Consider the following 57,671-nt stretch of genomic DNA (forward strand, 5'->3'; position numbering starts at 1 on the left):
CGCCGTGATCGATGATCACCGGATTGCCCCACCCCTTAATTACTTGAATTCCTTTGTTATTTAGGTAATCAGGGTTGTAGCGCAAAATAGGAATAATGTCTTCACGCATGATCTTAGGCGGCACATTCCAAGTGGGATTAAGCACCAACGAATCCATTTTAATTTCTAGCAAAGGCGTTTTGCGTTTTTGCTTGCCAACAATGACTTTAGATGAAAACACCACCTCGCCTTTGAAATAATAATTAAGATCAAAACTGGGTAGATTCACTAACACTAACGCTTTGCGTTGTTCTGGCCATAAACGGCTACGCTCCGCATTTAAGGCTAAACGGCGTATGCGCTCCTCTATAGGGTAATTAAGCCAGTGCGCCGTATCAGGGCCAATAACACCATCGATTTTTAAGCCATGCTGCCGTTGAAAGCGTTTAATCACTGCACGTAACTCTTTGCCGTACCATTGCTGTTGTTGAATAGATGGCGGTACCGCCAATCCAGCCAGCGCCAAACGAGTAAATAGCACCTCTTTTTCCGGTATGGTTTCCCCTACTCGCACAACTTGCGGCGGGTATGGCGCAATATTGGCGTTCAAACTCTGTTTAAGATGCTCTATAGAACCCAGATAATCTCGATATGCCGTAGAATCTATACCTAGCTGTTTTAAATAGTCTGTCAGTTTGCCATCGGTAATAGACTGCTCTAGCTCAGTAACAAGCTCTGGCGAAGGAGCGGCCCAATCATTGGGAAGCCCTTGCCCATATAACCAAGTGGTTTTGTTCTCTTTAAGTAAACTTCGATAGCTGATAAAGGACAATAACAGATCGCTGGCAACTAAATCGTATTGATAATGTTGTTCGGTGGTGCGCAAATGCTGTAAGTGTTGCAAACGCTGCTCAAAAAACGGGCTTAATTCGGCGAGTACGGTCATTTCAATTAAATCTTCAAACAGTTGCCTGTCTTCAGATTGTAGCCATACCAATTGGTGACGATTGGAGCTGTAGAGGGATTCAGTCAGGTGAGGGTAACGAAAGGCTTGCTCTATTGGCACAGCAGAGCTTACCCAGCCGAGGGTATGGAACATACTCTGTGCATATGTAGGAATTGCAAGGGTGATGCAAACAACTAAAATTGACCACGACACCCTTTTGCTTTTCAACATGATCGTCGCCACTCAATAGACTTGATCTATTAAGTATGGCAAACAACCTCTATTTTCTCGAACAAATAAGCTAAATAGCTATTCGCCTCACCGCCAAATTTAGGGCTTAAAGTGAGCAAATAGCATGCTTAAATAGTTGAAATTACTTTAAGTTTATAACGCTATTTTATACGTCTAAATTATGTTTTCCGTGAGACGCTTTGGCTTTTAAATAGCCTTCATTACCGTGTTTTACGTGAGCCATAGTGTTGATCACCTCATCAATCACAATGCCATACTGCTTAAGTTCGCGGATTTTTTTAGGGTTGTTTGTGACCAAGCGAATATGCTCAACATTGAGCGCATCTAACATTTGCGCTGCTTCTTCAAAGCTGCGCAGATCGTCAGCAAAGCCCAATTTATTATTGGCTTCATAGGTATTGAGACCTTCACTTTGCAACTGATAAGCATCTATTTTGTTGTAAAGACCGATACCGCGCCCTTCTTGGCGAAGATAAAGCAAGATACCGCCTTGTTCAGACATTTTATTGATCGTTTCATCAAGCTGCTCACCACAGTCACAACGTGAAGAGTGGAAAACATCGCCGGTTAAACACTCAGAATGCATTCGAACAATCGGAGCTTGTTGATTTTTATCCGCAGACTTAAAGATTATAGCGACATGTTCTTTGTCAGTTTTTAAGCCATGAAAAGAGAGAAGCTCAGCCTCAATATCGCTTTTCATTCCCACCTTAAAGTTTACACGGGCTCTTACATCTGCCATAAATTTCTCTCTATTGATCACTCGTTGATTGAGTCGCTTAAACAAGCTCTTTAACTATAGGATTAATATTGGGTTAAAAGAAACCTTTTCAAGCCTTTGACCTACATCAATTTTTGATTTTATTTGTTATTGATACGATTTGCTTAATATAGCAACAACCTTGGCGTTATTTACCAACAAACGTTTGTTTTTAAACCGATAATGGCTATAAAAAAACCCAATAGCTGAATAACAACTATTGGGTTCCTGTTCTAAGCACTAAGCTATTCTAAGAAGCTTGTGATTACTCTTACTCTGCGTCAGATTCATCCGCATCAGTAGAAGCTTCAGGTGCTTGAGGCGCTTCAGAAGTATCCGTTGCTGCGTCTTCGCCCTCTGCTACTTCTTCAATTTCGCTCTCTTCGATTTCATCGATGCGTTGTAGCGCAACTACGTTCTCACCTTCAACGGTACGAATCAGAGTCACACCTTGGGTGTTACGACCCACTTGGCTCACTTCTGATACGCGACTGCGCACTAGCGTACCGCCATCAGTGATCACCATGAACTCATCACCGTCTTCTGTTTGTACTGCGCCAACGACGCTACCATTACGATCAGAGACCTTAATAGAGACAACGCCCTGTGTAGCACGGCTCTTCGCTGGGTACTCAGACAAAATCGTACGTTTACCGTAACCATTTTCAGTAATGGTTAAGATATCACCGTCATTTTGCGGAACAATCAGTGATACTACTTGGTCTTCGTTAAGTAACTTAATACCACGAACACCCGCAGCTGTACGACCCATACCACGAACTTGCCCTTCGTTGAATCGAACCACTTTACCGGCTTTAGAGAACAGCATGATATCGCTGTCACCGTCAGTAATATCAACGCCAATCAATGAATCTTCATCACGCAAGTTAACCGCAATCAAACCATTACTACGTACGTTCGAGAACTGGTCCAGAGACGTTTTCTTAACCGTACCATCTGCGGTTGCCATGAAGATAAATTTATCTTCACTAAACTCAGAAACAGGTAGGATTGCTGTAATACGCTCGCCATCTTCAAGAGGAAGAATGTTAATAATTGGTTTACCACGAGCTGTACGGCTCGCCAATGGCAATTGGTACACTTTCAAGCGGTAAGTTTTACCACGAGTAGAGAAACACAAGATATTGTCATGCGTGTTCGCAACCAATAGACGATCGATGTAATCTTCATCTTTCATCTTAGTGGCGCTCTTACCACGGCCACCACGACGTTGCGCTTCATAATCACTTAGGATTTGGTACTTAACATAGCCTTCGTGAGAAAGTGTAACGACGACGTCTTCTTGAGCAATCAGCTCTTCCATATCGATATCGTGAATAGCCGCTGTAATTTCAGTGCGACGTTCATCACCATAACCTTCACGGATAGCGTGTAGCTCTTCAACGATCACTTCCATCAAGCGCTCAGTGCTTGCAAGGATGTGCATCAACTCTGCGATTTCATCTAACAGAGCCTTGTATTCATCAAGGATTTTTTCGTGTTCTAGACCGGTCAATTTTTGTAGACGAAGATCTAGAATCGCTTGTGCTTGTTGTTCAGTTAGGTGGTATTGGCCATCACGAATACCAAACTGCTCTTCTAACCACTCTGGACGTGCTGCATCAGTACCAGCGCGCTCAAGCATAGTTGCTACCAGACCTAAGTCCCAACCACGAGCCACTAAGCCTGCTTTTGCTTCAGCTGGTGTTGCTGCACGGCGAATCAATTCGATGATTTCATCGATGTTAGCCAGTGCCAGTGCCAAACCTTCAAGGATATGAGCACGGTCACGCGCTTTGCGCAGTTCAAAAATAGTACGGCGAGTAACCACTTCACGGCGGTGATCAACAAACGCTTTCAACATTTCTTTTAGGTTGAAGTGTTTAGGCTGGCCTTTATCAAGGGCAACCATGTTGATGCCAAAAGTCGTTTGTAGCTGTGTATGAGCGTAAAGGTTATTAAGTACCACCTCACCTACTGCATCACGCTTACATTCAATCACGATACGCATGCCGTCTTTATCCGACTCATCACGTAGCGCACTGATGCCTTCTACTTTTTTGTCTTTTACTAGCTCGGCGATTTTTTCAATCAAACGAGCTTTGTTAACCTGATACGGGATCTCGGTAACAATGATGGTTTCTTTGCCTTTGCTATCCGCTTCAATATTAGCTTTAGCACGCATGTAAACCTTACCACGACCCGTATTGTACGCATCAATGATGCCTTTACGGCCACTAATGGTTGCCGCTGTCGGGAAGTCAGGTCCTGGAATGAAATCCATCAACTGTTCAATGGTAATGTCTTCATTTTTAATGAAGGCCAAACAACCATCGATAACCTCTGTTAGGTTATGCGGTGGAATATTGGTTGCCATACCTACGGCAATACCTGATGAACCGTTCACTAATAAGTTAGGTACACGTGTCGGTAATACCGCTGGAATTTGTTCAGTGCCATCATAGTTAGGCACGTAATCCACTGTCTCTTTCTCAAGGTCAGCTAGCAACTCATGAGCAATTTTCGACATACGTACTTCGGTGTAACGCATTGCCGCAGCAGAGTCACCATCGATAGAACCAAAGTTGCCTTGGCCATCAGCTAACATGTAACGCAATGCAAAAGGCTGCGCCATACGAACAATAGTGTCGTATACAGCACTGTCACCGTGTGGGTGATATTTACCAATTACATCACCAACGACACGCGCTGATTTTTTGTAAGGTTTGTTCCAATCATTGCCCAATACATTCATCGCAAATAAAACGCGTCGGTGTACCGGTTTCAAACCATCGCGAACATCTGGCAATGCTCGACCTACGATGACGGACATTGCATAGTCAAGGTACGAGCCTCTCAGCTCGTCTTCAATATTTACCGGTGTGATCTCTTTCGCTAGATCGCTCATAGAGCCATTATCCCTCTATTGTTAGATCGTCTTTTCGATTCCTAATAAGAACAAAAAATATAACACAATTTTCGCAGTTTCTGCATTACTTTCATTATCTGTTACCCCCGATGTGATATACGTTAGCAACTAGATGCGCATAATTTACACTATTCGTAAATTATGGCTTAAAAAACAGTCAGTTCTTCAGTGAGACAACTACAGACATCTCATCACGACAAAGGCAAATGCATTCCCTGTTTAGATAGGGTTATAATAAGAAAAATTTTAAAAAGCGTAGTGAATATGGAACAAGGAAAAAATGTCGATCCTGCAGAAATTAAAAAATTTGCCGACATGGCAAGTCGATGGTGGGACAAGGAAGGTGAATTTAAGCCACTTCATCAAATCAATCCACTGCGTTTGCGCTATGTGCAAGACTGCGTTGGCGGACTGTTTGGTAAAAAAGTGTTAGACGTTGGCTGCGGTGGCGGTATTTTAGCCGAGAGCATGGCATTGGAAGGCGCAAAGGTTACTGGTCTGGATATGGGACGTGAACCGTTAGAGGTCGCACGTCTGCATGCGCTAGAGACGGGTGCTAAGTTAGACTACATCCGCACAACCGTGGAAGAGCATGCAGCAAACTGCCCTGAACAATATGACGTAGTCACCTGTATGGAAATGATTGAACACGTCCCTGACCCACAATCAGTGATTTCATCGTGCGCCAATTTGGTCAAGCCCGGAGGTTATGTACTGTTCTCCACCCTAAACCGTAATTTAAAATCGTATTTATTCGCAATTGTTGGTGCCGAGAAAGTTTTAAAGCTCTTACCACAAGGTACCCACGACTATAATAAGTTTCTCAAGCCATGTGAACTCATCAAAATGGTCGATAACACCCGTTTGCAGGAACAAGGTATTACTGGCCTTAGCTATAACCCACTCTTTGAGAGTTACTCTTTAGGCAAAAACGTGGATGTCAATTACATTGTGAACACTAAAAAGCTTTAAATTCCCTCTTTTTCACGTTGTGATACAACACAATATTACAATGCCTCGTAAACGCTGATAATTTATCCGCAACGAGGCATTTTTATTGGCGGCGAATTTAAATCCAGTGCACTGCAAATCACCGCACTATTTTGCTGTTTTATTGTCGCTTTTGTGCATTATTTCTCTACGCAAAACCGATCCATTTCTTTGATAAAGATCAAGTTAATTTTTTTTTGAAGTGTTCGATTTTAACCCAACAACGATGGCAAAAAAACGCTAAGCCAATTTCGCTTTAAACTCATCGGTAAGTAAACGCTAACCCATAAATTTTCATCCACTGTTTATCCACAGCGCTATTTATAACTCAAACTTGAAAAGTTCTCCCAAGCGCACTATCTTGTAAGTCGCCAAGGGGCAGACCCCTATATGTAGTGTTTCTACCTTACACGATAGGTAGACATGGATCACAAAGCCATCAATTATTTCAGTCAATGTTAAGAAGTGTGGCTTTCACCATTGATGTTATGGATATCAAACCGAATGAATCAAAAACTTACCGTCACCAAGCGTCATGGACGCAAAGAAACGATAGATCTAGAAAAGATCCATCGAGTGATCACTTGGGCAGCAGAAGGCTTAGATAATGTCTCTGTATCTCAAGTAGAACTTAAATCTCAAATTCAGTTCTATGACGGGATAACGACTTCAGATATCCATGAAACCATGATCAAAGCGGCCGCCGATCTTATCTCTGAAGAAACGCCTGATTATCAATATCTAGCCGCTCGTTTATCGGTATTCCACCTACGTAAAAAAGCCTACGGCCAATATGAGCCACCAACGCTATTTGACCATGTCACTAAAATGGTTGATGCGGGTAAATACGACAAGCATTTATTAGAAGATTACACTCGTGAAGAGTTAGAGGTGATGGACTCATTCATCGACCACAGACGTGACCTTAACTTTTCTTACGCTGCCGTTAAGCAGTTAGAAGGCAAATACTTTGTACAAAACCGCGTTTCTAAAGAAATTTATGAAAGTGCGCAGTTTTTATACATTTTGGTCTCCGCATGCCTATTTTCCAAATACCCAAGAGAGACCCGTTTAGACTACATTCGTCGTTTTTATGATGCGGTATCTCTATTTAAAATTTCACTACCAACACCAATTATGGCTGGCGTGCGTACCCCTACTCGTCAATTTAGCTCTTGTGTACTGATTGAATGTGGCGACAGCTTAGATTCAATTAACGCAACTGCAAGCTCGATTGTTCGCTACGTATCACAACGTGCTGGTATTGGTATCAATGCTGGACGCATCCGCGCTCTAGGCTCAGAAATCCGTAATGGTGAAGCCTTCCATACGGGTTGTATCCCGTTTTATAAATACTTCCAAACCGCAGTCAAATGTTGTTCACAAGGTGGCGTACGTGGCGGCGCAGCGACAGTCTTCTACCCACTATGGCACGGTGAAGTACAAAACCTGCTGGTATTAAAAAATAACCGTGGCGTTGAAGAAAACCGTGTTCGTCATATGGACTACGGCGTACAGCTAAACAAACTGATGTATTCTCGCCTTATTAGCGGCGGCAATATCACTCTATTCTCACCTTCTGATGTTCCTGGGCTATACGATGCCTTCTTTGAAGATCAAGATGAGTTTGAGCGTCTATATACCCAATACGAAAACGATCCAAGCATTAAGCAAGAACAAGTTAAAGCGGTTGAGCTATTTAGCATCTTGATGCAAGAGCGCGCTTCAACAGGCCGTATCTATATTCAAAACGTCGACCACTGTAATACGCACAGTCCGTTTGATTCTAAGGTTGCGCCTGTTCGTCAATCTAACTTATGTCTAGAGATTGCTCTGCCAACTAAACCTTTAACTAACGTTGAAGATGAAAATGGTGAGATTGCCCTTTGTACGCTATCAGCGTTTAACTTAGGCGCTATTGATAGCCTTGACGATCTTGCCGAGCTTTCTGATCTAGTGATTCGCGCACTGGATGCCCTGCTAGATTATCAAGATTACCCACTTCCTGCGGCGCGCATTTCTACCATGAACCGACGCACTTTAGGTGTCGGCGTAATTAACTACGCCTACTACTTAGCCAAAAATGGCGCTAAGTATTCTGATGGTTCAGGTAATGCCTTAACCCACAGAACCTTTGAAGCAATTCAGTACCACTTGCTAAAAGCCTCGGTTGATTTGGCTAAAGAGCAAGGCGCTTGCCCATCGTTCCATGAGACTACGTACTCAAAAGGTATTTTGCCTATTGATACTTATAAGAGCTCACTGGATCAAGTATGTGATGAACCACTGCACTACGATTGGGAAACTTTACGTCAAGAGATCAAACAACACGGTCTACGCAACTCAACCTTGACGGCGTTAATGCCTTCAGAGACCTCTTCGCAAATCTCGAACGCGACCAACGGTATTGAACCACCACGCGGTTATGTGTCGGTAAAAGCGTCAAAAGACGGCATCTTGAAGCAAGTTGTACCTGAATTTACCAAGTACAAAGACAACTACGAATTGCTATGGGATATTCCAAGCAACGACGGTTATCTAAATCTCGTTGGCATCATGCAGAAATTTGTCGACCAATCGATTTCAGCCAATACCAACTACGATCCAAACAATTACGACAGTGGTAAAGTGCCAATGAAGTTGCTACTTCGTGATCTGTTAAATGCCTACAAAATGGGCGTAAAAACACTCTACTATCACAACACGCGTGATGGTGCGAAAGACGACCAAAAAGATGTGGTTGTTGAGCAAGATGATGACTGCGCAGGCGGCGGTTGTAAGATTTAATTTTTAAGCTGAAGGGGCGAACATTCGCCCCTATTTTGCTGTTTAACTTATGGAATAATCGAGGCTAGTATGTCCTATAGTACCTTTACTCAAAACAAAAATGATCAGCTTAAAGAACCTATGTTTTTGGGCCAACCTGTCAACGTAGCGCGTTACGATCAACAAAAATTTGAGATTTTTGAAAAGCTGATTGAAAAGCAATTGAGCTTTTTCTGGCGTCCTGAAGAAGTGGACGTTTCTAGTGACCGTATCGACTACAACAAGTTACCCGACCATGAAAAACACATTTTCATCAGTAACTTAAAATACCAAACCCTACTCGATTCTATCCAAGGTCGTAGCCCAAACGTGGCATTACTACCGCTGGTTTCACTACCAGAAGTTGAAACTTGGATTGAAACTTGGTCATTCTCTGAGACAATTCACTCGCGCTCTTATACGCATATTATCCGTAATATCGTAAACGACCCATCAACGGTTTTTGATGATATCGTTGAAAACGAACATATTTTAAAACGTGCTAAAGACATTGCGCATTACTACGACGACTTAATTGAAGCGACCAACGATTACCATCGTTACGGCGAAGGTTCACACCAAATCAATGGTGAAGCCGTAGTTGTTGATCTGCACACGCTGAAAAAGAAATTATACCTTTGCTTAATGTCGGTAAACGCCCTAGAAGCGATTCGTTTCTACGTAAGCTTTGCCTGTTCATTTGCCTTTGCTGAGCGTGAACTGATGGAAGGTAACGCAAAAATCATCAAGCTGATTGCTCGTGATGAAGCGCTGCATTTATCAGGTACGCAACACATGGTGAATTTACTGCGCAACGGTCAAGACGACTTTAGCTTCATGCAAATTGCAGAAGAGTGCAGACAAGAGTGTTTTGATCTGTTTAAAGACGCAGCAGAGCAAGAAAAAGAATGGGCAGAATACCTATTTAAAGACGGCTCTATGATTGGTCTTAACAAAGACATCCTTTGCCAATACGTTGAGTACATTACCAATATCCGCATGCAAGCGGTTGGCCTAGACGTTGCTTATCCAGATGCAACCAACAACCCTATTCCATGGATCAACGCATGGTTATCGTCAGACAACGTGCAAGTTGCACCGCAAGAAGCTGAAATCAGCTCTTACCTTGTGGGACAAATTGATAACGAAGTGTCAGCCGACGACTTTGAGAATTTTGAGCTTTAGTAATTAAGGATACGACAGGCTGAGTAATGCATAAGGTTACGATTAATAAAGTCACTAAATTAGTTAACTCTAGAAACACTACCCTTCTAGAAGCGATGGAAACATCGGGCTTAAAGCCAGAGTTCAACTGCCGAGATGGGCACTGCGGTGCTTGTCGCTGTAAGTTGAGTTCCGGCGAGGTCGAGTATATCGGCTTTGCTATGGCGTATTTAAAAAGTGATGAAATACTACCTTGTATATGCAGAGCAAAGTCTGACGTGCAGCTAGAGGACGTCAATATCCATAATGAGATACTGTCAGCCTCATAGCACTACGCTAAATTACCAGCATTAAAAAACGCCCTTAATCACGATTAAGGGCGTTTTTTTGTTTTTGTTCTAAGAAAACCGTATTTGTTTCTAAAAGATTGGATTAGCCCGAAACTGGTACCCAAGTATACAAAGAATCGCTGCTCTCAAACTGATTGCGACTTTGACGCATCATCCAGTGATGATGACCTAAGATGTGCTCAGCATCCGATTCACATACGTTTTTAAGTCCAATTAGGTGACCATCATCATCAAACAACTTAAGTTGGTAATTCGCATTTTCAACCCTTTCATCATTGGCTTTAGTGCGATTATGAACAGAGACACCTCGCCACATAGCCAGCAGCGTAATCAGATCGATATTCTCGACTTCTCCGAGCGACACCTGATCAATACCCACTGTATACCAAACCTCAATTCTAGATTGATTATGCATAACTCTCCTCCCTGACAGTGCATATGGCCGTGCTTATAAAAAGCGAACCATCATTATAAACTTAGTTGCACCTACAAAAAGTAGTGGAATATTCTAAAGTTAAAAATCACAATAATCACGTTTAAAATCAGTAACTTAACCCTTAGAACAAAACGCTATATCACAATTGAATGTTCAGGTTACCAAATTTGAAACAATCAGTGCAGTGCGACGAGTATCACAGTTTTTTTATACTGGACGCGACTCTGGTCACACTGCCATAGTCAGCAAATAACTCTTGGTTGTCTAAGTTACGGCGTAGCATATCGATAGCGATAGCAGAAATCACTATGCTTCTAGCCTTGTAACTGTAATCTCTTTTAAATTCAATTATTTGAGACGATATATTACGCTGATCGGCAAGAGCAATCTGTACCCCACCACTGTGCGTATCCAAAATAATAATTCCGTTACTGTTTGATCTTTCGAGGGAATATAAACCGTATCTTTGTTCAAACATTAAGTGTTCGTCTTCGCCGACAGGTTTTAGTGCTTTGTGCGCGACATTGATTGAATTAACGGTTACCTGTTGTGAAATTGCCTGCTCCGCTAACCATTGATGCAGATACCCTTGGGTCGAATGATCAAAAATATTGAGATTAAGCTGTTGCTCTTTCAGCAGCGCCATGGTTCTGTCGCGAACGTCCATATTGATAGAAATAGTATTGGCTTGTAGCTCTTGCTCTACATTGGCTAAAAACTGACTGACTTGTTGATTGAGATCGGAGTAAAACACCTTAACTTCAATAAAAGGCAGCGCCGAACGATAGCCTAATGTCACCCCTTGTGGGCATTCAAGCGGCTCAATTTGACTGGCAATACCCGATTCAGATAAACCAAAGGTGTGGATGCGGTGGATCTGTTTTTGTTCAACGCTATTAAATCGAGACTGCATATCAGTAACAATCTCTTGCTTAACCATAGATTTAAATTCGTGTGGCACGCCGGGAGTGAAGTAGCAAATAGCACCGTTGATCACACAACTAAATCCGCAAGCGGTTCCTCTAGGGTTGTCTAGAAGCGTACTGCCCGCAGGTAACATCGCCTGTTTGATGTTGGACTCTGGCATGGGTCTTTGCCACTGCGCAAACATCTGTTTGATTCTGACCACCCACTCTTCATACAAGACTAAATCCACGCCCGCACTCAGTGCGGCTGCTTCGGCTGTCATATCATCACTGGTTGGCCCTAATCCCCCATTAACAATCACTACGTCATGCTCTGCGGATAACTGAGATAAGCCGTTTGAGATCGCCTGTAACGAATCTCCCACTGTCGTTCGAGTGGTCATTTGAAAACCATTGTCGAATAAATATGAAGAAAGCCAACTGGCGTTAGTATCCACAATATCACCAAACAACACTTCCTCTCCCGTGCTTAGCATGGCGATACGCGGCGTTGTTGGTTGAATGATTGCTTGTGATTGGTGGTCTTTAGTTGTGTTCATACTACTTTCTTTTCACTCAGCTTATGTCTACGTCACATCTGTACAAGTTACATGCATGTTAATTGCAAGTGTATCCATACATGACGCAATGAATCAAAATGAAACTTAATGTTAAGTTATTGTTTTATTTAACCTAAAAATAAGAGATAATTGTGAAACAGATCGAATTTATTTGCATGGAGCCATTGGGTGCAACTTAAAAAGTTTGCTACATCATTACTAAGCATATTGAGTGGTGCGGCGTTTGCTGACTATGACACCAGTCGCCATATCGAACTCTCTTATGAATCAAGTTGTAATAATGCATACCAATATTGTATGAAGGAACATACAAAATATCATTCTATGTCATTGGATAATAATGAATTAGATCTGGATACTCAGGCTAATTCAACCCCTATGCACTATACCATATCTGATACAAGAGATTGGGATTACCTCGCAGAGCAAACCTATACCATCTTAGGTTTAAGCGTGGTGACGGTCGGTCTAATGACTTTTCTTCCTGAAAGCATTACTAAATGGGATGACGATGACAGAGATCTGGCTAAGTTAGGTGATAAATGGGTAGAGAATGTAAAGGCAGGCCCCGTTTGGGATCGCGATGAACATTTTTTAAATTACATTATGCATCCTTACTTTGGCGGCGTTTATTATACGGCGGCAAGGCATGCCGGATTTAATGAGTTTGAATCTTTCGCCTACTCTTTCACCATGTCGACGTTCTTTTGGGAGTATGGCGTTGAGGCATTTGCCGAAGTGCCTTCTTGGCAGGATCTGTTCGTCACTCCCGTTTTCGGTGCGGTGGTCGGTGAATTAATGCTACAAGGTGAGCAGAATATACTTGCCAGTGGCGGCAAAGTTTTAGGCTCTGAAACTATGGGCGGAATTTCGCTGTTCTTCTTAAATCCCGTTGGGAAAATCCACTATTGGATCACCGATGCATGGGGAGGTGACGCTCAAGCACAGTTTGTCACTAATCCTTGGTTTGGTTATCAAGACGCTGCGGTGTTTGCCCTTGACGCGGGCGCACCTTACGACCGACAATTTATCGGAATGCAGATGAAGCTGACCTTTTAAACTCTACTTGTTTAAAGCCTGATCGTTTACCCCCTACTTCATACCAATCGTACTAAATAACTGGTCATTATAGCTTGTTAAAATACTCGATAACGGCTTTAGAATTTTTGATTGTAGAATAACTACTTATCAAAAAATCCTGCCTTGTTCTTGAGCATTTTTCCTGCGCTATTTCTGATCACTTACTTAGTGTGATTGGTATCAGATATTGTTCGCTTTATATCAAACATTAAAAATCCCGTAACCTTAAGGTTTACGGGATTTATCTATTACGATGACAAGCATTATTACGTTATTACTGAAAGCAAGCCTGTATTACGCTGCATCATCATCAACAGAGCGAACACCTGCTGGTTTTTGTGTGCGCACTTCGTCAAAATCATGACTAAAGTGATCCACTTGTATTGCTCGATAACGCAATTTGTCTGCTTCTAGAACTTTATTCACTTCTTCTTGAGTCAAAATGCCTAACATCTTAGCTGTGCTGAGTTTTTCTTGCAGCGGCTGTTTTTTCTCAATGCGCTTATCTTTGATTGCTTGAGTGATCTTTTTCTCAATCGGCGCAACAGACAACATGGCGCTAAAGGCACGTTCCATAATTCCCACCGCATCGTCTTCTTTATTGCTGACATAACACAGTTTGGTCAAACGCTCACGATGCTCACCTTGCTCCATTAATAAACGCGCAACTTGTAAAGTGAGATCATCACTTGGCGGTGCAAAACGATTGCCTAATGGGAATATCAATCCCTTCATCACGTATTTTGCCCAACGCACAGGGAAGTTGTCATACGCTTCTTGCAAAGATTTTGCCCCCTGATACAAGCAATGCTCAACTGCATATCGTAAAAATGGCAGATCTTTCTCTTGCTCTCCTTCATCCTGATAACGTTTTAATGCCGCAGAGGCAAGATACAGATAACTTAATAAGTCACCCAAACGTGCTGAGATTAATTCTTTTCTCTTTAACTCACCGCCTAGGGTTAACATAGCAAAATCTGAACTCACTGCTAACGCGCGACTCAAACGAGTCATATCTTTGTAATACGACTTAGTTTTTCCGGCTACCGGTGATGAGATAAACGCCGACCCTGTCAACGCCGCACTAAACGCACCTAAACTATTTTTGGTCGCATGCCCAATATGTTTAAACAATAAAGTATCAAACTTAGCGGCTGCGTTTTCTACATCAGGGTCTGATGCCAGTTCCATCTCACTTAACACATAAGGATGACATCGTGTTGCACCTTGACCAAAAATCATCAAGTTTCGAGTCAATATATTGGCGCCCTCTACGGTAATCGCGACTGGAATACCGCTATAAGGATGCGATAAATAGTTCATTGGGCCTTGTTGTATTGCGCGACCGGAGTGAATATCCATGGAATCATTTAAAATAGTACGTCCCATTTCCGTCATATGATATTTGGCAATCGCCGTCACTATGCCCGGTTTTTCACCGCTATCTAACGCAGTAGTGGTCAGTGTACGACTTGCCTCTAGAAGATAAGCTAAGCCACCAATACGACCTAAACTTTCAGCAACCCCCTCAAAGCGTCCAATCGATAAACCAAATTGTTTACGTACTAGCGAATAAGCGCCAGTGGTTTTGGCGGTTAAATGCCCAATAGATGTGCCTAATGCAGGCAATGAGATTCCGCGACCAGCAGAAAGACACTCGACCAACATGCGCCATCCTTTACCCGCGTAGTCCGCACCACCAATTAACCAGTCCATAGGAATAAACACGTTCTCGCCACGTGTGGGCCCATTCATAAACGCCAAGCCTAAAGGATCGTGACGCTCACTATTCTCAACACCGGAATGAGAAGTAGGGATTAAAGCGCAAGTAATACCTAATTCAGTGCCTTTACCTAATAGGTTCTCAGGGTCATTGAGTTTAAATGCCAAACCCAATACGGTCGCTACAGGGGCTAAAGTAATATAACGCTTGTTCCAACTCAGATTTATCCCTAATACTTTTTGCCCGTCATGCTCACCATAACAAACCGTACCTGTATCTGGGATCGCTCCCGCATCAGAGCCTGCTTCTGGCCCGGTAAGAGCGAAACATGGAATATCAGTACCTACAGCAAGTCGCGGTAACCAATAATCTTTTTGTTCTTGCGTACCATAGTGAGACAGTAATTCACCTGGGCCTAAGGAGTTTGGCACCATCACAGTCACCGCAGCACTAATACTGCGAGAAGCAATTTTAGTCACCACAGTTGAATTGGCTAAAGAAGAAAATTCACGGCCACCATATTGTTTAGAGATCATCAAAGAGAAGAAACGTTCTTTTTTGAGGTACTCCCAAACTTCACTCGGTAAGTCTCTGTCCTTTTGCACAATTTGATAATCATCAATCATGTCCAACAGGGTCTCAACCTGATTATCAATAAAGCTCTGCTCTTCGGCCGTCAGGGTTGGTTTTGGATAAGCGTGCAATTTTTCCCAATCGGGCGCACCTGAAAACAAATCCCCTTCCCACCAGACACTGCCCGCTTCCATGGCTTCGCGTTCGGTGTCAGATAAAGGTGGTAATACCTTTTTAAACATTTTAAATGCAGGGTCACTTACCCATTTTCTTCTGTAAGAAGTCATATCCTTTCCCTTCTCTTAATAAGACTTATTAATCCCAATCCTAGTCATTAACCGAGCATGTTAACTGGTTACAGTATTAAGATTGCTATCGCTTGCACTCATCCCAGAGGCCAAAAACGGCACTATCTGTTCAACCATGGCTTCAATATCGGTATCAACATCAAACTCACTATTGGCAATGTCTAACAAGGCTTCACTGGAAGCCATCGTAAAGACGCAAGCACCTAACGTGAAATGCAATCGCCAAAATAACGTTTGCTGATCTAAATGTGGGTTTGCCTTACACACAGCATCACTGAATTTATCCAGTACATGCCCATAACGTGTGGTGATAAACCATCTAAGATGCCCTTGTACATCGCTATACCCGCGGCCAACTAGCAATAAAAAACGGCTAGCACCTTTATCAAACTCTTTATCGAGATTAATTAGCGGGGATTTAAGCGTGTAAAAAACATCGTACATAGACACATCATTACTTTGTTCTATACGCAACAATTCATGCTCTAACTGCGGCATAAACTCTTCCAGATATCGATTTAATACGGCTCGAATGAGGCTTTTCTTATCACCAAAATGATAATTCACTGAAGCAAGATTGACATTGGCTTGGCTAGTGATCGCGCGAAGAGAGGTATCTTTGAAGCCTTTCTGTGCAAACAAAGACTCTGCAACTTCAATAATCTTTTGTTTTGTCGCCAGTCCTGCGCCCATATCCAATCACCTGTATTAAACACTCGTTTGAATTTAACAATTAAATAACACAAGATCAACAATAAAATACAAACAGGTACGACCAGATCACTAAAGGAAATCTTAGAACGAAAAAGGGAAATAAATATCAAAAATTAAATTATTTAAAATCAGTCAGTTAACTAAATATCTCTATATCCTCGAAATAAAAATGGTTTTTTATTGAACTCTTTCTCAAACTTCCAGTCTTACTTATGTAAGCAACAAGTGAGATGAATTTACCTTGTAAACAATTTCAGTATTCATGTTGGTTACGTCCACTGTTATTTCTTTTTAACTCCTATGTTTGTATATGCCCAGTCCTTTTGATTGGGCTTTTTTTTACCTAAACAAATCGAATTCGTTGTTTTTAAACAATTGAGTCATACCACAACGCCAAAAATCAACGAGTTAAAACGAAAAAAGGAGAGCACATAGGCTCTCCTTCGTATCAATAAAATGTCAGTTTCGATTATTTAGCTTCTGCTTCAACCTGCGTGTTCGTTAGCGTTTTTTTTGGAAGCGAAATGCTCAACAAGACGTAACCAACAATTGCTGCAATAGATGATCCCATCAAGATCCCTAAGCGCGCGTGAGTGTTGAAATCAGCGTTTGCACCAGTAAATGCCAGTGATGCAATAAACATCGACATGGTAAAACCTATACCACACAGCACCGATACTGCAAAGATATGACGGAAATCAATCCCTGTCGGCAGTTTAGCAACGCCTGACTTCACCGCAAGCCAGCTGAAAGTGAAGATACCCAGTGGCTTACCTAGCAATAAACCTAATGCAATACCCATAGGTAATGTTGAACCTAGTGTAGATAATGAAATACCTTCTAAGGATACTCCGGCATTTGCAAAAGCAAAGATAGGTAAAATGAAGAACGCTGACCAAGGGTGTAGTGCATGTTCAAGGTGTTTCAAAGGAGAATGTTCGCCTTTCTTACCTTTCAATGGAATCGCAAAACCAATCACCACACCAGCTAACGTTGCATGTACACCAGATTTCAATACAGCAAACCATAAGATGGCACCGACTAGCGCATACCATTTCAGTGACGTCACTTTCTTGTGGTTGAGATAGAACAGCAAGCCAGTCATTGCAAAGCCAACCGCCAATGCCATAGTAGACAGATCGCTGCTGTAGAACAGCGCGATAATAACAACCACACCTAAGTCATCAATGATTGCCAGTGCCAATAGGAACACTTTTAGGCTAACAGGAACACGATTACCCAATAGCGCCATGATACCCAGAGCAAATGCGATATCTGTTGCAGCAGGGATTGCCCATCCAGAAAGAGCCGCAGGGTCGCCCATATTGAACAGAACATAAACTAGAGCAGGTGCAACCATACCACCAACCGCTGCAATCGCAGGGAAGATAGCCGTTTCACGAGATTTTAGCGCGCCTTCTAAAAGCTCACGCTTAACTTCCAAACCAATCAGTAGGAAGAACAACGCCATTAGGCCATCGTTAACCCAGTGGCTAACAGACATACCTAAAACATAAGACTGTAGAGCGCCTTGATAAGCTTCATTAAGAGGGCTATTCGCAACGACCATAGCTAATGCAGCAGCGATCACAAGAATCACCCCACCGGCCGACTCCATCTTAAAAAAATCTTTCAACATTTGACTCATATTATAACCTTTACACTTGTGATTAGACTCACACAACTAAGTGCGGCAAAGTCTATAGTGAACAACTACTATATAAAATTCGATTGTTCAGACCTTAAAGCTCGGAAATTCCGAAGTAAAATCGATGATGCTTATTATTACAGCAAAATAGGCGCATTGTGCGCTCAACATGTATCATTATGTGTATTACTACTAGTTTAGCATATTGAAAGTGACGCTATGTTGAGCGGCAAGTGTGCGTTAGCAATGTTACAAAGTTAGAGGTGGATCAAGTTTAGACTGATTCATTTGATAAGCTAAACTTATTAAAAGGGGTTAATACACTCTTTTTGCATTGCGTCCTGGATAGCCTAAGAAGAGAGCTGAACCTTTACTCAATATGAACAACACGTCATAGGAGTTATATGATTCAGCTTTCACTAAAGAAAAGTTACAAATAGAAGTGAACGACGGATGATCAGTAGCCTACCAACTGCAAATAGCCTTCAGCTTTAATATTCCCATTTGTTTGTATTCTGCCAGACCACGAAGGGATAGATAGATTGGCCCATTGATCATAACGATTACTATGAGCGGTCAAATGAATGTTGTATTTCGGTACGTTAATCACCCATTGTAGCGGCAATATTTTACCGTTACTTAGCGTGGTTGTTCCCACTGAACGTATTTCAACATCTTCATTCGTTAATGCTACATGCTGTCCATCAGGGGTATATAAATTGCCAAAACTGTACGGCTGAACTTCGTCTTGATGACGTGATTTTACCAACGAAAGTACTCGTCCATCTTGCAGCCTAAAGAGCATGTGGCTGTAGCCACTTTGTCCTTTACCAAGAATATCTGTACCCCAAATCTGGCTGAAGGAGGCTTGCCCTGCAACCTTAATATTTTTATTTCCCACCGTAATGACGCCAAATGTTCGGATATAAGGTGCGGTATAGCCATATAATGCTCTAGAAGCTAAGTCATGAGTCACTTGGTAACCGTTTTGCCCTAACGGGACATAAGGACGAATTAACTCGGTAGTGAGATTCACTTTAAATTGATCAGTGAATACCGAAATTCGACCCGGTATCGGTTGTTCAGAGAAAGAACGAATAGACCAATTATCAATAGAAAGTTGATAAGGGCGTTGTCGTATCCCCACTAAACCAATGCCACCTCTAGCAAAACGTTGATCAAGGAAAATCTGGTTTGGAGTAGTCACAATCGCTTGTGAGGTGTAAATTTGCGGCGATTCCCAACTCACACCTTGTATTTCAGACATGGCAATACGGAACAAAAACCATTGCACTAAATAAGGGTTACCCTGCTCATCTTTAACGGTTGCGATAAAACGCCAGACTTCCTGTTCGTAGGTTGGGTGCACAGTAAAATCTTGCGGAAATGACACTTTCTTATTCGGTAATACTGGCTCAAAAGTCGATTGTGCGTCTTCAGCTATCTTTTCCAATTGTTCAAGGTGAGCTTGTTTTTGACCCAGATGGTAACGGGTTATCAATCCAGCGATCACCACTATTACCAATAAACCGGCTAACAAAAGAATAAGGCGTTTCTTAAAGACATTTCTCATTGGTTACTCTATAACGCGTCACGAAGCGACTTAATCGGAGTACGGCGTATCACTTGCAACACCGGAATGGCTCCCGCTAACATTAGTGCACTCACAGTAAGTGCCAATGTCCCTAAATAATCCCATGGCACGACATGCAGTTGCATGCTCCAACCAAATGTATTTTTCAAAATCAATTCGACCACATTACTGGCCAATACCATACCTAAAGGAATAGCAACACACGCTGATACTAGACCAAAGGCAAACAGTTGCGCCCCTCCAACAAAGACCAACTCCTTACCCGAGACCCCAAGACAGCGCAGCAATGCAACGTTATGTAAACGTGAAGCTTCACCGGCAAGCGTGGCAAAGAAGATGCCAAATACGGCAACAATAAGCGTTAAATTACCCAACGTGTCAGTGATGCCGAAAGTGCGATCAAAAATACGCAATGCTTGCGTATGAATAGTATGGTTATTCACCACCCTATCCGCCGGCGTACGGTAGATATCCACTAGTTTTGCTGTCAGGTTAGCGGATTGCGATTTGTCATTAAGCACCACCCCTAAACCAACACTGCCTTGCCCGGGCAATAACAGCCGCCAACTATTTTCAGATAACAACACTTGATCATAAGGGTTACCATAATCGTAATACACCCCTACCACTCGCCACTGTTGTCCCACTGGGGCGGGAAGCGAGATATAATCCCCCACCCTAATATGGCGTTTTAAAGACATAGACTCACTGATCATGACACTGCGTGAGTGGTGCAAATGGTGCCAATAATTTGGAATAGTGACTTTTTCTGATAACGAACTTTTCTCGCCATTGCTTTGACCACTGCTGACAAGGTTAATGTTACCGTCTAAGGTGGCCAGTTCTGTTTCTCTACGCTGCCATACTTCTTTCACTTCTGGTTGTTTCTCTAACCACTTAATCATTCGTGGCGCAGAGTTAGCCGTTGGATGCACGTACACATCAGCAGCCAAGCGCTGTGATAACCATTTATCAGTCGTATCTCTAAAGCTACCTACCATAGTTTCCACACCAACGTTGGCGGTAATCGCTAACATAAAGGCCATCAGAGCGACGCCACGATAGCTCATAGAAGCGGCTGCATCGGCGAAGAACCAACGCGCTTTAACCCAATGCAAACGACAAGAAAGATAAGTGAATAACTCAAAAATGATGTATGGCACCATCAAGCCAATACCAATCAGCATCAATGCCAAAATGGTAAATCCGGCGTAAATACCTTCACCAAATTGCAGAATAAATACAGCAAGGAACAGACAAATTGCCGCCAGTACTGCTTGCCAGAAGAACTCTTTTCCTGCAAAACGAATCAAAGATAGTCGCGCAGTTAAACGAATTGGTTGCGAGCGAATCAGGCGTAATAAAGGCCAAGTACAAGACAGTAACACCCCAACAAACGCCATTAACAAACTTTTCGCACTCCATGACCAGCGCCAATGAATCACTAAATCGATACTAGCGTTATAAATAGCGCCAATACTCATGGATACTGCAGGTAATAGCTTATTGGCCAGCATTAAGCCAAGTACGTTGCCCGAGATCCAACTGATGGTGACTAAAATAATCAGCTCTAATGCTAATGCTGCCATTAGTTGCCAACCTGACACCCCAATTTGGCGTAACACCCCGACTACGGTTTGTCTTTGTATAAAAGAAAGTGACATGGCTTGATAGAAAATAAATAAGCCAATCAAGAACGAAAGCATTCCCATCGCAGTAAGATTTAAGTGGAACGCTTCGGTAAGCGAAACCAATTCCGCGCGGGTGTTTTTACGTAATGTCACTCCCTTAGGAAGCATAGTGCGAATTTTATCGAGCTTATCTTGGCTCAGATTCCCACAACCAATTAATGAAAAACCAGTACCTTGGCGAAGTTTACGAGTAACCGCCATATCAACGACTAAGTTAGACCCTTTAACCAATTGCTGCTGATCAACGGCTAACGGCCCTAATACCTGTCCGTCAGAGAGCACCAGTTGTTGCCCTTCTTGCCAGCCCATGTACTTCATAAAGGTTTCATTTATCAATACAGGGTGCGGCTGTTGCATCAGCCTTAGCATTGGGTTTTCAAGAATATTACTTCTGAAGAAGACTTCTGCGGTGGCTAGGCTATCAATACCCAGCAATTGAATGTCCGCACCTTTTTTGGTTTGAGTACGATAAAGGTCGAACGGTAAACATTGACTAAAGCCTTCACGTCTAATTTGAACGTAAAAACCTTGAGGAATCGTGTTGGAGTTGTTTTTTGATTGAATGCGGTAAGGCATCGGGTTGGAAAAGAGACGCTCACCATGAGTGTACGACAGCTGTGCGTGCTGATTGATCGCCAAAACGCCGACCAATACAGAGATGCCCAGAGAGAGTCCTAGCCAAACTAAGATTATCTGCAAAGGGTGTCTTTTATAATGACCAAGTAGCGCTTTAGCTATGGGCCATAACATGCAGTTGCCCTCCTTGCAGACGCGCTGTCTTATCCATAAAAGAGGCCACTTTCTCACTGTGGGTAACCACCAGCAAGGTACAGTTAAATTCTTTGGTTAAAGAAGAAAGCAAGCGCATCACCGCTTCTGCGTTCTTTTCATCAAGGCTACCTGTTGGTTCATCGGCCAATAAAATAGAAGGTTCCATATACAGCGCACGCGCTATTGCCGCACGTTGTTGTTGACCCCCTGATAACTCTTCAGGGTATCGACCAAGCAGAGGCATAAGATCAAGGGTCGCTAAAATTTGACGCCACAGTTGACTGTTCTCGGGTAATCCCTTCAATTGACGGCAAAATCGAATGTTGTCCGCTACGTTAAGTGTGGTTAATAGGTTGTATTGTTGAAATACGTGCCCTATTTGATTGCGACGAAAACGAGTGCGATTATTTTCTTTAAAATTGTGCATGTCATATTTGTCAAACCAAATTTCGCCAGAGTCGACTCTATCTAGGCCGGCAATCAAGTTAAGCAAAGTACTTTTGCCTGCACCCGATTCTCCCATAAGAGCAATCTGTTCACCTCGGTTAATCGTAAAATTAGCACTCTGTAATACAGGATTAAATTCTCCACCTGTCAACAAATCCCTTGCTAACATTTACCAGTCTCAACATTTATGATTACCTTTTAACCATTTTAAACTTATATAATTCGCGCATTTTCTATAATTTGGATTATCTTCAGTAAAATGTGATGTTCTTTTCAACAAGACCATGAAAAAGTGAGGGTTTTCTCTGATTAGTATACTCTTATCTATAGGATAGAACCAAGTAGGAATGAGAATGAAACAGAAAAAGGTATTAGTCGTTGGTGCCTCGGGTTATGTTGGATCGCAACTTGTGCCTCTATTATTGGAGCAAGGACATCAAGTCACCGCCAGCGCGCGAAACTCTACATTATTAAAATCTCGTATCAATTCTCACCCCAATCTTACATTTACGCAACTCGACTTAGCAAATAAACCGCAAACACTGCAAGTTGTTGATAATTTCGACACGGTTTTCTTCTTAGTGCATGGTATGAATCACGGCCATGATTTTTTGGATTATGAGCTTTCTTTGGCCCATCATTTTGCAGCTGCATTGACACAAAATACCATCGGCCAAGTGATCTATTTAAGTTCTTTGCAACCACAAACAGGTTACTCCGAACACCTTAACGCTCGCAAGGAAACAGGAAATATTCTGCGCAATACGCCTGTTCCTATTGTTGAGCTATGCGCTGGGGTCATTATTGGTCCGGGCTCGGCCGCTTTCGAAATCATGCGCGACTTTGTCTACAACCTGCCCATTCTTATTACGCCCAAATGGGTCGATTCCAAAGCCAATCCTATCGCTTTGCAAAATCTTAATCATTATCTGCTGTCACTGGTGCAAGAAGCGGCCAGTGATAATCAATCCTATGAAGTGGGCGGCCCTGATACCTTAAGCTATCGACAACAATTTAAAGTATTGTGCCACGCTACCCACAATCGCTATCGCTTACTGGCGACTCCCCTGCTGACTCCGTCAATGGCATCTCGCTGGCTTGGCATGGTGACGTCTGTCCCAAGTAATGTTGGACGAGCACTGCTAGCTGGGCTCAGTCATGACTTTGTGGCCGACTCGCAAGCAATACGCGTGCGCTTTCCACAACATTTATACTCTTATCAAGAAATGATTAATCACACCTTAAGCCGCGAAGACGAATTTGCGCGTGGCAAAGTGTGGGGCTTTGATCCCGGCGCTCTGCAGCGATGGCAACCTGGATATGGGTATTATCCCAAGCAGGCTGGCGCGAGCATTAAAACCGACAAAACTGCCGAAGAGTTATGGCAGATCGTCACTCAACTAGGCAGCCCACAACAAGGGTATTTCTTTGCTAATATTCTCTGGCGAACTCGTGAGTGGTTAGATGTGTTTTTTGGCGGAGGTCGTCCAAAACGCCAAGTGCCAGAAGGCCCTACATTAAAATTGGGCGATTACATTGATTCTTGGAAAGTAATACGCATCAAAGATCAGCAGTTTCTGTCGTTACTGTTTGGCATGAAAGGCCCAGGATTAGGACGACTTGAATGCACCATCATTGATCATGGCGATTATAGAGAGTTGGATGTACGGGCTTGGTGGCATCCTAAAGGATTTTTAGGGCTGCTTTATTGGTACGCCATGTTTCCTGCGCATCTTTTTATCTTTAAAGGTATGGTGAAAGCCATTTGCCGAAAGGCGTAACCCGGTGACAACAAATATCAGCATAGCTTGTACAAACTATGCTGATATTTCAGCTGCTTAAGACTGAGCTTGAGCTTGATATTCAGCTAAGGTAAATCCAAGGGGGATTTCCGCCAGTATCGGGCCCTGATTACTTGGGTAAATCAGGTACTCTCCGTGATATTTCACTTTCGATTTATAGTCCGTTTGCTTGTGCAGCATCATGCCACACTGCAATGCCTTTTCGATGAACTGGGTGTGATTACCACGCACATAAAAACTCATCGGGCGCATGAGCTCCTCACCGCCATCAAAACATGACTCACACTGATCCGCACACAGCACAAATGAGCTTTCGCCGTCAGTAAATACCTGACTCTTTGCCGATTCAGTTAAATCATATTCGTTGGTCACGCTCCAACCAGCCTCTTCCATCACATCCATCAATTGCTCGATTTGCTTATCTAGCACAGGCTTGACGGTTTTATCTTTACCAAAGAAGATGCCATAAAATTCAGACAAGGTTTGAAAACGTTGATAGAGCGCCGTCTTACTGCCTTGACTGCGACCAAGCTTTTGCCACGCAATCAGATCTTTTGCCATTAAAGTCGCAAAACGCTTTTCTTTGATACTTTTAGTAATCCAGCGCAATAAAAAGTTAGTGTTGCTGACCGGCGTATCGGCTAATTTTCCAGATTGATGCTCTTGGTGGATGTCCAATAACGCAATATCTACAAGCTCTAACATTTGCTCTGCGTAGCTTCTCACTGTTTTACTTCTCCATATACTTTATAAATCACGATGGACGCGACGGCGCACAGTCCCATCATAGTCAACATTGGCCAACTCTTCTCGCCCGGTAACAAAGTGACGATAAAACTGATCAATCCGCCCAAACCAAAACGTAAAGTGCCTGCCATAGATGATGTTGTGCCTGCCATATTTGGGTATTTGTTTAGTAGCAATGCCATACCATTACTGCCAATTGTGGAGATGGTTCCGACATAAAACATCACACAAGGCACAATGAAAGCCAACCCAAGGTCGGCAATCCAACACACTACTAAGCCTAGCCCGGCAAGCAACTGAATGGTCAAACCAAACATGATCATCTTGTTAGAACCGTACTTTTTAACCACTTTGCCGTTTAACGTTGTAAACAGAACCAAAGTCAAAATGTTCAAACCAAATAAATAGCCAAAATCTTGCGGGGCAACGCCGTAGATATCAATATAGACAAACGAACCTGCGGTTAAAAATACAAACATGCCCGAAAACGAGAATGCGCCACACATGATAAGCCCCATGGCTTGGCGGTTTCTTAGCAGTTGTGCGTAGTTTCGTAACGAGGTGCGTAAACGAAACACTTGCCGATTTTCTTTGGCTAACGTCTCAGGGATCTTAATACTGATTGCAATTAACATAATGGCGGCGTAAATAGCCAAAATAGCAAATACCGCTCTCCAGCCCATTAATACCGAAACATGACCGCCAATTAACGGCGCCACCAAAGGTGCAACGGTCATGATTAAGGTAATAAACGACATAGTTCGAGCAAAGTCTTCAGCTTCAAACATATCTCGAACCACCGCTTGAATAACCACAGCGGCGGCCGCACCAGCAAAGCCTTGTAACAAACGCACCCAAATCAAGACTTCAATTGATTGGGTAAAGGTGCAGGCAATCGCACCGAGTAAAAATAGGCCTACACCACCGAGTAATACAGGTTTACGACCAATACTATCGGCTAACGGGCCATAAAATAGCTGGCCAATTGCAAAGCCCAGAGTGTAGATAGTAAGCGTGATTTGTACATCACCCGGCATAACGCCAAAGTCATCCGCAATAGCGGGCATGGCAGGTAAGTACATATCGATTGCCAGAGGCGTTAATGCTGATATCGCCCCTAACACCAGAAACATAGTGAAACTTAGCTGAACCGCTGACTGTTTTGTCATCATGCTTATCCTGCTGACTTATCAAAAATGGAGTTGATTTCCTGCTCTGTTAAGTCGCGATATTCACCCAGTTCTAAATTTTCATCTAACGTAATGTTACCAATACGCTCACGATGCAGGCCCACTACTTTATTGCCTAAAGCCGCAAACATGCGCTTCACTTGGTGGTACTTACCTTCATGTATAGTCAACAACACTTCATTTTCTGCTACGACTTCCATTTGCGCAGGTAGCGTTGGCTCGCGCTCATTGCGCAGTAAAATACCTTCGGCAATTTTTGATTGATAATCATCTTGAACAGGATCGGCAAGCCAAACACGGTAGGTTTTATCACATTTGTGTTTTGGCGAAGTAATGCGATGCGACCACTGTCCGTCATCGGTAATCAGCAATAGCCCTGTGGTATCCACATCTAAACGTCCAGCAAAATGCAAATCTTCATAGCGAACTTCGTCAATAAGAACAAACACTGTGTGATTAAAGCCATCTTCATGAGAGCAAACTACGCCCTCTGGTTTATTCATCATTAAATAGCGAGGGCCGCGTAACACAATGGGACGCTCTTGCCACGCCACGGTTTGGCCATCTTTAACCTTTACCGAACCTGACTTGATCATCGCATCATCAAGCGTCACAGCGCCGCTTTTTAACAGTTTAGTCGCTTCTTTGCGACTAATACCTAATCCATCACACAAGTATTTATCTATACGCATTTTTACCTAGGAGTCGTTATTTGAGTTGAGATTTCACTCAATGCAACATAATACGTTGTCGTCGATTACGCTTGTTTGCGGTAAAAGAGAAAAGTTACACTGAGGAGGGATATTCCTTTTATAGGAAGTCCGTTAGTATACCTGTTTTGCACAGCTCAAACTTCAATTTTTTAGGAAAGACCCTCTTTTTATGTACCAACTTAGGCCCTACCAAGCGGATTCAGTTAAAGCCGTTGTACACTATTTTCGCAAGCGCAGTGAACCTGCAGTGATTGTACTGCCTACAGGAGCGGGTAAAAGCTTAGTGATTGCAGAACTGGCAAGACTGGCTCGCGGTAAGGTACTGGTCATGGCTCACGTTAAAGAACTCGTTGAGCAAAACCACGCTAAATATGAAAGCTACGGGCTGACAGGGGCCATTTTTGCGGCGGGATTAGGTCGTAAAGAGACGGAGCAACAAGTTGTATTTGCCTCGGTTCAATCGGTCGCCAGAAATCTAGAGGCCTTTAATGAACCCTTCTCACTGTTGGTTATTGATGAATGTCACCGAGTACCTGAAGATAAAAACAGCAGCTATCAAAAAGTCATCAGCCATTTACAATCGCTTAATCCAAACTTAAAAATATTGGGGCTTACCGCCACGCCTTATCGCTTAGGATTAGGCTGGATTTATCAATATCACACTCGAGGACAAGTGCGCTCGGAAGAGCCGCGCTTTTTTAGAGACTGCGTGTTTGAGTTGCCTATTCGTTACTTGCTCGACCAAGAGTTTTTAACCCCCGCTAAAATTATTGATGCGCCGCTGTTTAGTTACGATTTTTCAGAAATATCCCCTACGCATATGGGTCGATATCGCGAATCGGATATGGATTTAGTCATAGAAAAATCCAAACGGGCTACCCCGCAGATACTCAATCAAATTATGACTTTAGGCAACAAACGCAAAGGCATCATGATTTTCGCGGCAACCGTAAAACACGCGCAAGAGGTGTTTTCATTATTACCGCAAGGGGACGCCGCCATAGTGATTGGTGATACCCATACCAAAGAGCGCGATCGCATCATCGACGAGTTCAAACAGCAAAAGTTTAAATATTTGGTCAATGTTTCAGTGCTCACCACAGGCTTTGATGCGCCGCACGTCGATTTAATTGCGGTATTACGCCCAACCGAATCCATCAGTTTATATCAACAAATCATAGGTCGAGGTTTACGTTTATCGGAAGGCAAAACTGAATGTTTGGTGTTGGAATATGCGGGCAACTGTTATGACCTATATCAACCCGAAGTCGGCGCTCCTAAGCCCGACCCTGATAGTGAAATCGTCACTGTGCCCTGTCCTGCTTGCGGTTTTAATAATAACTTTTGGGGTAAAACTGCGGATAATGGCTTTGTCATCGAGCACTATGGCAGAAAGTGCCAAGGGTATTTTGAAGATGAAGATGGCGAGCGAGAACACTGTGATTACCGCTTTCGAGCCAAGTATTGCCGCGAATGTGGCGCAGACAATGATATTGCGGCCCGAATCTGCCATGAGTGTGAAGCGGTATTGGTCGACCCTGATAAAAAGTTAAAAGAAGCATTAAGCTTAAAAGATGCACTGGTTTTTGAATGTACCGACCTGCAATTTGCGGTGGCAAAAGACAATAAAGGTAAGAATTATCTGAAAGTGGCTTACCTTGGGGAAAGTGGTAATAAAGTCAGCACTTTTTATTATCTTAATACCCCAGTGCAAAAGAAAAGCTTTCACGCTCGTTTTGTAAAATTGCATTTAGCAGACAAGCATCATCCGTTTGAAGGATTATCCCCTACCAAGGTCGTTAATCAGCAACATCGCTTTAAATTACCCAAATTTGTTATTGCTCGAAAAGACGGCCGCTTTTGGAAACTCAGAGATGTGATCTTTGACAATGAGTTTTCTGTGTAACTATTAGCGACGATTCTGCTAAAATACGCACGCAGACTATTGCTCATAGACCTATAGAGTGGTAGTATCCGCGCTCGTTTTAACGATTTCTCGTTATTAAACGAACGTCATCAATACTAGGTCGCTAAGTGATTGATGAAAATCCTTTTTATTTTACTAATTTGAGAGTAAATACTATGAAATTTGAAGCAGTAGTACGTACTGAACTAGGTAAGGGTGCGAGCCGCCGCCTACGTCACGCTGGCCAATTCCCAGCAATCGTTTACGGTGGTGAAGCAGCGCCAGTATCTATCGCGCTAGTTCATTCTGACGTAATCAACCAAATGGACAAACCAGAATTCTACGAAGAAATCACTCTTGTGATCGACGGCGCAGAAGTTAAGGTTAAGCCACAAGACGTTCAACGTCACGCGTTCAAGCCAAAAGTTGAGCACATGGACTTCATCCGCATCTAATTCCCTACCAAGGAATTAATCGGATAACATCCAGCCTTTTGCGTATACCAAGAACTCGGTCTTACCAACTGTAGATTCTTAAAAATTAGAAAGCCCGATTGCTACCAACAATCGGGCTTTCGCTATTTTGTTTACACGCTTAAACAAAGGAAAATAAAGTTTAAATCAGAACAACGCTCTCTGCTGACTCTGCTCAGCCTCTTCTAGCGCATTCGCCGCTGAGCTGTTTTTCTTCACTTTACGCAAATATCGTTGCCGACATAATCGAATCACATGCTTTTTCTGGGCGCAAGACAGCGTCTGCCAAGCAAAGCGCTCATCCCTGTTGCGCATACACCCCCGACAATACCCTTTATCGTCCGAGCTACACACGCCAATACAAGGGCTAGGGACATCAAAAAAGTCTAACTGCTCCATTTTGTCTCCCTCATTCTGCCTAATCGATGTATTAGTATTTATCAAAGCCAAACATTATTCAAACCATACCACTGAAACTTATCACCTATTACTGACATGCTTTCTGTTATTTGTTATACACTTAAAATAACTTATTCACCCTTTTGGAGCCAATTAATGTACAAAAAAGCAGTCGCTATTTCTTCAGCGCTACTCATCTCTGCATGTTCAACAATGGGAAGCAATGAATCAGCAACATCGGATAATTCAGACGCAAAAATGACGTCAACTGCACCAACAAACATTCAAGTCAGCGAAAGCACCCTACAACACCATCATTGGGTACTCACTAAAATAGACGGCAAGCCATTGCGAGTCGATGAGCACTTCAGTGCGCCAACGCTCGAGATAGGAGAAAAAATGGCTGCCAACGGCACCGCTGGCTGCAATAACTTTTTTGGCCAAAGTGAACTCGATGGCAATAATTTCCGCATTGAGCAAATCGGCGCCACAATGAAAATGTGCCCAGACAACATTATGCTTACTGAGATGTTATACCTAAAATCTCTTGCACAATGGAACAAACTGACCTTAACCGAGAAAGAAATAGAGCTAAAAAATCCAGAGCATACCTTAACGTTTACGCTCAAAGATTGGGTTAATTAATTACTTTAGTGAAGAATCGCACTTGGTAGAGAGCCGCATTCATTATGTCATATTGAGTGCGACTCTCTTTCACTCACATACTTAACCTCTATCTTAACAGTACACGTCCTATTAGAGTTGTTTGACGAGATTCGCACAATTATTCGTTTGTAATCTTAAGTTTATCTTTTAAATCAGACGGTGAAATGTAACCATTTTCCTTGCCTTTCTTGTACTTAACTAACAATTCCATATCGACGAGTTTATCCAAATATTTACGAGCAGATGTATGCGACACATTAAAATCAGTTTGAATTTCTTTAACCCAAAATGTTCTACCTGGATTTTGGACTGCCTTTTTCAAAATAGTAATGTGTTGTAGCTGTAAACCCTTTTTCAATGGAGAGTTATCAAGTAGCTCTAAAGCTTCTCTTGTTTCATCAAGTTTACTTGTAATATAACTGCTGAATCTTTCAAGCGCTTGAAGTATGACTGTTAATTGATAATCAACAAAATGAGTTAAGTCATTATTGTCAGTTTCAGTACAAATGTAACTTTTTACATACTTTTTCGGTGCATCTTTTAATAAAGAAGATATCGATATATATTTAAAATTCTCATAACCATGTTTAAGCATAAACCAATAAAACAAGGCTCTAGCAGTCCTTCCATTACCATCCATAAACGGATGTATGTAACCGATCATGAAATGAAGGACACAAGCCTTAACTATAGGGTGAACAAAATCAGCACCAGACCCATGTTCTGAATTTGCATAAACACAAATCTGATTGATCATATCGGCAATATAATTAGCTGATGGAGCTTCATGAATTATTTCATTTGTTGCTACATTTCTAACTAACACATCATCCTTTCTAAATTGGCCAGCAATGTGGTCATTTTCACTTACACCGTCAGTCGCAATTTCATTAAATTTCATGATCATTTCAGGTAAAAGATCGATATCTTTAAATTCATTAGCAGCTTCAATTAAACGCCAATTGTTTACCACCATCTTTTCTGATATGTCTCTGGGTTCCCGTTCTGTTTCTAGTAATTCTTTTGCTACTTTTCTAGTCGTTGCTGCACCTTCAAGCTGAGCACTACTTATAGCTTCTTCCATCAAAACGCCTTTAACTAGATGAAATTTTCTATCATGTTCAGATAATTGAAGGTGTTCCAAAGTCATTTCTTTATCAATTTTATATAGCTTTGCCTGTAAGCTCACACTACTTATGAAGAAAAAGTTTTTATTTTCATCCCATAGAGTAATTGGTGAAAGTGAACGCTGTAGTTTAAGGATATGCCAAGCTAGCTCTTTTTCTTCACCTTTAAATTCTTTTGAACGAAATTGAAAGTCATGCCAATGAAGATAATTACCTTTACTATCAAACCCATGAGATTGTGCGTTTACGCGTGAGTACAAAGCAAATGCTGAACTCATATCACTAGGTTTTGGTGGCGGTATACTGATACCTTGAATTTTCTTTATCATCTCATGAAACTTTTTAAAAATGTTTAATGAAGTTAGTATTGCATACACTTAGTAATAGTCAATGCAAACTTGAACTCCTGCTTCCCATCTTTATTAAATCACTAATACACTTTTAATAGATCACAACATCAATCTCCGCTCTCCTATACATAGCAAACCTTGCGCAGTGCCACAAAAACCTCGACTTATCTCCAACAACGCACCATTTATTAAGATCTTACTGTTACATTTGACAAAAAATGAACCTGATGGCGTTCAATTTATAAAAGGGATACTTTACAATGCCTTTTCCCTTACGTGCCCTCTGCCAATAGCTAGGTTAAATAATGAATAACGATAAAAGACCTCTGTATATTCCACACGCAGGACCTGCATTATTAAGTACGCCTTTACTCAATAAAGGCAGCGCATTTACTGCGGCTGAACGCTCTTACTTTAATCTCGATGGCTTGTTGCCTGAGAATACTGAAACCATTGCTGAACAAGTCGAACGTGCTTATCAGCAATATCAGCAGTTTGATAACGATATGGATCGCCATATTTACCTGCGCAATATTCAAGATACCAACGAAACGCTCTTTTATCGCTTAGTGCAAAACCACATTACTGAGATGATGCCAATCATTTACACGCCAACGGTTGGCGCGGCTTGTGAAAAATTCTCTAATATTTACCGTCGCGGACGGGGTCTGTTTATCTCTTACTCAAACAGAGAGCGTATTGACGATCTGCTTAACAACGCTTCAACGCACAATGTAAAAGTCATTGTTGTTACCGATGGCGAACGTATCTTAGGTCTGGGAGACCAAGGTATCGGCGGTATGGGCATTCCTATTGGTAAGCTCTCTTTATACACAGCATGTGGCGGTATCAGCCCTGCTTATACCTTACCGATAGTGTTAGATGTTGGCACCAACAACCCACAACGTCTTGCTGATCCTATGTATATGGGATGGCGTCATCCTCGTATTACTGGCGCAGAATACGACGAGTTTGTTGAAGAGTTTATCCAAGCGGTGCAACGTCGCTGGCCGGATGCGTTGATTCAGTTTGAAGACTTTGCGCAGAAAAACGCCATGCCACTGCTTAAACGCTACAAAAATCGCATCTGCTGTTTTAACGATGATATTCAAGGTACTGCAGCGGTAACTGTCGGCTCTTTGATGGCGGCATGTCACGCTGCTGGCAGTAAACTTTCAGAGCAGCGCGTCACTTTTGTTGGCGCAGGCTCTGCTGGTTGCGGCATTGCTGAGGCAATAGTGGCACAAATGAAACTTGAAGGGCTTGATGAAGACAAGGCGCGTGAGCGCGTCTATATGGTCGACCGTTGGGGCCTATTGCAAGATGGTATGCACAACCTATTAGACTTCCAAAAACCTTTGGCGCAAAAAGCTTCACACCTAAGTCAATGGCAAGCTGAAGGCCCTGATTATTCACTATTGGACGTGGTTGAAAATGCTAAGCCGACTGTGCTAATTGGCGTATCGGGAGCGCCGGGGATATTCAGTCAGCAAGTGATAGAAGCGATGCATAAGCATTGCCCTCGCCCAATTGTATTCCCATTGTCTAACCCAACCAGTCGCGTAGAAGCGGTGCCAAAAGACATTTTGGAATGGACACAAGGCCAAGCATTGGTCGCAACCGGCAGCCCATTTGCTCCTGTGATCCTTAACGGACAACGCATCGAGATAGCGCAGTGTAACAACAGCTACATCTTCCCTGGGATAGGACTTGGCGTGTTGGCGGTATCAGCATCACGCATCACCGATGAAATGTTAATGGAATCTAGCCGAGCATTATCCGAGTGTTCACCGCTGGCGATTACAGGCAGTGGCGCACTATTGCCACCGCTTGAAGAGATCCATTCCGTATCGAAGAAAATCGCCTTTATCGTCGCAAAACAAGCTATAAAACAAGGCGTAGCGTTAGAAATTACCGATCAGGCAATTAAAGAATCCATCGACAACCATTTCTGGCAACCAGTATACCGTCGCTATAAACGAACCGCGTTCTAGTGATAAAACGCACCCGAGATAGACTTACGCAATATTGGCGCCAAACCTCCCTTTGGCGCATTGTCGTGCACCTGATAAAAGTACTCGTACTCCTCGGGGGGGCGATTGGTTTGTCGATCATTTTACTGCTTAGCTCAGTGGATTTTTGGATGAGCTATCAGGCTAAAGGTCACATTTACAAACAGGTGAAATCGACGCCAGAAAAAGACATTGCCCTTATCTTAGGTACAAGCAAATACATTGGCAGAACACGCAATCCTTACTACACCTATCGCATTAATGCCGCCATCGAACTTTACAAACAAAATAAAGTGCGCGGATTTTTGTTAAGCGGTGATAACGCCCATCGTTCATACAATGAGCCTTGGACGATGAAGCGAGACTTACTTGCCGCAGGTATTCCTGAACAACAAATTTTCTTAGATTATGCTGGATTTCGAACCTTAGATTCGGTAGTACGCGCCAAGCAGATTTTTAATCTGGATGATTTTATTATCGTTACCCAGACTTTCCATTGTGACCGAGCACTGTTTATTGCCAACTATTATGATGTAGATGCGGTGTGTTTAGGGGTGCCTTCTCCTATGCCGTCGTCTTGGTTTAATGTGCGATTTAGAGAAGTGTTTGCTCGAACCAAAGCCATGCTCGACCTATACATTATCAACACACAACCTAAGTTTTTGGGCCCGCAGCAGTCTATTTTGAACATGTTACCAACTTACGACTATGGGCCAATCATGCCTAGATTTGTACCAAAGAGTAATGATTCTGACGACAATGAGTCGAGTTAACGGACAATAATGGGGACTGTCCCACCGCACATATTAGGGTATTGTTTTTCACAAAACTTGACCCATCCTTGAGTTTTTAAAATTAGAACCAATATACCTATAATCAGCATATTCTATTCGTCTCATTAATTACCTACAATCGAGTCGGAATTAAAAAGGATCAAATACTTATGAGCAATGTTAAACACTGCAAACTTCTTATCTTGGGCTCTGGTCCTGCAGGATACACAGCGGCAATTTATGCGGCTCGCGCCAATCTTAATCCGGTGATCGTGACAGGTATGCAGCAAGGCGGACAGTTAACCACCACCACAGAGGTAGAAAACTGGCCCGGTGATGCAAGTGATTTGACAGGCCCAGCATTAATGGAGCGCATGCAAGCGCACGCCGAAAAATTTGAAACTGAAATCATTTTTGACCACATCAATAAAGTGGATCTTAGCCAAAAACCGTATCGCCTAATCGGTGATAGCCAAGAATTTACTTGTGACGCCTTAATTATTGCAACCGGTGCTTCGGCAAAATACATCGGTCTTGAATCAGAAGAAGCCTTTAAAGGCCGCGGCGTATCCGCCTGTGCCACCTGTGATGGTTTCTTCTATCGCAATCAAGAAGTCGCGGTTGTTGGGGGTGGTAATACCGCGGTCGAAGAAGCGCTTTATCTATCTAATATTGCGGCTAAAGTGCATCTTGTGCATCGCCGTGATTCATTCCGCGCGGAAAAGATTTTGATTAAGCGCCTAATGGACAAAGTAGAATCAGGCAACATTGTTTTGCACACTGATCGCACCTTAGATGAAGTGCTAGGCGATGATATGGGCGTAACAGGTGTGCGCCTCAAAGATACCAAATTTGACACCACTGAAGACATCGCGGTAATGGGCGCATTTATCGCCATTGGTCATCAGCCAAATACCGGTATTTTTAAAGGGCAACTAGAGATGAATCACGACTACATTGTGATCAACTCTGGCCTTGCAGGTAACGCCACTCAAACGAGTGTTGCCGGTGTCTTTGCCGCAGGTGATGTAATGGACAGTCACTACCGTCAAGCCATTACTTCAGCCGGTACCGGTTGTATGGCTGCACTTGATGCCGAACGCTATCTTGATGAAATTGATAGTTAAGTTAAATAATACCCTCTTGTATTGAAATCTTAGCGTCCACGAGTAACAACCGTGGACGTTTTTCGATATACTCCGCAAATCAAAATTATTCTCATTTAGTACCTAATTCATGGATAAGAAAACGCAAAGCGAGTTAAGCCGATGGCTAAAACAGCAAAGTAAACTGGCAAAGCGATGGCTAACCCTTACTGTGGTGGCCGGCGTTGCTTCGGCAATAACCTTGATTGTTCAAGCGTCATTGATTGCACAAATTCTGCATAGCTTGATCATCAGCCATCAAAATAAATCAGAGCTCATTCCCTTATTTGTTGGCCTTGGTGCAACCGTTGTGGTGCGCAGTCTATTGGCATGGGTACGAGAAATTGCTGGCTATCGCAGCGGTGAGCAAATTCGCGTTTATATCCGCGGACTGATCATTGATAAAATGCGCCGTTTAGGCCCTGCACACATTAAAGGCAAAACTGCCGGTGCTTGGGGTACTATGCTGATTGAGCAAGTGGAAGAGATGCAAGATTTCTTCGCTAAATACCTACCGCAAATGGCGCTGGCAACGCTAGTCCCGTTGATGATTTTGGTGGTGGTGTTCCCGCAAAACTGGCTTGCAGGCCTGATCTTCTTACTGACTGCGCCTCTTATTCCTTTTTTCATGGCTTTGGTGGGCAAACGCGCCGCTGACGCTAACCGCAAAAACTTCAAAGCCTTACAGCGCTTATCTGGGCATTTCTATGACCGACTGCAAGCAATGACTACCATTCGCTTGTTTGATAGAGCTGCTGACGAAAAAGAGCAGTTACACGCCGCATCGGAAGTCTTTCGAGAACGCACTATGAGCGTGTTAAAAATTGCCTTTTTATCGTCAGCGGTATTGGAATTTTTCACCTCAATTTCTATCGCCTTAACCGCAGTGTACTTTGGTTTTACCTTTATCGGTGAGCTTAACTTTGGTCACTACGGCACTAGCGTTACCTTATTTACCGGTCTGTTTATCTTAATTCTGGCCCCTGAGTTTTATCAGCCACTGCGCGACTTAGGCACTTTCTATCATGCCAAACAACAAGCGATTGGCGCAGCTGAAAGCATTGTTGAGTTTTTGAATATCGAAGAGCCAGAGCAAAAGCAGAAGAACCTGCAAGCAATTGATAAAAAATCACACTGCGTTATTGAAGCGCGCGATCTAGTGGTGACGAGCGCTGAAGGCAAAGTATTGGTTGGCCCGATTAGCTTTACCTTACAAAACGGTCAAAAAACGGCATTAGTTGGCCCAAGTGGCGCAGGTAAAACCTCGCTCATGAATGCCCTACTTGGCTTTTTACCTTACCAAGGCAGCTTACAAGTTAATGGCATTGAGCTTGCCGAGGCGGATTTGGATAGCTATCGCGGCTTAGTCAGCTGGGTAGGACAAAACCCATTGCTAGTACACGGCAGCATTGCTGATAACCTAAATCTGGCGCAAAAAGCGTTTACTGAGCAAGAACTGCAACAAAAAATCAAGCAAGCGCATGCCGATGAGTTCATCGATAGATTGGGACTTGAACACCCTATATCGGATCGCTCAGGCGGATTATCTGTGGGTCAAGCACAACGTATTGCCCTTGCCCGCGCATTGTTGCAAGACGGTCAATTCTGGCTTCTTGACGAGCCAACCGCCAGTTTAGATGCGCGCAGTGAATCACTGATTAACCAAAGTCTACAAAGCGCCTTGGTCGATAAAACAGCACTGATGGTGACTCACCAATTAAATAACTTACAAGTAATGGATCACATCTTCGTTTTAGAAAGTGGCAAGCTCACCCAGCAAGGCACTTTTGCAGAGTTACAACACCAAGGCACCTTCGAGAAAATGTTAAATCAGCAGCAACAAGGATTGGGAGGCGATATCGATGCGTGAGTTACTGCCCTACCTTAAACTTTATAAAAAACATTGGTTTGGCCTATCGCTAGGTATGATCTTGGGTTTTCTAACCTTATTTGCTTCCATTGGTCTATTAACACTATCTGGCTGGTTCTTATCGGCGGCGGCAGTGGCAGGGCTGACAATCGCTCGCGAAACCTTTAACTATATGTTACCGGGCGGCGCCGTAAGAGGCTTTGCCATGGGACGCACCGCGGGTCGTTGGGGTGAACGTGTAGTCTCGCACAACGCGACCTTTAAATTGCTGACTGATTTGCGTGTGTATTTTTACCAAAAACTTACGCCATTGATCCCAGGCCGTATTGGCGTACTTCGAGACGCGGATCTGTTAAACCGTTTGATTGCAGACGTTTCAGCAATGGATCACGTTTACCTGCGCTTAGTGAGTCCAGTGATTCTGAGCATTTTGGGAATCTTCTGTTTATCAGGCTTTCTTATTTGGTTTGATCGCGATATTGGTTTAACGCTTGGCGTGATACTCATGACCTTAGTCTTGGTGTGGCCGGTATTGTTTTACAAGCTTGGTAAAGGCAATGGTCATAAACTGACGCAAAACCGCGCCGACCTACGTATTCGCGCCTTAGATTGGATTGAAGGACACAACGAACTGCTGTTATTTGGCGCAGAAAAACGTTACCGCGAGAAAATAGATCAAGCGCAAATGGCACTGATGAGTAATCAAGCCATCAATGCGCATATTACAGGTCTTGCCAATGCCCTACTATTAATGGCCAGTGGCTTTACCCTGATTTTGATCCTGTGGATGTCCGCTGATGGCGTTGGCGCTGCAGGGCCAAGCCCATTAATTGCGTTAGTGGTATTTGCCACGCTGGCAAGCGTCGAATTGCTAATGCCTATTGCCGGTGCTTTCCAATACTTAGGGCAAACTCTTGCCTCAGCTAGACGCCTTAACGAAGTGATTGGCGCGGAGCCAGAAGTACAGTTTGCCAACTACTCTGAGCCTCGCGCTCGCTTTGATCAAGACGATGCCATTCAATTTAACAACATCTCGTTTGGTTATAGCGATGAACAGCACTCTCCTTTAGCAGTGAAAGAGCTGTCTTTAAACATTGCCAAGGGCAATAAAGTGGCTATTTTAGGTAAAACTGGCAGCGGTAAATCAACATTAATTCAACTACTCACCCGCTACTGGGATGTGCAACAAGGGCAAATCAATGTTGCCGGACAGCCGTTAACTTCGCTATCAGAATCTGAATTACGCAGTCTTATCTCTGTAGTAAGTCAGCGGGTCGATATTTTGAACGGCACCTTGCGCGATAACCTATTAATCGCAAAACCTGATGCGACTGATGAAAAATTAGCAAGCACATTGTCAAACGTTGGACTTGAGTACTTAATGCAAGAGCCTGGGCTTGGACAATGGCTAGGTGATGGCGGTCGTCAACTGTCTGGCGGAGAGAAACGTCGCATTGGTATTGCGCGTGGCATATTGCATAACGCCCCTATCCTACTGTTAGACGAACCCACAGAAGGCTTAGATCGCTCAACCGAATCACAAATCATGTCATTGTTAGAGAAGCACTACCAAGACAAAACCGTGATTTTTGTTACGCACCGTTTAGTCGGCCTAAGTCAAATGGATAACATAGTGATTCTTGAGCAAGGCGAAATTGTTGAACAAGGACAATATAACGCCCTGCTAAAACAGCAAGGTCGTTTTTATCAGTTACATCAGTCTCTATAAAATAGCGACTGACACAAACTAAAGCCCCGTCTACTTATCAACAGTAAACGGGGCTTTTTGTTTTTAATCACGTTGTAGCGCAGCAGTAACGCAATACTTAGAAGCCCTCTAACACTATCTTGCCCCGCGCTTGTTGCGATTCTAAAAGTGCATGAGCTCGCTTTAAGTTCTGCGCATTGATAGTGCCAAAATGCTCACCGAGCGTGGTGGTGATCTGCTTGTCATCTATCATTTTCGCCACATTGGCTAAGATATCATGCTGAGTGTGCATATCGCCGGTTTCAAACATCGAACGGGTGTACATAAACTCCCAATGCAGTGAGATACTTTTGGCTTTTAAAGCGCGAATATCAAATGCCGTCGGATCATCAATTAAACCAAACTTACCTTGCGGTTTAATTAGCGTCACCACCTCTGGCATGTGTTGTTCGGTATTGTTCAAACTCACCACATAATCAATACAATCTTTCATGCCTAATTGTTCACTCATTGATTTGTTGTGATCGATGACTTGATCCGCGCCAAGTGACTGTAACCACTGCACAGATTCAGGGCGCGAAGCGGTAGCAATGACTTTAAGCTTGGTGAGCTTTTTCGCCAACTGCACCATAATCGAACCTACGCCGCCTGCCGCACCGATAATCAAAAGGGTTTTATTAGCACTGGTATCTACTTGTATGCGATCAAACAGCATTTCCCACGCGGTTAAACTGGTCAATGGTAAAGCCGCCGCTTGCGCCACACTCACCGAGGTCGGTGCTTTACTGACAATACGCTCATCCACCAGCTGATATTCTGCGTTGGTGCCAGAGCGATTCAGATCTCCGGCATACCACACCAAATCGCCAACCTTAAACAAAGAGACCTTATCACCCACTTCATCCACCACGCCAACAGCATCCCAACCGATGATCTTATAACCTGATTTAGGCGCAACATTGGCGCGAATTTTGGTATCTACCGGATTGACGGATACCGCTTGTACTTTTACTAAGATATCGCGTCCGGCTACAGATGGTTTATCTAATGTAATGTCTTGTAAGGACTGTTCTGCATCGATAGGTAAATTAACTTGATACCCAATTGCTTTCATCGTTATTTCTCCATGTACATATGATCAACTATACAACCAGTTTAATTGACACGTTAGAATTGAAAAACTAAGCTACATTCAAATTACTTTTTACTAAAAGTTAATAATGAAATCGTTACATGATATTCGAGTATTTTTAGAAACTGCCAAACTGGGTAGCCTTTCTGCTGCCGCGCGAAGCTTAGACCAAACTCCAGCGGCAATCAGTCGCACCATTCAACGGCTAGAAGCTGAGTTGGGCGTCCCCTTATTTATCCGCTCTACTCGCAAGCTTAGACTATCTTCGCAAGGAGAGTTATTTCTTCCACGTTGTCAGCAAGCTATGTTGATTTTTGAGCAAGGCATTGATGAGCTGACTGAAACCGATAAAGAACTGTCTGGCAACATCTCCCTATCCATGCCATCGGATACTGGGCGGGCGGTGATCATGCCGTTAATTGATGAATTTATTGCCCTACATCCCAAAGTGACCGTGCATGTACACTTATCGGACGATTACACCGACCTGTATGAGCAAAACGTGGATGTGGCACTGCGCATTGGTGAGCCAGAAGATTCGAATATGGTGGCGATTACCTTATACAAAGAGAACTACCGCATTTTGTGCGCCTCTCCGGATTACCTTGCCAGTCATAGCTCAATTACTCACCCTGACGATCTGCAAGATCATAACTGCTTATGCTTTACTCTAAATTATAAACTGCACAATCGTTGGCATTTTATTCACAGTGATAATCAGCAGCAGTGCATTGTGAATGTGACCGGCAATCGAAAAACCAGTGATGGACAGATGGTGCGTCAGTGGGCCGTAAATGGGCATGGCGTGGCGTATAAATCGCGCTTAGATGTACTGGATGATTTGCAACATGGTCGATTAGTGGCGCTAGCACAGCAGTGGCGCGGAGAGCACGCCCCGTTATACATGATATTCACCGACCGCAGTCAATACAGCAGCTTAGTGAAAGAGCTAAAAAGCTTTTTGCAACAAAGACTTGCTAAAATATGTGACGCATAAAAAAGGCCACAGAGCGAATGCTCTATGGCCTATTTACGTATATTTTTCACTAACTATTGAAGTTCGGCTTAAGCAGCATGCTTAGCGGCGAACTCATGCATAAAGGCAACTAACGCCGCCACACCTTCTTCTGGCATAGCGTTGTAAATAGACGCACGCATGCCACCTACCGCGCGGTGTCCTTTTAATGCCACTAGGCCTTTTGCTTCTGCTTGCTCTAAGAAGATAGCGTCTAGCTCAGGTTTGGCTAATTGGAACGGCACATTCATCAATGAGCGGTTGTCTGGATGTACGTCATTTTTGTAAAAATCTGACTCATCAATGGCAGCATATAGCGCTTTTGCTTTATTGCGGTTGCGTTTTTCAATCTCAGCTACGCCACCGATTGATTTTAACCACTTAAACACCAAACCAGATAGGTACCAAGCGTAAGTTGGCGGGGTGTTGTACATAGAATCTTTTTCATCCAACAACTTGTAGCTCAAGGTGCTAGGTAAAATCTCGCTGGCCAGATCCAGTAGATCGTCACGCACGATAACCAAAGTAATGCCCGCAGGACCGATGTTCTTTTGCGCGCCAGCGTAAATAACACCAAATTTGCTAACGTCGATTTTGCGAGACAAGATGGTCGAAGACATATCCGCTACAATCGGTTTGTCAGTAACTGGCAAATCATTGATTTCGATACCATCAATGGTTTCATTTGGACAGTAATGCACAAATGCAGCATCCGCATCTACCGACCAAGATGCCGCAGGAGTAATCGCAACTTTGCCATCAATTTCGGTTTTTGCATCAATCACTTGAACGTCACAATATTTGTTCGCTTCTGCAATCGCACTGTGTGCCCAATATCCGCCATCAACATAACAAGCTTTAGTGGATGTTCCGAGTAAGTTCATTGGTATAGCCGAAAATTGCGCGCGCGCCCCACCCTGACAAAACAATATCTTATAATTGCTCGGTACTTGAAGCAGTTCGCGTAAATTACTCTCTGCGGTATTGGCGACTTCAATAAACTCTTTACTGCGGTGACTGATTTCCATCACTGAGCGACCCATACCGTTCCAGTTTACAAGCTCTTGCTGAGCTAATTCCATCACAGCTTTTGGTAGGCCTGCAGGTCCGGCACTAAAATTATAAATGGCATCCATTTTGTTTACATACTCCAAGTGATTCGATCAATGTATCCTTTGACTATACCCCAGCTTAAAACAAGAATTAAGTCTCATCTTGATATAAAAAAGCCATAGCGAGAATAAAATGCCTCGCTATGGCTTTTTATTTAATGCCAAGTGCAGTAATTACCACAATTGGCACTATTATCTTATTGGTTTTATTGAACTTGATGCATTAGCATCGGAGCTAATAACGACACCACTGGAACCTCTTTGCCATTGGCAAACTTAATGTTTCCATCGTCAAGTTGCAGTGACAAGCTATAGCCATCATCGGTTTGTGTCGCCACTTCCATGATCAATAGTTCATCTAAGTTTTGCTGAATGAACGGATAAGCCATCACCAAATCACTCGACACAAATGCATTCAAGTTGCCTTTAAATAGATTAAGTAATTGCAACATGTCTTTTGATGAATCTGCACTTCCAGCCGGCAAATCAAGTTTCCAGTTCGTTTCAAAATGCCCTTCGTCAATATCCACATTGAATTTGCTCAGTGACAAAGTGAACCCTTTTGCCAGCAATGCGTCCACTTTAGGCAATACTTTTTCAGTGTCAGCGTGCGTCCATTGTGGCGTGCTTTGGTACATTTGAGTGATGTCTAGGAAAGAAGAACGATCAAAGCCACCGGCGGTAAAGTTCAGGTTCAAATTCGCCGCTTCACCATCGTGGTTTTTAAAATCTTTTACCGCAAGCTGATATTCACCTTGCAAGGTATCAGCCGTTTCGTCTTCACTGGTTTGGAATTGGTAGTTAAAGCCGTTCACTTCCAGAAGATTCACACCTTCGTTATCATCAATCACAAAGCTATCAACAGACACCGTTTGCTCGCCAAGCCATAATTCTTGCTCAACTTTACCATCGCCTTTGCTGGCTAATCCGCTAAGGCGCACCATACTGCCAGATTGGTAATCTAGCTCCACAGAAGGCATGTTCAATTGATAATCAATTTGTCCTAGTACAGACACTGAGCCATTTAACGATAGAGACTCTAACAACACTTTCATTGGCGCAGCGCCGTTGACTTCAAACTGCTGATCTTTGACTTCAGTAGAAAACTCAGTATTGCCGTTCAGCTGAGTTTTAGTGTTCAATACCAATGCCGGATTTTGCGCGTAAGACGTTTCGCCAGTAATACTGACCAAGCCGTGATGAATGACATGCACAAATTCATATTGTGTTGGCCAGCCATACGCTTGTAACTGCGCTAAGGCTTGTGGGTCGGTCACTGTGACTAAGGTTTTTGCTTCTGAGGTAAAGTAACCTCTGTGATATTCTTCAAGCTCAACCTTCACATCTGAATTAGAAAAATTCTTCACACCATCGGTAAGAATGGTCTGTCCAATTTGTCCAACCGCAAGTGGCCAAATTCCGATAATAGCAATTGCACCGCCAGCTGCGGCCATAAGTTTTAATTGTTTCATTTTTTATGATATCTATTTCTGACGTTTAAATATGTTTATACAGAACTAATGGAGATAAATCAGCCTTTTCTGTATTTTTTATTGTTTACTGACCGTAACATTAACTGGCTCTCATTCAGCCGAAAATAACTCTGTTACAGTGCAATAAAAAACTGGGTTGATTATGGTCCAATATTGCGTTCTTTGTATTGAAGACTGTCCTTATTCGCTGTCAATGCTACAACTTGCCTTCAAACCTTTTGAGCGCAAGTTTACACTGCTGTTTGCAAAAGATGTACAGCAAGCACAGCAGCATATTGAATATATCAAACAAAATAAGGCTGAAATTGCCCTAGTGATGGCATCACAAAGCTTGTATCACGATAGCTCACAGCTATTACCTGAGATTGGGCGCAACTACCCTAACTGTCGAAAAATCCTCACCTGCGATCCTAATCAACTGCAAAGCCTTGTGGTAGCGATTAACGAAGGGCGTTTAGATCACTGCTTTACCTACCCTTTGCAGGCCGAAAATACCCATAGCGTGATTAAAAACGAGCTCACAGAATTTATTATTTCTCAAAGCAAGATTGATTGGCTTCCTTATGGTTCGGTGTTAGACAGTCAAAAAATCATGCGCGCACACATAGAAAAGCGCATCCACGCCTACCGCAGTGATTTTATCCGTGATTATCACTCCATTAGCGATGATGAGTTATCAGAAAAAGTGTGTGCCGAGCTAGACCGCTTTTTCACTAAACATAATAAAGACAACACTATACGTTATTATTCATCCTCACATTTACTCACCGAGGAAGGTTCCCCCAATCAGTATTTGTGGTTTATTCTGGACGGGAAAGTCGCATTATATAAACAAGATGAACATGGCAAGCGTCGAGAAGTTGCCTTACACGGTAAAGGCGGCATCATTGGCGGCATGTCCTTTGTCAGCGGTGAGCAGTCGTTTTCTACTGCTTTAACTTTAAGCCCAACTAAAGTCATCAAGCTAAGCAAAACCACCTTTACTAAAGTCATGCATTCCAACAGTAGCTTATTGCCGCTGTTTACCAACTTATTATTGCGCCACTTTAACCGCCGATTACAAGGCAGCATCCATACCAAGCTTCAGCTTGAGCATACGTTTGAATCACTCAAGGCCGCACAATCACAATTGGTCGAAAATGAAAAAATGGTGGTACTGGGGCAACTGGTTGCCGGGGTGGCACATGAGCTCAACAACCCCATTTCGGCCATATTGCGTAGCTCTGATACTTTAATTCACGAAATCACCCGTGATACTGAATACTTCAACCCAAGTAGCAAACGCCTAAGTAAAAGCGTGCTCCAAAGAGCCTTGGTGTCAAATCCTCTGCCCACTGCGGTGCTTAGGCAAAAATCCAGTGCCATTACCCATCTTGTGGAGAGTAAACAACAAGCTAAGATGGTGATAATGATGGGATTGGAATCTGAAATAGAAAAGCTCAGTCATGATCCGCAACTTAGCACTATTTTGACCGAGCTCGAGCATTACTACACCGCAGGCACTACCCTTCGTTCCATTAACGTTTGTTCAAGCCGCATCGCCGACATGGTAAAAAGTCTGAAAAGCTATGCGCGCTCTGATGAAGAGTCGATTAAGAAAGTAGATATCCACGAAGGCATTGAAGACACCTTAGTCATTTTTGAAAATCGCTTAAAAAGCATCGATGTGGAGCGAAATTACCATAATATCGGGCCGACTTTATGCCAACCCAATGCGCTGCAACAGGTGTGGACCAATTTGGTGTCCAACGCATTAGATGCCATGGGTAGCGATGGCAAGCTCATTATTCACAGCAGACTTATCGACGATGTCATAGAAGTGATCGTTGAAGATAACGGACAAGGCATTGATCCGTTACAATTGGAGCACATATTTGAGCTCAATTTCACCACCAAAAAACAAGGGGACTTTGGGCTAGGTATTGGATTATCGGTATGTAACCAGATCATCCATCAGCATCAAGGAAGCATAAGCGTAAAATCTGAAATCGGTAAAGGCACGCAGATGATTGTGCGTCTGCCGTTTACGCCATAAATGGTCAATTAAGGAGGCAATGGATGAACAAATTATTAATTTTATGCGTCGATGATGAAAGAGATGTTCTCGATAGCGTTGTGCGTGATTTACAACACTTCGGCGAATTTTGCGATATTGAAGCGGCAGAATCTGTAGCGGAAGCAAGGGACGTTATTGCGCAATATCAGGCTGAAAATACACCTTTAGCCATGATTTTATGTGACCACATTATGCCAAAAGAAACAGGTGTGAACTTTTTAATTGAACTGCACGACAATCCAAAAACACTCAGCAGTAAAAAGATCCTGCTCACCGGTCAAGCCGATCTCAATGATACGGTTAATGCGATTAATCATCACTGCCTTGATTTTTATATCGCTAAGCCTTGGCAAAAAGACGAGTTGATCAACATTGTCACCTCGCACCTAACTCGTTATGTGCTAGACACACAATCCGACCCTATGCCGTGGGCAAAATACTTGGATACAGCAAAAATATTGCAAGCAATGTCAGAAAAGCGCATTCAATTTGGCGAATAAGTGTGCGAAACCCGTTAATTTGCAAATTTTAACAGAAAATTAGCCTAGATAAGCCTCTGTTTTAGTGGAGGTAATAGCTAGCTTCTATTAATATATTTGAACGACTTAAGGCGCATCATTTCACATGTATGATGATGGGATCACTCCCGTAAGCCAAGGACACACAATTACACCAAGTAGGTTATCAAGAATTATGCGTAAACTAGCCTGTGCTGCACTCGCTGTAGCAGCTACTTTTTCCGGCACAGCCTTTGCTGAAAGCCCAGCAGTAATGAGCAACTTCAACTACGACTACGTCGATGCCCGTATCGGTATGGCTCCGTTGACCTTTGGCGCTGGTTTCAGTAAGTCAATTCATCCGAACGCACATTTCGTGACTACCATAGATTCTGAATTCGAAGATGACTATAACCTTCGTGCAGGTTTAGGCTTCCACGCTCCAGCAACTAACTGGGCCGACATTACCGGTGAAATGCTACTGCGCGTTGTGGATAACCATAAGTACAACAACGAAGTGGGTATGGAAGTTAACCTAGGCTGGCGTCAATGGTTAGGTCCACAATTTGAAGTAGGCGGTCATGTTGGCTACGTGACTATCGACAGTAACGACGATTGGATGGGTGGCGTATATGGTCGATTCCACGCGACTGAACTGTTCTCTCTAGGCTTAGAAGGCAAAATTAATGACTTCTACGGCGATCAGTTAATGCTGACTACACGCTTTGTGTTTTAATCATTAGACAAATTATTCGATATAAAAATGGCTACCTGTTGGGTAGCCATTTTTTTGTCTGTACTAAGCCTTAACTTAACGGTTAAAACTCATGAGATTTAAACTGGTTGGTTAAAGGATCGTATTGATAACCCACCCCAGCCAGTTTATCGGCTAAACCGCTGGCATCAATTTCATATACACTTGCTAGCTCTTCGATACTGTCACACTCAAGACGAAGTTTCTCATTGACGATACCCAACAAAATGTTGCCATCCCAACGTTTAATGTTACTTAAATCCATCGTTCCACCTCTGCGCTGCCCAAAATCCTTACCATAAGATTAGTTGTTCAGCGCTGTTTTGACAGTGATCGCAGGCAAAATTTTAATAAAATAGCGGTAACAGTAAGTAACTTCCTAACATGCAGCACAGCCATGCCACGCCCACTTGCAGTATATGAGCGGTTGATGAACGAAACAGATGCCAACACCAAACAAACACCGCCAAAATTAAGGCTGGAAAAGCACTGATAATCGCGTTGAGTACCCATTTTGTATCAGTAGGCCATGCCCAATACGCCTGAATCAATACCGATAGCACCACTAGCATTAACGATACGACTCCCGCAACCGGCAACAAAGTATGGAAGGCTTGTAAACGTGTTTTCGCTCTAATCATCAATAGATGCGCCAAAACGGCGCCTAAGAAGATAAGTTCTGAAATGGCCAAGCATAGAGAGCCGGCTAAGAATAAGCTTTGATTGCTGACAATGGAGGCCAGCCATAGCATTAACGATGACAGCAGGGCTAACCACAACAAAAATATCGGGCCGCTGTCTCGAGTTTTACCGGTTTTGGTTTGTACAGAAAAATACACCAGCAGAGCGGCCGGAATAACAAAGACAGGCATAGCACCAGCACTGATAAAAAACAAACAGGCAATAATAGGGATTTGGCGATGCAATCGCCCTCTTTGCCCTGGGCAAATTTCACCTTTGAGTAGCGCGATAATCAATACCGCCAACGCACCTATGGTCATGGGCAGTAGAATATGAGTCGATAATTGAGCGTAAATGTGCATAAAACCGTTGTTCAAGAGTGTTGTAGATGAAGTAGTTTAACTGTCATCATCTCGATTACAATCCTGTTCCAACATTAAAGTAAAAAGCGCTATCCTCTTCACTAAATGCGATGTCTATTCCGCCATGTATGCCATATCTACGAGCAATGAGATAACGAAAACCCGTGCCATATGCCCAGTGCATATCATCAAACATACTGCTCGCGCCTTCATTGGCATCGCCAATGCCGCTATTACCACCTGCACCGCCAAATAAAGACACGCTCCAACGAGGGGTAAACTGCCACATCAATTGACTTTGATAAGAGCTAGTATGGTTTCCTTGATATCGATTCGCCGCAATACCACGCAAATCAACATCAGGATAGGCTAAAGGTGGCAAGCGGGATTCGTTGGTGGTTAATACGTTATACTCAGCGGCGAAGGCTAACGTCCAGTTAGTCGCAATAGGCAGATACACACGGCTAGAAGCTAAAAACGTTTCATAATTATTGTCACTGCCAAACCCTTCTCGAAACCACAAATACTCGGCATTGAAATCCCAACCACGGGTCGGATAAAACAGACTGTTTTTGGCATCATATTCAAGATTGAATCCTAGCCCTGAGCTCTTAGTTTTGCCTAAACTGTAAGAATTACCATTACCAAGACCGCTATTTAACGTCACTTCACTGTCGGCATAAAACTGCTGTACACCAACGAACAGTGAGGTCTCTGGCAGGCGAAATTGTAACTTCTGTATCCCGCCGAAACCTTCTGTTTCTAGCTTCACCCCTTTGTCTTTTAACGCAGCAGACGAAAATGGGTAAAACTGCATAATAGCGGAACCAAATCCTATCCCACCTAAATAACGGATAGAATCTTCTTTCCACACTCGGCGATGCCCAAGTAAAGCAAACCAAGTGCCGTTTTCCGTCATCGCACCCCCGGCTACGGTCACGGCAGGTGGAATGAGTTGTGCTCCGCCATCGACAGATTGTAACGCCACTTTGCGTCGCTGCTCTTTTTGCGCTTCAGTTTCGTGTAAAAACATCCCCACAACACCAAAACCATAGCCAACAGCAGGTTCGGTAATAATCACTGGAATGGGTAAGAAACCATAAGCATTTTCGGCAAGATACTCTCCCATATCAAACTGACCATCTAAAGGATCAGTAAAATTGGTTGCATGAGAATACGGGGTACACAAACTGGCTAACGCAAGCCCTAACGTACTTCGACACAAAGTTCTCGGCATATTCAATAAATCTTATATATATGAAATTAAAGGAGTATTAATTCAGTATATATATAATTTGGGCTTCTGCTAGCTAACATTTACACGAATAGATATAATGCAGCGCTTGCTGACAGAGGCTAACAATGCACAACTCTATACCCCCTATCTACGAACATAAAAAATACTGGGCCGAGTGCTACGGAATTGCACCCTTTTTACCCACCAGCCGTCAAGAAATGGACGCATTAGGTTGGGATAGTTGCGACATTATCATCATTACCGGTGACGCCTATGTGGATCACCCTAGCTTTGGGATGGCGATTATTGGCCGCCTTTTAGAAGCGCAAGGCTTTCGTGTCGGCATCATTGCCCAGCCCCGTTGGAGCAACAAAGACGATTTCATGACATTGGGTGAACCCAACCTGTTTTTTGGCATCACCGCCGGCAACATGGACTCAATGATCAACCGCTACACCTCAGACCGAAAACTGCGTCACGACGATGCGTACACTCCCAACAATGAAGGGGGGAAACGTCCAGATCGCGCAACTTTAGTTTATTCTCAGCGCTGTCGTGAAGCATACAAGCACGTCCCTATTGTGTTAGGTGGTATAGAAGCAAGTCTGCGTCGTATTGCCCACTACGATTACTGGTCTGATAAAGTGCGTCGTTCCGTATTGTTAGATGCCAAAGCGGATTTATTACTGTTTGGTAACGCTGAGCGCGCTTTAATTGAAGTAGCGCATCGCCTTGCCGATGGTGAAGACATTAGCGAACTGACCAATATTCGTGGTACCGCGGTTAACCTTGTTGAACCTCCGGCAGGCTACAGCATCATTGATTCCTCTCGAATTGAAAAACCGGGTAAAGCCTTTGTGCCCACTAACCCGTACGAGGTGGAAAGCAACTGTAGCGACAAAACGGATGAGCCGAGCGAGAGCAAACCAGAACCTGTAATAGTACGCCCCACTCGTCACGACGCCGAAACCACAGCGGTGCGTCTGCCTGCATTTGAAAAACTGCACAATGATCGTATTTTATACGCACATGCCAGTCGCATCATGCACTTAGAAACTAACCCTCATTCAGGACGTGCGCTTATTCAGCGTCACGGCAATCGTGAATTGTGGGTAAACCGTCCGCCGTTCCCTCTTTCGACTGAAGAGATGGATTATGTGTTCGGTTTGTATTTTGCTCGTGTCCCTCACCCTATGTACGGTAAAGCCAAAATTCCGGCTTATGACATGATCAAAACCTCGGTCAATATTATGCGTGGCTGTTTTGGCGGCTGTTCATTCTGTTCTATTACCGAGCATGAAGGGCGCATCATTCAAAACCGCTCTCAAGAATCCATAATCAGCGAATTAGAAGACATTCGCGACAAAGTACCCGGATTTACTGGCACAATTTCCGATCTTGGTGGTCCAACTGCAAACATGTATCGCTTAGGCTGTAGTATTCCTAAAGCAGAAGCCTCCTGTCGTCGCCCATCGTGTGTATTCCCCGGTATTTGTAATAAACTCAATACCGATCATAAACACACCATTGATCTATACCGCGCAGCTCGAAACGTTGATGGCGTGAAGAAAATCATGATTGCCTCCGGCGTGCGTTACGACTTGGCTATTGAGTCTCCAGAATACGTCAAAGAATTGGTCACTCACCATGTAGGTGGTTATCTAAAAATTGCCCCAGAGCATACCGAAAAAGGCCCTTTGGACAAAATGATGAAACCGGGCATGGGCGCCTATGACCGTTTCAAAGAGATGTTCGAAAAATACAGTAAAGAAGCGGGTAAGAAACAGTATCTGATCCCCTACTTCATTTCTGCCCACCCCGGCACTGAAGATGAAGATATGGTTAACTTAGCCTTGTGGTTAAAAGCCAATAGCTACGAGTGTGATCAGGTGCAAAACTTCTATCCATCGCCTATGTGTAACGCCACTGCTATGTATTACTCAGAGACTAACCCTCTTAAGCGTGTTAAATACAAAAAGCGTGAAGATGTACCCGTAGCCAAAGGCGAGCGTCAGCGTCGCTTACACAAAGCACTGCTTCGCTATCACGATCCTGCTAACTGGCCATTGATTCGTGAAGCCTTGATCAACTTAGGCAAAAAACACCTCATTGGCGACAAGCCTACCTGCTTGGTGCCAGAAGAAGATCTGGATAAACAAACGCCTGCACAGCGTCGTAAATCGGGACGCCATGGCGCACACCGCTTTGCCACTAAACATACTGATAGCCAACCGGATATCCGTAAGCCAAACTCCAATGGCAAGCCAAAACCGGGACAACAAAAGTCTCGCAATGGCAATAGCTCTTCAACAGGAACGGGCAAAGGTCGTCATCCACAGGGACAGAACGCTCAAGAGAACAAGACTCAAGGGCGCGATGGTCAACGAAGTTCAGGACAAAACAAAGGGGGTCAGCAAACTCGGCCACATGCGGGCAAACCTAAGGCCGGTAAAAAGCCGACACGTCGCCGCTAATTTGTCTCTGCAATAAAGAATAAAAAGGCCGTTATATATTCCTATATAACGGCCTTTTTGTTGTCTGGATAATACCAATCACACTAAGTCAGTGATCAGAACTAGCGCAGGAAAAATTCTAGAGAACAAGGTACGATTTTTTGATAAGTCGTTATTCTACAATCAAAAATTCTAACACCGTTATCGAGCATTTTAACAAGCTAGCATGACCCGTTATTTAGTACGATTGATATAAACACTAGTTCGGTTCAAATCTATGCAAGAAGGCTGGCAAAATGAGCAAGCTAAAGCACAGTATCGCGCTCAAAGCGATACTCAATAGCACCCCTATCGAATGCATCCCTTGATGATCAGATAAGGTTAATGCACCAAAGGTAGCAATGGTGGTCAGGCAACTAATGAGGGTTGCTTTAGGAGTAGACGCGGCAAAAAATCGAGTGATCGTTTGCTCGTGTCTAAAGCGCTTCACTATATGAATACCGTTATCAACACCTAAACCAAAAATAAGCGGTATCACAATAATATTTGCCATGTTTAATGACTGACCAAACCAATGCGCAATCGCCAGTGTGGTGCTTGTGGTCAGCAATAGCGGAATAAAAATAAAGATGATGTCTCGTTTATGTTCCACCGTTAAAAATAGAATAAACGTAATACTGACAATAGAAATCCCTATCGCGATATAAAACGCTTTGACTACAATATCACCCACGTTTTGCTCAGCTACCGCGCGACCGGTCGCCAGTGGCGCAACTTGCTGCACCGCACTGACAAATGCATTTACCGCCGTTACATCACGCATATTTCCTGACGGGAGTACCGACACTAACCATTCACCATCATCAGACACATACTTAGAGCGAATATCATCAGGCAACATGGCAACCCTTGGTTCAGTAACTTGTCCGCCTTGGGTCAATAACGTCGACAAAGGTTGCAATTCAGCAGTTAAGTGGCGCTTTAGAGCAAGGATACTGGCGTTTGTAATGTCACCTCTTGTGATATTGATGCCGTTCTTCACAAGTAAATCGGCATGTTTATCGAAAAACGCATTCCAACTCATTGCTTGAGCATGACCAATACTCGGCAAGTCGGCGATTTTTTGCAACTGCGCAACTCGGTTTGAAAAGTCATTGGGTAAATACGACAGTGCGCTTACCGTCGTCGCCACTTCTGGCTTGTTAGCCAACTGCTGTTGCCACTGGCGAGCTTGCTGTTTATCTTTTGCCACAGCAAAAAGTTGATAATTTGAGCTTAATTTATGGTCTTGCAGCCATTGTAAGGTTTCGACCGACTCAGAGTTTTTGTTCTTTAACACAAGCGTCGAAAAGTCGAATTTAAACTGCATTGCGCCAAAAACCGTAATGCAAGCACCAACAAAAGTCAGCTTAATAATGCGTCTATGATAGGTGATGATCCACTGTCCTAAATTCATAAACGCCTTGGAGCGTTTGGTATGACTGCGTTTCACTTCAGGGTAACCAAAAAATTGAAAGAACAAAGGAATCACTAAAAACGTAGCCAATAACCCTAAGATCATACCAGCGGCTGAAATAATGCCAAGTTCACCTAGCCCAGCATAAGCCGTTGGATAGAAACTTAAAAAACCAATTGCCGACGATAACGCACATAAACCCAATGGATAAATACTGTGCTGTATAGAAAACAATAAGCTCTGATCATTATCATGGCCTTTAAGACGCTGTTCATAGATATGCAAACTCAAATGAACCGCAAAATCGACGCCTAAGCCGATAAAAATCACCATAAATACAATCGAAATCGTATTAAAAGCTCCGACCAACAACAAGCCTGCACTAAACGTCCAAATTAAGCCTACTAGCACCGCCAGATAACTAGCTGCAATGATTCTCAGCGAGCGAATACCCACCGCCAAAATCAGAATCAACGCAATCAAAGAGACCACGCCCGCTAATTTGACGCTGCTATTGGCATCTTGCACTTCATCAAAGTCTAACGCTGTTTGTCCTGTGACGCGCACCATAACATCAGCCGGCATTCCCACACTCGAGATAACATTACGTACCGCGCTCATGGTCAATTTATTTGAGTCAGCCTGCTGTGCATCAAATAAAGCATTTAACGTAATCACATAGCCATTTTTTGGCGCAATATTGGCAAACAGCAATCCACGCCAATCTACGTCTTTATCATTGGAAGCCTGAATTATAGGTTGCAGCAGTGTTGATAATTCTTGTTCTGACTTCGGCTCGCTAAGAGCGCTATCTAGCGCTGCCAAATAACCGGAAAGATGCTGGGTTTTCATCAATGCCGTGGCATCTGGCATCAACAAAGAAACCTTGTCTTGAAAGGCCGCAAACTCAGTTTTATTCAAAAAGCCAACGGCATAGTGCTCAAACCAAGGTAGCGTTGAAAGCGCAAGCACATCCGTAAATTGCTTGTCACTTTTAAATGCATGGAATAACCGCTGGGTGGCCATTTTGGCTTGTCGATCATCTTTAGATGACACTACAACCACAATATTACCTGTATCAGGAAACTTGGCTTCTACCTCATCCAGATTGTCACGCCACGGTCCCTTTTGGACCACTAGCTCACTCAGATCGGCATTGATTGAAAAATGTTTAACGCCATAAAAAGCGGCCGCCATAGTGACGGAAACGAGCAGCAATAACAGCAATTTTGGAAAGCGAATTATGAGGGTAGTAAAACGTTGCACTGTTGTTGCCTCTAACGAACAAGGGTCAAAAAAATAACCAAAAAAATAGCCAAAAAAACCAAGACAGCAATATACCTTGGTAAAAAATTAATACGATATTAAATCTCAAAAAGTCACAAAAACGTCACTTTCGGGCGACACAATATCATTTTAAGTTAAAGATAGTCAGTCCTTGAAAAGTCTTAAACGTTATCAATATGAACGCTATGCGGTATTGTGCCGACTGGCCTATCCTCGCATCTTTAAGCAAACCGCATTTGGTTTTGATCCTAATGGTCAAAGGATCATACGTAATGCCGAACAAAAAATTATGGCTCGGGTGCTATGGAACAAAAAACGTCAAGAAGTCGTTTTGGTCATCAAAGGCTCTCATAGCGTGAAAGACTGGCTACTCAATCTTGCCTTTTGGCATCGAAGTTGCCATCGCTTTGGTTTGAATTATTCTATTCATGCCGGCTTTCACTATCTATTATCTCAAGAAAGTCCGCCGTCACATAGAGATGATCGCTTAGGATTGTCAGTATTTGAGAGAGTGCTCGATATTGTGGGACCTTTGTTAGACAAAGGCATGCGTCTTGTGATCACAGGCCACTCTTCTGGTGGTGCTATTGGGTGTGTAATTGGTGATTATATCGAGCATCATTATCCAAAAGCCATCAAACGTATCGTCACCTTTGGTCAACCTGCTACGGGGTGTTGGCGCTTTAAAAAACGCTACAAACTGCCGCATAAAACCTACCGAGTCTGTTGCGACCTCGACGTTGTCACCTTCATGCCTCTCATCCCTTTCGCCTATTGGCATGTCGGAAAAATGCTCTGGCTGTACAACGGCCGCATCTATGAAAACACCCCCACCATCATGCGCCTAGCCCGCTCCCTCATCAGCTGGATAATCCGCCCCTTCTCCTACCACCTAATGAGCAAATACATCCGCAACAAAGACTTCTTCGATGAACATTAATTGCGGGGTCAGGTCTTGAAATTTGCACGCTTGCCATTTTTTACTCTCTCACGGCGTTGCACATTTCACATTGTGCGTTGCTAAATTTAAGGCGCTAGATTTAAGGGGGTAGATTGAAAGGGTCAGGTTTAAGATGCTCAGTTCAAGTTCCTAAAAATTCAGACTATCAGGGAAATGATGCAGCGCGACACACTGCATCATTACTCACTATTTACATCTTCTTGATATACAAATCTTTTGAGTAAATACGACCTTCAGCATTGTGTTTTGGTACGCCAACCACGTTTGGTCGCACTAAACGGGCTTGCATAAAGTAATAGATTGGCGCAATTGGCATGTCTGCCGACAAGATAGATTCAGCTTGATCGTACAATTTATTCCTTTGTGCTTGATCCGTTTCCGCTTGCGCTTTATCCATCACCGCATCGTAATTTGGGTTGGCATAAAAGGCAAAGTTACGGTCATTATTTGAAGTAAATAAGCTCAAGAAAGTAGACGCTTCGTTATAATCCCCGCACCAAGATGCGCGCAACACATCAAACTGTCCTTCTTTTCTGGATTCAAGATACGACTTCCATTCTTGGTTTTCTAAAGTCACATCGACGCCCAAAGTTTTACTCCACATAGAAGCAATACCCACAGCAATCGCCTTATGACTCTCTGAAGTGTTATACAGCAAATTTAACGACAATGGATGCTGTGCGTTATAACCCGCCTCTTCTAGCAATGCTTTGGCTTTTTGATCACGCTGTTTTTGTGTGAGCTTAGCGTATTCTGGCTGCGTAGCATGAAATCCTGCCACATCTTGATGGGCAAAGGTATAAGCAGGTAGATGCCCACTGTCAGTAATGCCGTGCGTCACCACATCACGCATAATGGTATACGAAAGCGCCTTGCGCACTCTCGGATCTTTTAGCTCCTCACGCTGAGTATTAAACGCGTAGTAATAAGTGCATAGCATTGGCGATATTTGATAAGCATCGGGCAAATCTGTTTTCAGTTTTTGCGCCATTTGTGCTGGCACATCTGAGGTAATATCAACTTCACCACTGCGATAGCGGTTATAGGCCGCCATTTGATTTTCAAATGGGATGTAAGTGACTTTATTTAAGTGCGTATCTTTACTGTCCCAATACAGCGGGTTTTTCTTAAGAGTGATGCTTTCATTCACCACCCAAGCATCTAAACTAAACGCGCCATTAGACACAAGGTTACCCGGCCTTGCCCAAGTATCAGGGTGTGCTTCAACACTTTTTCGGTTTATCGGCATCATTACCGTATGCCCTGTCATGGCCAAAAAATAAGGAACTGGCTTAGACAATGTAAAACGCAAGGTATATTCATCAATAGCTTGCACACCAAGATCCGTTACCGGCTTTTTACCTTCAATAATATCTTCAGCATTTTGTATTTCAGTAAGTTTTAAATACCATGCATTCGGAGAAGCCGTTTTGGGATTGACCGCTCGACGTAGGCTGTACACAAAATCCTGCGCGGTAACGGGTTCGCCGTTAGACCATTTTGCGTCTTTACGCAGATAAAAGGTAAACACCTTATTATTCTGATTGTCCCAACGCTCTGCGGTGCCAGGAATCACATTACCGTCGCCATCTTGAATCACCAAACCTTCAAATAAGTCACGCACCACATGTATTTCTGGCATGCCTTC

The 57,671-nt window shown here is 43.3% G+C and carries 43 protein-coding genes and 1 pseudogene (2 of these 44 running past the window's edge); 20 read left to right on the plus strand and 24 right to left on the minus strand.

The genetic code is table 11. The annotated features are described in order from the left end of the window. From QV280_RS06895 to gyrA, 3 genes are all read right to left on the minus strand, one after another. Positions 1-1,078, minus strand: partial view of a L,D-transpeptidase family protein gene (locus QV280_RS06895; RefSeq protein ID WP_253912507.1) — the 5' portion only. It extends 425 nt beyond the left edge of the window; only the first 1,078 of its 1,503 coding nucleotides appear in the window; it begins with the start codon at positions 1,076-1,078; its stop codon lies off the left edge, out of view. Between the two features lie 244 nt (positions 1,079-1,322). After that, entirely contained in the window at positions 1,323-1,919 is a 597-nt protein-coding gene (locus tag QV280_RS06900; RefSeq protein WP_152819852.1) for a GTP cyclohydrolase II, read from the minus strand. Positions 1,920-2,208: 289 nt separating this feature from the next. Then, positions 2,209-4,845 (minus strand): DNA topoisomerase (ATP-hydrolyzing) subunit A, encoded by a 2,637-nt coding sequence (gene gyrA, locus QV280_RS06905; protein ID WP_152819851.1) that lies wholly within the window; start codon positions 4,843-4,845, stop codon positions 2,209-2,211. 285 nt (positions 4,846-5,130) lie between these two features. Between gyrA and ubiG the strand changes: the two genes are divergently transcribed. The 4 genes from ubiG (at position 5,131) to yfaE (ending at position 10,154) form a co-directional block, all read left to right on the plus strand. Then, positions 5,131-5,838 carry a bifunctional 2-polyprenyl-6-hydroxyphenol methylase/3-demethylubiquinol 3-O-methyltransferase UbiG gene (gene ubiG, locus QV280_RS06910; RefSeq protein WP_152819850.1) on the plus strand — a complete coding sequence of 236 codons (708 nt, stop codon included), beginning with the start codon at positions 5,131-5,133 and terminating at the stop codon, positions 5,836-5,838. A gap of 522 nt (positions 5,839-6,360) precedes the next feature. Further along, positions 6,361-8,643: a class 1a ribonucleoside-diphosphate reductase subunit alpha gene (gene nrdA, locus QV280_RS06915; protein ID WP_152819849.1), complete on the plus strand. Its 2,283-nt coding sequence runs from the start codon at positions 6,361-6,363 to the stop codon at positions 8,641-8,643. A 69-nt stretch (positions 8,644-8,712) separates the two neighbouring features. Further along, positions 8,713-9,846 (plus strand): class Ia ribonucleoside-diphosphate reductase subunit beta, encoded by a 1,134-nt coding sequence (gene nrdB, locus QV280_RS06920; protein ID WP_152819848.1) that lies wholly within the window; start codon positions 8,713-8,715, stop codon positions 9,844-9,846. A gap of 26 nt (positions 9,847-9,872) precedes the next feature. Further along, positions 9,873-10,154: a class I ribonucleotide reductase maintenance protein YfaE gene (yfaE, locus tag QV280_RS06925; RefSeq protein WP_152819847.1), complete on the plus strand. Its 282-nt coding sequence runs from the start codon at positions 9,873-9,875 to the stop codon at positions 10,152-10,154. Positions 10,155-10,257: 103 nt separating this feature from the next. Here the strand turns inward: yfaE and QV280_RS06930 are convergent, their stop codons facing one another. Both QV280_RS06930 and QV280_RS06935 read right to left on the minus strand, forming a co-directional pair. Next, a complete protein-coding gene (locus QV280_RS06930; protein WP_152819846.1) occupies positions 10,258-10,590 on the minus strand; it encodes a hypothetical protein in 333 nt (110 codons plus the stop codon). Positions 10,591-10,807: 217 nt separating this feature from the next. Beyond that, a complete protein-coding gene (locus QV280_RS06935; protein WP_152819845.1) occupies positions 10,808-12,076 on the minus strand; it encodes a molybdopterin-binding protein in 1,269 nt (422 codons plus the stop codon). A 189-nt stretch (positions 12,077-12,265) separates the two neighbouring features. On the opposite strand from QV280_RS06935, the gene QV280_RS06940 reads away from it, so the two are divergent. Next, entirely contained in the window at positions 12,266-13,156 is an 891-nt protein-coding gene (locus tag QV280_RS06940; protein WP_367869532.1) for a DUF3943 domain-containing protein, read from the plus strand. A gap of 315 nt (positions 13,157-13,471) precedes the next feature. On the opposite strand, the gene QV280_RS06945 is transcribed toward QV280_RS06940, so the two are convergent. The 6 genes and pseudogenes from QV280_RS06945 to QV280_RS06970 form a co-directional block, all read right to left on the minus strand. After that, complete coding sequence (locus QV280_RS06945; RefSeq protein WP_152819844.1) at positions 13,472-15,760, minus strand: acyl-CoA dehydrogenase; 2,289 nt, start codon at positions 15,758-15,760, stop codon at positions 13,472-13,474. A gap of 60 nt (positions 15,761-15,820) precedes the next feature. Then, the gene (locus QV280_RS06950) at positions 15,821-16,474 is read right to left on the minus strand and encodes a TetR/AcrR family transcriptional regulator (RefSeq protein ID WP_152819843.1); all 654 of its coding nucleotides are present in this window, start codon (positions 16,472-16,474) and stop codon (positions 15,821-15,823) included. Between the two features lie 490 nt (positions 16,475-16,964). Continuing rightward, complete coding sequence (gene nhaA, locus QV280_RS06955; RefSeq protein ID WP_152819842.1) at positions 16,965-18,143, minus strand: Na+/H+ antiporter NhaA; 1,179 nt, start codon at positions 18,141-18,143, stop codon at positions 16,965-16,967. 457 nt (positions 18,144-18,600) lie between these two features. Continuing rightward, positions 18,601-19,716, minus strand: a complete 1,116-nt coding sequence (locus QV280_RS06960) for a lipocalin-like domain-containing protein (protein ID WP_023403162.1) — start codon at positions 19,714-19,716, stop codon at positions 18,601-18,603. Positions 19,717-19,724: 8 nt separating this feature from the next. Further along, complete coding sequence (locus QV280_RS06965; protein WP_152819841.1) at positions 19,725-22,178, minus strand: ABC transporter permease; 2,454 nt, start codon at positions 22,176-22,178, stop codon at positions 19,725-19,727. After that, positions 22,159-22,831 (minus strand): annotated as a pseudogene (locus tag QV280_RS06970) (ABC transporter ATP-binding protein). Before QV280_RS06970 ends, QV280_RS06965 begins: the two are co-directional and overlap by 20 nt. Before the next feature lie 168 nt (positions 22,832-22,999). Between QV280_RS06970 and QV280_RS06975 the strand changes: the two are divergent. Continuing rightward, positions 23,000-24,427, plus strand: a complete 1,428-nt coding sequence (locus tag QV280_RS06975) for a DUF2867 domain-containing protein (RefSeq protein WP_152819840.1) — start codon at positions 23,000-23,002, stop codon at positions 24,425-24,427. Positions 24,428-24,484: 57 nt separating this feature from the next. On the opposite strand, the gene QV280_RS06980 is transcribed toward QV280_RS06975, so the two are convergent. The 3 genes from QV280_RS06980 to rsuA are packed head-to-tail and all read right to left on the minus strand — an operon-like array spanning position 24,485 to position 27,077. After that, positions 24,485-25,174 (minus strand): DUF2913 family protein, encoded by a 690-nt coding sequence (locus QV280_RS06980; RefSeq protein WP_023403166.1) that lies wholly within the window; start codon positions 25,172-25,174, stop codon positions 24,485-24,487. Then, positions 25,171-26,364 (minus strand): Bcr/CflA family multidrug efflux MFS transporter, encoded by a 1,194-nt coding sequence (locus QV280_RS06985; RefSeq protein ID WP_152819964.1) that lies wholly within the window; start codon positions 26,362-26,364, stop codon positions 25,171-25,173. Before QV280_RS06985 ends, QV280_RS06980 begins: the two co-directional genes overlap by 4 nt. 5 nt (positions 26,365-26,369) lie before the next feature. Then, complete coding sequence (rsuA, locus tag QV280_RS06990) at positions 26,370-27,077, minus strand: 16S rRNA pseudouridine(516) synthase RsuA (RefSeq protein WP_152819839.1); 708 nt, start codon at positions 27,075-27,077, stop codon at positions 26,370-26,372. Between the two features lie 190 nt (positions 27,078-27,267). Here rsuA and QV280_RS06995 point away from each other — a divergent pair, with 190 nt between their 5' ends. Next, positions 27,268-29,004 carry a DEAD/DEAH box helicase gene (locus tag QV280_RS06995; protein WP_152819838.1) on the plus strand — a complete coding sequence of 579 codons (1,737 nt, stop codon included), beginning with the start codon at positions 27,268-27,270 and terminating at the stop codon, positions 29,002-29,004. A 176-nt stretch (positions 29,005-29,180) separates the two neighbouring features. Next, positions 29,181-29,459 (plus strand): 50S ribosomal protein L25, encoded by a 279-nt coding sequence (gene rplY / locus QV280_RS07000; RefSeq protein WP_021712865.1) that lies wholly within the window; start codon positions 29,181-29,183, stop codon positions 29,457-29,459. Positions 29,460-29,624: 165 nt separating this feature from the next. Here rplY and QV280_RS07005 read toward each other — a convergent pair whose 3' ends face one another. Then, positions 29,625-29,876, minus strand: a complete 252-nt coding sequence (locus tag QV280_RS07005) for a DUF1289 domain-containing protein (RefSeq protein WP_023403170.1) — start codon at positions 29,874-29,876, stop codon at positions 29,625-29,627. A gap of 156 nt (positions 29,877-30,032) precedes the next feature. On the opposite strand from QV280_RS07005, the gene QV280_RS07010 reads away from it, so the two are divergent. After that, a complete protein-coding gene (locus QV280_RS07010; protein ID WP_152819837.1) occupies positions 30,033-30,521 on the plus strand; it encodes an META domain-containing protein in 489 nt (162 codons plus the stop codon). 139 nt (positions 30,522-30,660) lie between these two features. Here the strand turns inward: QV280_RS07010 and QV280_RS07015 are convergent, their stop codons facing one another. Then, positions 30,661-31,998, minus strand: coding sequence for a Fic family protein (locus QV280_RS07015; protein ID WP_152819836.1), 1,338 nt, complete (start codon positions 31,996-31,998; stop codon positions 30,661-30,663). Positions 31,999-32,324: 326 nt separating this feature from the next. Between QV280_RS07015 and QV280_RS07020 the strand changes: the two genes are divergently transcribed. The 5 genes from QV280_RS07020 (at position 32,325) to cydC (ending at position 39,548) form a co-directional block, all read left to right on the plus strand. After that, entirely contained in the window at positions 32,325-34,013 is a 1,689-nt protein-coding gene (locus QV280_RS07020) for an NAD-dependent malic enzyme (RefSeq protein WP_023403173.1), read from the plus strand. Positions 34,014-34,162: 149 nt separating this feature from the next. After that, positions 34,163-34,804, plus strand: coding sequence for a SanA/YdcF family protein (locus QV280_RS07025; protein WP_119006016.1), 642 nt, complete (start codon positions 34,163-34,165; stop codon positions 34,802-34,804). A gap of 170 nt (positions 34,805-34,974) precedes the next feature. Continuing rightward, positions 34,975-35,931 (plus strand): thioredoxin-disulfide reductase, encoded by a 957-nt coding sequence (gene trxB / locus QV280_RS07030; protein WP_152819835.1) that lies wholly within the window; start codon positions 34,975-34,977, stop codon positions 35,929-35,931. A 109-nt stretch (positions 35,932-36,040) separates the two neighbouring features. After that, positions 36,041-37,819 carry a heme ABC transporter permease/ATP-binding protein CydD gene (cydD, locus tag QV280_RS07035; protein WP_152819834.1) on the plus strand — a complete coding sequence of 593 codons (1,779 nt, stop codon included), beginning with the start codon at positions 36,041-36,043 and terminating at the stop codon, positions 37,817-37,819. Continuing rightward, a complete protein-coding gene (gene cydC, locus QV280_RS07040) occupies positions 37,812-39,548 on the plus strand; it encodes a heme ABC transporter ATP-binding protein/permease CydC (RefSeq protein ID WP_152819833.1) in 1,737 nt (578 codons plus the stop codon). Before cydD ends, cydC begins: the two co-directional genes overlap by 8 nt. A 97-nt stretch (positions 39,549-39,645) precedes the next feature. Here cydC and QV280_RS07045 read toward each other — a convergent pair whose 3' ends face one another. Next, positions 39,646-40,641, minus strand: a complete 996-nt coding sequence (locus QV280_RS07045; RefSeq protein WP_152819832.1) for a zinc-binding alcohol dehydrogenase family protein — start codon at positions 40,639-40,641, stop codon at positions 39,646-39,648. Positions 40,642-40,747: 106 nt separating this feature from the next. Between QV280_RS07045 and QV280_RS07050 the strand changes: the two genes are divergently transcribed. Then, positions 40,748-41,656 (plus strand): LysR family transcriptional regulator, encoded by a 909-nt coding sequence (locus QV280_RS07050; RefSeq protein WP_152819831.1) that lies wholly within the window; start codon positions 40,748-40,750, stop codon positions 41,654-41,656. A 68-nt stretch (positions 41,657-41,724) separates the two neighbouring features. On the opposite strand, the gene serC is transcribed toward QV280_RS07050, so the two are convergent. Then, positions 41,725-42,810: a 3-phosphoserine/phosphohydroxythreonine transaminase gene (gene serC / locus QV280_RS07055; RefSeq protein WP_152819830.1), complete on the minus strand. Its 1,086-nt coding sequence runs from the start codon at positions 42,808-42,810 to the stop codon at positions 41,725-41,727. A gap of 182 nt (positions 42,811-42,992) precedes the next feature. Then, positions 42,993-44,258, minus strand: coding sequence for a DUF945 family protein (locus QV280_RS07060; protein ID WP_152819829.1), 1,266 nt, complete (start codon positions 44,256-44,258; stop codon positions 42,993-42,995). Between the two features lie 163 nt (positions 44,259-44,421). On the opposite strand from QV280_RS07060, the gene QV280_RS07065 reads away from it, so the two are divergent. The 3 genes from QV280_RS07065 to QV280_RS07075 all read left to right on the plus strand — a co-directional run bounded on the left by QV280_RS07065 (position 44,422) and on the right by QV280_RS07075 (position 47,568). After that, positions 44,422-46,314, plus strand: a complete 1,893-nt coding sequence (locus QV280_RS07065; protein WP_152819828.1) for an ATP-binding protein — start codon at positions 44,422-44,424, stop codon at positions 46,312-46,314. A 23-nt stretch (positions 46,315-46,337) separates the two neighbouring features. Beyond that, entirely contained in the window at positions 46,338-46,835 is a 498-nt protein-coding gene (locus QV280_RS07070; RefSeq protein WP_023403183.1) for a response regulator, read from the plus strand. Between the two features lie 193 nt (positions 46,836-47,028). Continuing rightward, entirely contained in the window at positions 47,029-47,568 is a 540-nt protein-coding gene (locus QV280_RS07075; RefSeq protein ID WP_039970161.1) for a hypothetical protein, read from the plus strand. 82 nt (positions 47,569-47,650) lie between these two features. On the opposite strand, the gene QV280_RS07080 is transcribed toward QV280_RS07075, so the two are convergent. The 3 genes from QV280_RS07080 to QV280_RS07090 all read right to left on the minus strand — a co-directional run bounded on the left by QV280_RS07080 (position 47,651) and on the right by QV280_RS07090 (position 49,866). Next, positions 47,651-47,851, minus strand: a complete 201-nt coding sequence (locus tag QV280_RS07080) for a DUF4250 domain-containing protein (protein ID WP_023403185.1) — start codon at positions 47,849-47,851, stop codon at positions 47,651-47,653. Between the two features lie 82 nt (positions 47,852-47,933). Further along, positions 47,934-48,629: a hypothetical protein gene (locus QV280_RS07085; protein WP_023403186.1), complete on the minus strand. Its 696-nt coding sequence runs from the start codon at positions 48,627-48,629 to the stop codon at positions 47,934-47,936. 55 nt (positions 48,630-48,684) lie between these two features. Continuing rightward, complete coding sequence (locus tag QV280_RS07090) at positions 48,685-49,866, minus strand: BamA/TamA family outer membrane protein (protein WP_152819827.1); 1,182 nt, start codon at positions 49,864-49,866, stop codon at positions 48,685-48,687. Positions 49,867-49,991: 125 nt separating this feature from the next. Here QV280_RS07090 and QV280_RS07095 point away from each other — a divergent pair, with 125 nt between their 5' ends. Continuing rightward, positions 49,992-52,340: a YgiQ family radical SAM protein gene (locus QV280_RS07095; protein ID WP_023403188.1), complete on the plus strand. Its 2,349-nt coding sequence runs from the start codon at positions 49,992-49,994 to the stop codon at positions 52,338-52,340. Positions 52,341-52,578: 238 nt separating this feature from the next. Here QV280_RS07095 and QV280_RS07100 read toward each other — a convergent pair whose 3' ends face one another. Further along, positions 52,579-55,041, minus strand: a complete 2,463-nt coding sequence (locus QV280_RS07100; protein WP_367869531.1) for an MMPL family transporter — start codon at positions 55,039-55,041, stop codon at positions 52,579-52,581. A 172-nt stretch (positions 55,042-55,213) separates the two neighbouring features. Between QV280_RS07100 and QV280_RS07105 the strand changes: the two genes are divergently transcribed. After that, a complete protein-coding gene (locus QV280_RS07105; protein ID WP_023403190.1) occupies positions 55,214-56,002 on the plus strand; it encodes a lipase family protein in 789 nt (262 codons plus the stop codon). Positions 56,003-56,213: 211 nt separating this feature from the next. Here the strand turns inward: QV280_RS07105 and QV280_RS07110 are convergent, their stop codons facing one another. After that, a protein-coding gene (locus QV280_RS07110) for a peptide ABC transporter substrate-binding protein (RefSeq protein WP_152819826.1) crosses the window boundary here: on the minus strand, positions 56,214-57,671 show its 3' portion. The gene runs 168 nt beyond the window's last position; the window shows 1,458 of its 1,626 coding nt (coding positions 169-1,626); its start codon lies off the right edge, out of view; its stop codon occupies positions 56,214-56,216.

The sequence above is a fragment of the Vibrio sp. B1Z05 genome, assembly GCF_052955985.1.

What these genes read in the sequence shown, in the direction of transcription:
- QV280_RS06900 (WP_152819852.1), bottom strand. Translation starts at nt 1,919, where the DNA reads ATGGCAGATGTAAGAGCCCGTGTAAACTTTAAGGTGGGAATGAAAAGC.
- gyrA (WP_152819851.1), bottom strand. Translation starts at nt 4,845, where the DNA reads ATGAGCGATCTAGCGAAAGAGATCACACCGGTAAATATTGAAGACGAG.
- ubiG (WP_152819850.1), top strand. Translation starts at nt 5,131, where the DNA reads ATGGAACAAGGAAAAAATGTCGATCCTGCAGAAATTAAAAAATTTGCC.
- nrdA (WP_152819849.1), top strand. Translation starts at nt 6,361, where the DNA reads ATGAATCAAAAACTTACCGTCACCAAGCGTCATGGACGCAAAGAAACG.
- nrdB (WP_152819848.1), top strand. Translation starts at nt 8,713, where the DNA reads ATGTCCTATAGTACCTTTACTCAAAACAAAAATGATCAGCTTAAAGAA.
- yfaE (WP_152819847.1), top strand. Translation starts at nt 9,873, where the DNA reads ATGCATAAGGTTACGATTAATAAAGTCACTAAATTAGTTAACTCTAGA.
- QV280_RS06930 (WP_152819846.1), bottom strand. Translation starts at nt 10,590, where the DNA reads ATGCATAATCAATCTAGAATTGAGGTTTGGTATACAGTGGGTATTGAT.
- QV280_RS06935 (WP_152819845.1), bottom strand. Translation starts at nt 12,076, where the DNA reads ATGAACACAACTAAAGACCACCAATCACAAGCAATCATTCAACCAACA.
- QV280_RS06945 (WP_152819844.1), bottom strand. Translation starts at nt 15,760, where the DNA reads ATGACTTCTTACAGAAGAAAATGGGTAAGTGACCCTGCATTTAAAATG.
- QV280_RS06950 (WP_152819843.1), bottom strand. Translation starts at nt 16,474, where the DNA reads ATGGGCGCAGGACTGGCGACAAAACAAAAGATTATTGAAGTTGCAGAG.
- nhaA (WP_152819842.1), bottom strand. Translation starts at nt 18,143, where the DNA reads ATGAGTCAAATGTTGAAAGATTTTTTTAAGATGGAGTCGGCCGGTGGG.
- QV280_RS06960 (WP_023403162.1), bottom strand. Translation starts at nt 19,716, where the DNA reads ATGAGAAATGTCTTTAAGAAACGCCTTATTCTTTTGTTAGCCGGTTTA.
- QV280_RS06965 (WP_152819841.1), bottom strand. Translation starts at nt 22,178, where the DNA reads ATGTTATGGCCCATAGCTAAAGCGCTACTTGGTCATTATAAAAGACAC.
- QV280_RS06975 (WP_152819840.1), top strand. Translation starts at nt 23,000, where the DNA reads ATGAAACAGAAAAAGGTATTAGTCGTTGGTGCCTCGGGTTATGTTGGA.
- QV280_RS06985 (WP_152819964.1), bottom strand. Translation starts at nt 26,364, where the DNA reads ATGACAAAACAGTCAGCGGTTCAGCTAAGTTTCACTATGTTTCTGGTG.
- rsuA (WP_152819839.1), bottom strand. Translation starts at nt 27,077, where the DNA reads ATGCGTATAGATAAATACTTGTGTGATGGATTAGGTATTAGTCGCAAA.
- QV280_RS06995 (WP_152819838.1), top strand. Translation starts at nt 27,268, where the DNA reads ATGTACCAACTTAGGCCCTACCAAGCGGATTCAGTTAAAGCCGTTGTA.
- rplY (WP_021712865.1), top strand. Translation starts at nt 29,181, where the DNA reads ATGAAATTTGAAGCAGTAGTACGTACTGAACTAGGTAAGGGTGCGAGC.
- QV280_RS07005 (WP_023403170.1), bottom strand. Translation starts at nt 29,876, where the DNA reads ATGGAGCAGTTAGACTTTTTTGATGTCCCTAGCCCTTGTATTGGCGTG.
- QV280_RS07010 (WP_152819837.1), top strand. Translation starts at nt 30,033, where the DNA reads ATGTACAAAAAAGCAGTCGCTATTTCTTCAGCGCTACTCATCTCTGCA.
- QV280_RS07015 (WP_152819836.1), bottom strand. Translation starts at nt 31,998, where the DNA reads ATGATAAAGAAAATTCAAGGTATCAGTATACCGCCACCAAAACCTAGT.
- QV280_RS07020 (WP_023403173.1), top strand. Translation starts at nt 32,325, where the DNA reads ATGAATAACGATAAAAGACCTCTGTATATTCCACACGCAGGACCTGCA.
- QV280_RS07025 (WP_119006016.1), top strand. Translation starts at nt 34,163, where the DNA reads ATGAGCTATCAGGCTAAAGGTCACATTTACAAACAGGTGAAATCGACG.
- trxB (WP_152819835.1), top strand. Translation starts at nt 34,975, where the DNA reads ATGAGCAATGTTAAACACTGCAAACTTCTTATCTTGGGCTCTGGTCCT.
- cydD (WP_152819834.1), top strand. Translation starts at nt 36,041, where the DNA reads ATGGATAAGAAAACGCAAAGCGAGTTAAGCCGATGGCTAAAACAGCAA.
- cydC (WP_152819833.1), top strand. Translation starts at nt 37,812, where the DNA reads ATGCGTGAGTTACTGCCCTACCTTAAACTTTATAAAAAACATTGGTTT.
- QV280_RS07045 (WP_152819832.1), bottom strand. Translation starts at nt 40,641, where the DNA reads ATGAAAGCAATTGGGTATCAAGTTAATTTACCTATCGATGCAGAACAG.
- QV280_RS07050 (WP_152819831.1), top strand. Translation starts at nt 40,748, where the DNA reads ATGAAATCGTTACATGATATTCGAGTATTTTTAGAAACTGCCAAACTG.
- serC (WP_152819830.1), bottom strand. Translation starts at nt 42,810, where the DNA reads ATGGATGCCATTTATAATTTTAGTGCCGGACCTGCAGGCCTACCAAAA.
- QV280_RS07060 (WP_152819829.1), bottom strand. Translation starts at nt 44,258, where the DNA reads ATGAAACAATTAAAACTTATGGCCGCAGCTGGCGGTGCAATTGCTATT.
- QV280_RS07065 (WP_152819828.1), top strand. Translation starts at nt 44,422, where the DNA reads ATGGTCCAATATTGCGTTCTTTGTATTGAAGACTGTCCTTATTCGCTG.
- QV280_RS07070 (WP_023403183.1), top strand. Translation starts at nt 46,338, where the DNA reads ATGAACAAATTATTAATTTTATGCGTCGATGATGAAAGAGATGTTCTC.
- QV280_RS07075 (WP_039970161.1), top strand. Translation starts at nt 47,029, where the DNA reads ATGCGTAAACTAGCCTGTGCTGCACTCGCTGTAGCAGCTACTTTTTCC.
- QV280_RS07080 (WP_023403185.1), bottom strand. Translation starts at nt 47,851, where the DNA reads ATGGATTTAAGTAACATTAAACGTTGGGATGGCAACATTTTGTTGGGT.
- QV280_RS07085 (WP_023403186.1), bottom strand. Translation starts at nt 48,629, where the DNA reads ATGCACATTTACGCTCAATTATCGACTCATATTCTACTGCCCATGACC.
- QV280_RS07090 (WP_152819827.1), bottom strand. Translation starts at nt 49,866, where the DNA reads ATGCCGAGAACTTTGTGTCGAAGTACGTTAGGGCTTGCGTTAGCCAGT.
- QV280_RS07095 (WP_023403188.1), top strand. Translation starts at nt 49,992, where the DNA reads ATGCACAACTCTATACCCCCTATCTACGAACATAAAAAATACTGGGCC.